Source organism: Methanobrevibacter sp. (assembly GCF_036307625.1).
Taxonomy (GTDB): Archaea; Methanobacteriota; Methanobacteria; order Methanobacteriales; family Methanobacteriaceae; genus Methanocatella.
In genome coordinates this window covers 1-57,671 of sequence record NZ_JAXJXF010000094.1, presented here as the reverse complement: position 1 = coordinate 57,671, position 57,671 = coordinate 1, and the positions used below count along the sequence as shown (strand labels likewise).

49 protein-coding genes and 1 tRNA gene (1 of these 50 running past the window's edge) are annotated in these 57,671 nt (G+C 34.5%); 29 read left to right on the top strand and 21 right to left on the bottom strand.

What is annotated here, in order from left to right:
* The 4 genes from thiC to lysS form a co-directional block, all read left to right on the top strand.
* Positions 1-944, top strand: partial view of a phosphomethylpyrimidine synthase gene (gene thiC, locus UIB65_RS05945; RefSeq protein ID WP_292880951.1) — the 3' portion only. It extends 355 nt beyond the left edge of the window; only the last 944 of its 1,299 coding nucleotides appear in the window; its start codon lies off the left edge, out of view; its stop codon occupies positions 942-944.
* A gap of 912 nt (positions 945-1,856) precedes the next feature.
* Positions 1,857-3,041 (top strand): proteasome-activating nucleotidase, encoded by a 1,185-nt coding sequence (locus UIB65_RS05940; protein WP_330040235.1) that lies wholly within the window; start codon positions 1,857-1,859, stop codon positions 3,039-3,041.
* Positions 3,042-3,055: 14 nt separating this feature from the next.
* Entirely contained in the window at positions 3,056-4,189 is a 1,134-nt protein-coding gene (locus UIB65_RS05935; RefSeq protein WP_330040234.1) for a proteasome-activating nucleotidase, read from the top strand.
* Positions 4,190-4,271: 82 nt separating this feature from the next.
* Positions 4,272-5,855, top strand: coding sequence for a lysine--tRNA ligase (lysS, locus tag UIB65_RS05930; protein ID WP_330040232.1), 1,584 nt, complete (start codon positions 4,272-4,274; stop codon positions 5,853-5,855).
* 227 nt (positions 5,856-6,082) lie between these two features.
* On the opposite strand, the gene UIB65_RS05925 is transcribed toward lysS, so the two are convergent.
* From UIB65_RS05925 to UIB65_RS05905, 5 genes are all read right to left on the bottom strand, one after another.
* Positions 6,083-6,253: a hypothetical protein gene (locus UIB65_RS05925; protein WP_330040230.1), complete on the bottom strand. Its 171-nt coding sequence runs from the start codon at positions 6,251-6,253 to the stop codon at positions 6,083-6,085.
* Positions 6,250-6,423, bottom strand: a complete 174-nt coding sequence (locus UIB65_RS05920) for a hypothetical protein (RefSeq protein WP_330040229.1) — start codon at positions 6,421-6,423, stop codon at positions 6,250-6,252. The genes UIB65_RS05925 and UIB65_RS05920 overlap by 4 nt, the downstream gene beginning before the upstream one ends.
* 348 nt (positions 6,424-6,771) lie before the next feature.
* Positions 6,772-7,149 carry a GNAT family N-acetyltransferase gene (locus UIB65_RS05915; RefSeq protein ID WP_330040228.1) on the bottom strand — a complete coding sequence of 126 codons (378 nt, stop codon included), beginning with the start codon at positions 7,147-7,149 and terminating at the stop codon, positions 6,772-6,774.
* A complete protein-coding gene (locus UIB65_RS05910) occupies positions 7,130-7,618 on the bottom strand; it encodes a nucleoside deaminase (RefSeq protein ID WP_330040226.1) in 489 nt (162 codons plus the stop codon). Before UIB65_RS05910 ends, UIB65_RS05915 begins: the two co-directional genes overlap by 20 nt.
* Before the next feature lie 33 nt (positions 7,619-7,651).
* Complete coding sequence (locus UIB65_RS05905) at positions 7,652-8,674, bottom strand: hypothetical protein (protein ID WP_330040225.1); 1,023 nt, start codon at positions 8,672-8,674, stop codon at positions 7,652-7,654.
* Between the two features lie 193 nt (positions 8,675-8,867).
* Here UIB65_RS05905 and polC point away from each other — a divergent pair, with 193 nt between their 5' ends.
* The 8 genes from polC (at position 8,868) to UIB65_RS05865 (ending at position 18,521) form a co-directional block, all read left to right on the top strand.
* On the top strand, positions 8,868-12,170 hold the full coding sequence (gene polC / locus UIB65_RS05900) for a DNA polymerase II large subunit (protein WP_330040223.1): 3,303 nt from the start codon (positions 8,868-8,870) through the stop codon (positions 12,168-12,170).
* A gap of 233 nt (positions 12,171-12,403) precedes the next feature.
* Positions 12,404-14,734, top strand: a complete 2,331-nt coding sequence (gene nrdD, locus UIB65_RS05895; RefSeq protein ID WP_330040222.1) for an anaerobic ribonucleoside-triphosphate reductase — start codon at positions 12,404-12,406, stop codon at positions 14,732-14,734.
* A 694-nt stretch (positions 14,735-15,428) separates the two neighbouring features.
* Complete coding sequence (locus UIB65_RS05890; RefSeq protein WP_330040220.1) at positions 15,429-15,719, top strand: 50S ribosomal protein L21e; 291 nt, start codon at positions 15,429-15,431, stop codon at positions 15,717-15,719.
* Between the two features lie 5 nt (positions 15,720-15,724).
* On the top strand, positions 15,725-16,072 hold the full coding sequence (locus tag UIB65_RS05885) for an RNA polymerase Rpb4 family protein (RefSeq protein ID WP_330040218.1): 348 nt from the start codon (positions 15,725-15,727) through the stop codon (positions 16,070-16,072).
* Positions 16,073-16,228: 156 nt separating this feature from the next.
* The gene (locus tag UIB65_RS05880; RefSeq protein WP_330040216.1) at positions 16,229-16,870 is read left to right on the top strand and encodes a DUF655 domain-containing protein; all 642 of its coding nucleotides are present in this window, start codon (positions 16,229-16,231) and stop codon (positions 16,868-16,870) included.
* An 8-nt stretch (positions 16,871-16,878) separates the two neighbouring features.
* On the top strand, positions 16,879-17,751 hold the full coding sequence (gene rsmA / locus UIB65_RS05875; RefSeq protein WP_330040215.1) for a 16S rRNA (adenine(1518)-N(6)/adenine(1519)-N(6))-dimethyltransferase RsmA: 873 nt from the start codon (positions 16,879-16,881) through the stop codon (positions 17,749-17,751).
* Positions 17,752-17,756: 5 nt separating this feature from the next.
* On the top strand, positions 17,757-18,341 hold the full coding sequence (locus UIB65_RS05870; RefSeq protein WP_330040213.1) for a HemK2/MTQ2 family protein methyltransferase: 585 nt from the start codon (positions 17,757-17,759) through the stop codon (positions 18,339-18,341).
* A gap of 12 nt (positions 18,342-18,353) precedes the next feature.
* Positions 18,354-18,521, top strand: coding sequence for a hypothetical protein (locus UIB65_RS05865; protein ID WP_330040211.1), 168 nt, complete (start codon positions 18,354-18,356; stop codon positions 18,519-18,521).
* 15 nt (positions 18,522-18,536) lie between these two features.
* On the opposite strand, the gene dapF is transcribed toward UIB65_RS05865, so the two are convergent.
* The gene (gene dapF, locus UIB65_RS05860) at positions 18,537-19,397 is read right to left on the bottom strand and encodes a diaminopimelate epimerase (RefSeq protein WP_330040210.1); all 861 of its coding nucleotides are present in this window, start codon (positions 19,395-19,397) and stop codon (positions 18,537-18,539) included.
* Positions 19,398-19,406: 9 nt separating this feature from the next.
* Positions 19,407-20,690, bottom strand: a complete 1,284-nt coding sequence (gene lysA, locus UIB65_RS05855; protein ID WP_330040209.1) for a diaminopimelate decarboxylase — start codon at positions 20,688-20,690, stop codon at positions 19,407-19,409.
* A gap of 119 nt (positions 20,691-20,809) precedes the next feature.
* On the opposite strand from lysA, the gene UIB65_RS05850 reads away from it, so the two are divergent.
* Positions 20,810-21,211, top strand: a complete 402-nt coding sequence (locus UIB65_RS05850; RefSeq protein ID WP_330040208.1) for an NUDIX domain-containing protein — start codon at positions 20,810-20,812, stop codon at positions 21,209-21,211.
* Here UIB65_RS05850 and UIB65_RS05845 read toward each other — a convergent pair.
* Positions 21,208-21,909 carry a hypothetical protein gene (locus tag UIB65_RS05845; protein ID WP_330040206.1) on the bottom strand — a complete coding sequence of 234 codons (702 nt, stop codon included), beginning with the start codon at positions 21,907-21,909 and terminating at the stop codon, positions 21,208-21,210. The two genes, UIB65_RS05850 and UIB65_RS05845, sit on opposite strands and share 4 nt — an antisense overlap.
* 27 nt (positions 21,910-21,936) lie before the next feature.
* Positions 21,937-23,097, bottom strand: a complete 1,161-nt coding sequence (locus UIB65_RS05840; RefSeq protein ID WP_330040204.1) for an acetylornithine transaminase — start codon at positions 23,095-23,097, stop codon at positions 21,937-21,939.
* A 70-nt stretch (positions 23,098-23,167) separates the two neighbouring features.
* Here UIB65_RS05840 and UIB65_RS05835 point away from each other — a divergent pair, with 70 nt between their 5' ends.
* A complete protein-coding gene (locus UIB65_RS05835; protein WP_330040202.1) occupies positions 23,168-23,599 on the top strand; it encodes a peptidylprolyl isomerase in 432 nt (143 codons plus the stop codon).
* 216 nt (positions 23,600-23,815) lie between these two features.
* Here the strand turns inward: UIB65_RS05835 and UIB65_RS05830 are convergent, their stop codons facing one another.
* Complete coding sequence (locus UIB65_RS05830; protein ID WP_330040200.1) at positions 23,816-25,177, bottom strand: MFS transporter; 1,362 nt, start codon at positions 25,175-25,177, stop codon at positions 23,816-23,818.
* A 56-nt stretch (positions 25,178-25,233) separates the two neighbouring features.
* On the opposite strand from UIB65_RS05830, the gene UIB65_RS05825 reads away from it, so the two are divergent.
* Entirely contained in the window at positions 25,234-26,103 is an 870-nt protein-coding gene (locus tag UIB65_RS05825) for a type II CAAX endopeptidase family protein (protein ID WP_330040199.1), read from the top strand.
* A 157-nt stretch (positions 26,104-26,260) separates the two neighbouring features.
* Here the strand turns inward: UIB65_RS05825 and UIB65_RS05820 are convergent, their stop codons facing one another.
* The 7 genes from UIB65_RS05820 to UIB65_RS05790 all read right to left on the bottom strand — a co-directional run bounded on the left by UIB65_RS05820 (position 26,261) and on the right by UIB65_RS05790 (position 33,681).
* On the bottom strand, positions 26,261-28,378 hold the full coding sequence (locus UIB65_RS05820; protein ID WP_330040198.1) for a hypothetical protein: 2,118 nt from the start codon (positions 28,376-28,378) through the stop codon (positions 26,261-26,263).
* A 253-nt stretch (positions 28,379-28,631) separates the two neighbouring features.
* On the bottom strand, positions 28,632-29,546 hold the full coding sequence (locus UIB65_RS05815; protein ID WP_330040197.1) for a DNA glycosylase: 915 nt from the start codon (positions 29,544-29,546) through the stop codon (positions 28,632-28,634).
* Positions 29,543-30,367: an imidazole glycerol phosphate synthase subunit HisF gene (gene hisF, locus UIB65_RS05810; protein ID WP_330040196.1), complete on the bottom strand. Its 825-nt coding sequence runs from the start codon at positions 30,365-30,367 to the stop codon at positions 29,543-29,545. The genes UIB65_RS05815 and hisF overlap by 4 nt, the downstream gene beginning before the upstream one ends.
* A gap of 49 nt (positions 30,368-30,416) precedes the next feature.
* A complete protein-coding gene (locus UIB65_RS05805) occupies positions 30,417-30,578 on the bottom strand; it encodes a preprotein translocase subunit Sec61beta (RefSeq protein ID WP_330040194.1) in 162 nt (53 codons plus the stop codon).
* A gap of 70 nt (positions 30,579-30,648) precedes the next feature.
* A complete protein-coding gene (gene moaC / locus UIB65_RS05800; protein ID WP_330040193.1) occupies positions 30,649-31,116 on the bottom strand; it encodes a cyclic pyranopterin monophosphate synthase MoaC in 468 nt (155 codons plus the stop codon).
* A gap of 5 nt (positions 31,117-31,121) precedes the next feature.
* Positions 31,122-32,330 carry a tRNA pseudouridine(54/55) synthase Pus10 gene (locus UIB65_RS05795; RefSeq protein WP_330040192.1) on the bottom strand — a complete coding sequence of 403 codons (1,209 nt, stop codon included), beginning with the start codon at positions 32,328-32,330 and terminating at the stop codon, positions 31,122-31,124.
* Between the two features lies 1 nt (position 32,331).
* Positions 32,332-33,681: a signal recognition particle protein Srp54 gene (locus UIB65_RS05790; RefSeq protein ID WP_296804329.1), complete on the bottom strand. Its 1,350-nt coding sequence runs from the start codon at positions 33,679-33,681 to the stop codon at positions 32,332-32,334.
* 98 nt (positions 33,682-33,779) lie between these two features.
* Between UIB65_RS05790 and hpt the strand changes: the two genes are divergently transcribed.
* The 8 genes from hpt to UIB65_RS05750 all read left to right on the top strand — a co-directional run bounded on the left by hpt (position 33,780) and on the right by UIB65_RS05750 (position 38,232).
* Positions 33,780-34,349 (top strand): hypoxanthine/guanine phosphoribosyltransferase, encoded by a 570-nt coding sequence (hpt, locus tag UIB65_RS05785; RefSeq protein WP_330040191.1) that lies wholly within the window; start codon positions 33,780-33,782, stop codon positions 34,347-34,349.
* Between the two features lies 1 nt (position 34,350).
* On the top strand, positions 34,351-35,355 hold the full coding sequence (dph2, locus tag UIB65_RS05780; RefSeq protein WP_330040190.1) for a diphthamide biosynthesis enzyme Dph2: 1,005 nt from the start codon (positions 34,351-34,353) through the stop codon (positions 35,353-35,355).
* A 73-nt stretch (positions 35,356-35,428) separates the two neighbouring features.
* Positions 35,429-35,995 carry an exosome complex RNA-binding protein Csl4 gene (locus UIB65_RS05775; RefSeq protein ID WP_330040188.1) on the top strand — a complete coding sequence of 189 codons (567 nt, stop codon included), beginning with the start codon at positions 35,429-35,431 and terminating at the stop codon, positions 35,993-35,995.
* Between the two features lie 14 nt (positions 35,996-36,009).
* The gene (locus UIB65_RS05770; RefSeq protein ID WP_330040186.1) at positions 36,010-36,291 is read left to right on the top strand and encodes a DNA-directed RNA polymerase subunit L; all 282 of its coding nucleotides are present in this window, start codon (positions 36,010-36,012) and stop codon (positions 36,289-36,291) included.
* Between the two features lie 26 nt (positions 36,292-36,317).
* On the top strand, positions 36,318-36,740 hold the full coding sequence (locus UIB65_RS05765) for an NUDIX hydrolase (protein WP_330040184.1): 423 nt from the start codon (positions 36,318-36,320) through the stop codon (positions 36,738-36,740).
* A 75-nt stretch (positions 36,741-36,815) separates the two neighbouring features.
* On the top strand, positions 36,816-37,127 hold the full coding sequence (locus UIB65_RS05760; RefSeq protein ID WP_296804338.1) for a transcription factor S: 312 nt from the start codon (positions 36,816-36,818) through the stop codon (positions 37,125-37,127).
* Positions 37,128-37,138: 11 nt separating this feature from the next.
* Positions 37,139-38,131: a topoisomerase IV gene (locus UIB65_RS05755; protein ID WP_330040183.1), complete on the top strand. Its 993-nt coding sequence runs from the start codon at positions 37,139-37,141 to the stop codon at positions 38,129-38,131.
* Positions 38,132-38,158: 27 nt separating this feature from the next.
* Positions 38,159-38,232, top strand: a tRNA-Arg gene (locus UIB65_RS05750).
* Between the two features lies 1 nt (position 38,233).
* On the opposite strand, the gene UIB65_RS05745 is transcribed toward UIB65_RS05750, so the two are convergent.
* Positions 38,234-40,063: an ATP-dependent DNA helicase gene (locus UIB65_RS05745; protein WP_330040182.1), complete on the bottom strand. Its 1,830-nt coding sequence runs from the start codon at positions 40,061-40,063 to the stop codon at positions 38,234-38,236.
* A 95-nt stretch (positions 40,064-40,158) separates the two neighbouring features.
* Here UIB65_RS05745 and cobI point away from each other — a divergent pair, with 95 nt between their 5' ends.
* Positions 40,159-40,863: a precorrin-2 C(20)-methyltransferase gene (gene cobI / locus UIB65_RS05740; RefSeq protein ID WP_330040180.1), complete on the top strand. Its 705-nt coding sequence runs from the start codon at positions 40,159-40,161 to the stop codon at positions 40,861-40,863.
* On the opposite strand, the gene UIB65_RS05735 is transcribed toward cobI, so the two are convergent.
* Both UIB65_RS05735 and UIB65_RS05730 read right to left on the bottom strand, forming a co-directional pair.
* The gene (locus UIB65_RS05735; RefSeq protein ID WP_330040179.1) at positions 40,860-41,630 is read right to left on the bottom strand and encodes a V4R domain-containing protein; all 771 of its coding nucleotides are present in this window, start codon (positions 41,628-41,630) and stop codon (positions 40,860-40,862) included. The genes cobI and UIB65_RS05735 overlap by 4 nt on opposite strands.
* A gap of 320 nt (positions 41,631-41,950) precedes the next feature.
* On the bottom strand, positions 41,951-42,700 hold the full coding sequence (locus UIB65_RS05730) for a TatD family hydrolase (protein ID WP_330040178.1): 750 nt from the start codon (positions 42,698-42,700) through the stop codon (positions 41,951-41,953).
* A 95-nt stretch (positions 42,701-42,795) separates the two neighbouring features.
* Here UIB65_RS05730 and UIB65_RS05725 point away from each other — a divergent pair, with 95 nt between their 5' ends.
* Genes UIB65_RS05725 through UIB65_RS05715 form a run of 3 tightly spaced genes read left to right on the top strand, consistent with a single transcriptional unit; the run spans position 42,796 to position 44,903 of the window.
* The gene (locus tag UIB65_RS05725) at positions 42,796-43,512 is read left to right on the top strand and encodes a tRNA threonylcarbamoyladenosine dehydratase (protein ID WP_330040176.1); all 717 of its coding nucleotides are present in this window, start codon (positions 42,796-42,798) and stop codon (positions 43,510-43,512) included.
* A 9-nt stretch (positions 43,513-43,521) separates the two neighbouring features.
* Complete coding sequence (tsaA, locus tag UIB65_RS05720) at positions 43,522-43,914, top strand: tRNA (N6-threonylcarbamoyladenosine(37)-N6)-methyltransferase TrmO (protein WP_330040175.1); 393 nt, start codon at positions 43,522-43,524, stop codon at positions 43,912-43,914.
* Between the two features lie 50 nt (positions 43,915-43,964).
* Positions 43,965-44,903 (top strand): bile acid:sodium symporter family protein, encoded by a 939-nt coding sequence (locus UIB65_RS05715; protein ID WP_330040173.1) that lies wholly within the window; start codon positions 43,965-43,967, stop codon positions 44,901-44,903.
* Positions 44,904-44,944: 41 nt separating this feature from the next.
* Here UIB65_RS05715 and UIB65_RS05710 read toward each other — a convergent pair whose 3' ends face one another.
* A complete protein-coding gene (locus UIB65_RS05710; RefSeq protein ID WP_330040171.1) occupies positions 44,945-45,397 on the bottom strand; it encodes a hypothetical protein in 453 nt (150 codons plus the stop codon).
* Positions 45,398-46,220: 823 nt separating this feature from the next.
* Here UIB65_RS05710 and UIB65_RS05705 point away from each other — a divergent pair.
* Entirely contained in the window at positions 46,221-55,748 is a 9,528-nt protein-coding gene (locus UIB65_RS05705; protein WP_330040170.1) for a non-ribosomal peptide synthetase, read from the top strand.
* Between the two features lie 24 nt (positions 55,749-55,772).
* Positions 55,773-57,464, top strand: a complete 1,692-nt coding sequence (locus tag UIB65_RS05700) for an MATE family efflux transporter (protein WP_330040169.1) — start codon at positions 55,773-55,775, stop codon at positions 57,462-57,464.
* Positions 57,465-57,671: the final 207 nt, after the last annotated feature.

Below are 57,671 nucleotides of genomic sequence, written 5' to 3'. Positions count from 1 at the left end.
CCGTACCGGTTTATCAGGCAGCTATCGAAAGCATCAGAAGAGACGGCTCTGTAATTTACATGACTGAAGATGATTTATTCAACACCATCGAAAAACAAGCAAAAGATGGTATTGACTTTATGGCAATCCACAGTAGTATCAATATTGAAACCTTGACCAGACTCAAAAGGCAAGGCCGTGTAACCGGACTTGTATCCCGTGGAGGATCATTTATGTCCGGATGGATTGTTGAAAACGAAAAAGAAAATCCGTTATACGAAAACTTCGATTACGTTTTAGAAATCGCAAAAGAACATGATGTTGTTCTTTCACTCGCTAACGGTATGAGAGCAGGATCAATTGCCGATTCAACAGACAGGGCTCAAATCCAAGAATTGATCATTTTAGGAGAATTAATCGACAGATCCCGTGAAGCTGGAGTACAATGTATGATCGAAGGACCAGGACACATTCCAATCAATGAAATTCCAACAAACGTAATGATTCAAAAGAAAATGTGTTCCAACGCTCCTTTCTACATGTTAGGTCCTATTGTATGTGATGTAGCACCAGGTTACGACCACATCGTGTCTGCAATCGGTGCAGCATCTTCAGCAAAAGCCGGAGCAGACTTCATCTGTTACGTAACTCCTGCAGAACACCTTGCTCTTCCTAACCCGGATGACGTAAGGGAAGGTGTAATAGCTACCAAAATAGGAGCTTATGCTGGAGACTTAGCAACCGGCCAAATCGATGGTTCACAGGATTTAGCAATGGCTGAAGCAAGAAAAACTCTCGATTGGGAAGCACAATATGCTTGTGCAATGTTCCCTGAAGCTGCACGTGCAAAAAGAGACCAAAGACCTCCTGAAGAAGAAGACACCTGTACCATGTGCGGTAACTTCTGTGCAGTAAAAATCGTTAACGAATGGTTGGATCAATCCGATTCAGACTTAATCAAATAGATATTTCAATATCTATTCTCTTTTTTTATTTTACTATTATCAAACGTGACTTCTATAAATTTAGAAGATAAAATTTAACTTATTTTCAATATCAAATATTCCACTTTCAAATCAATTTTACAAATCTACATCAATCTTATTAAATAACTTCAATTTTAAAAATTAGCTTTAAAATAACTTAAATACTTAAATAATAGTTTTTAAGACATTGATTAAAGAAAATATTTATATATAATTAAAATTATAGTAATAATTAGCCAATATAGTTAATTTTTTGAAAGGTGGAAAAAATGTATAACAATATGACTGAAAACCAAACCATTGACTATGATTCAAAAATCATCCCCAAAATTAAAGAAATGATTAATGAAGGATTTGACAAATTAAAATCCCTCGCCAAAGTAGAATCTAAAAAAAAATCACCAAAAACCCAAATTTTAAATTATATGAAGAATTGGAAAAAAAATTTGATGAAATTTCATTCAAATTAAAAGAATTGAAATTATGCAATGAATACATTTATTTTCTTTTAATTTCTGACTACATTCTATATATTGTTCATCGAAATTCTATTGATTCAAATTTTGGACATTGCGACCTTGCTATAGAATTATTAGATTTTTTCATGGAGATATTTACCACAAATGTAAATTTTTATAATAACTCATTAAAAATAACAGATGAAGAATTTGAAACATTGAAAATCCATTTTAAAAAACAGTATTGGAAATATCGCTCACAGTTCTATTGCGATATCTATCAACCAACAGGAGATTTCAGTGAAGAGGAAATGTATGAAATTCACAAAAGTCTAAGATCATTTAGATTATCAATCTTCACCTAAATAGTATTAACCATTGCTAGTGTTAATGTTAAAATATCATCACCACATATAATATTAATTAAGGTGATATGATGGAATCGGTTGAAGACGCTTCTAAAGAAGAACTGATTGAAACATTAAAGGAAAAAGATACAAAAACTGAAGAACTGCTTCAAAAAGTCAGGGAACTTGAAAAAGAACAATTAAAAACAAATGTCAGCAATCGCCAACTGGAAGGTAAGATAAAAGAGCTGAAAGGTGAAATCAACTCCTTCAAGAAAAATCCACTAATCCTTGCAACAATTACAGAAGTATTCGACAACAACCAGGTTGGAATTAAAGGCAATGTAGGCCACGAATTTCTTGTAAACTATCCCAAGTCAATTAACACCGATTCGCTTGAACCCGGAGCAAGAGTAGCTTTAAATCAGAACACATTGACAGTTGTTAACGTATTTCCAAAAAAGAAAGATGAAAACATTACTGCAATGGAAATTGAAGACCGTCCAAACATTACATATGATGACATCGGAGGGCTCAAATACCAAATTGTCGAGTTGAGGGAAACCGTTGAGCTTCCAATCAAGCATCCCGAAATATTTGAGGAAATAGGAATAGACCCTCCAAAGGGAATATTGTTGTACGGACCTCCGGGAACCGGTAAGACTTTGCTTGCAAAGGCAGTGGCCAACGAAACAAATGCACGATTCATCAAACTCGTTGCATCGGAATTCGTCAACAAGTATCTCGGCGAAGGTTCAAGATATGTACGCGAAGTCTTTGAGCTTGCACGGGAAAAGACACCAGCAATAATATTCATCGATGAGATAGATGCAATCGGGACAAAGAGAATGGGAGATACAAGCGGAGCCGACAGGGAAGTTCAAAGAACTCTTATGCAGCTATTGGCTGAACTTGACGGATTTGAATCAAGAGGAGACATCGGCATAATCGGCGCTACAAACCGTCCGGACATATTGGATGATGCACTTTTAAGGCCAGGCAGATTCGACAGGACCATCGAGGTGCCGAATCCATCTGCAAAGGGTCGAAGACACATACTTGAAATCCACACGCAAAGAATGAAAGTCGATGAGAATATCGACTTTGACAAGATCAGTGAAATTACCGTAGGATTTTCAGGAGCAGACCTGAAAGCCGTCTGTACCGAAGCCGGAATGTTTGCAATCAGAAACAACCGCAAAAAAGTCATAACCAAGGATTTCCTGGATGCAATCGACAAACTCCTGGAAAACATTAAACAAATAATTTAACAGAGGCGCAAACTATGACCAACAACAATACACCAAAATCAGAAATTACAGAAATGAACCACAAATTGCGAAATTTGGAAAAGGACAATCTTTTCTTAAAAATAGAAAACGAAAAACAGGAATACAAAATCAGGAAACTTCAAGAGGAAATTAAAACATTAAAAAAGATTCCGCAAATTCTTGCAACAGTCGTGGACAGACTTGATGAGGATAAAGTGGCAATCAGAGGAACTGTAGGCCATACCTTAATCGTTGGTTTTCCCGAAACTATCGACGGAGATTTACTTGTTCCAGGAGCCAGAGTGGCGCTGAATGAGCATACCATGTCCATTGTCGAAGTCTATCCAGATGAAAAAGACGCTGAAGTTAAAGCAATGGAAATAGAAGAAAAGCCCGATGCAGATTACGGAGACATAGGAGGATTGGAAAGCCAGATTACAGAAATTAAAGAAACTGTAGAGCTTCCACTAAAACATCCTGAAATATTTGAAGAAATAGGAATAGACCCTCCAAAGGGAATTCTCTTAAAAGGACCTCCAGGAACTGGAAAGACTTTGCTTGCAAAGGCAGTGGCCAACGAAACGAACGCAACGTTCATCAAGCTTGTTGCATCCGAATTCGTCAACAAGTTTCTTGGAGAAGGTGCAAGGTATGTTCGAGAAGTTTTTGAGCTTGCACGTGAAAAAACCCCTGCAATAATATTCATTGACGAGATAGATGCAATCGGAACCAGAAGAACTGAAAGCCATACCGGCGGTGAAAGGGAAGTTCACAGAACATTGATGCAGTTGCTGGCGGAACTTGACGGATTTGACCAGAGAGGAGATGTTGGAATAATAGCTGCAACAAACCGACCAGACATTTTGGATGAGGCGCTATTGAGACCAGGCAGATTCGACAGGACAATCGAAGTTCCACTTCCAAACGAGGAAAGCAGAAAGGACATCCTCAAAATCCACACAAAGAAAATGAACCTTGATGAGGAACTTGACTTTGACAGGCTGAGTGCCTCAACAGATGGGCTTTCAGGTGCTGATTTGAAGGCCATATGTACCGAAGCCGGAATGTTTGCAATCAGGGCGAATCGCAGAAAAGTAATTCAAAACGATTTCATGAAATCCATTGAAAAAATGATGAAGTTAAACTAATCTTTTTATATTACTAAAAACAAATTTAAGATAGTATAACTTATTTTAACGATAATTTTTTATTAAATAATGGAGAATATAGATGACACATTGGATTGAAAATATAGCTGATGAACTGGCTAAAAGAGACGTAGAAGAACATGTAATTGCAAGCGGAACCTCAATTTCAGGTTCAATACACATTGGAAACTCTTGCGACATTTTTATAGCTAACGGAATTGGAAAGAAATTAAGGGAAAAAGGAAAGAAAGCTAAAACCATTTGGATTGCTGATGACCACGATCCGCTCAGAAAAGTCCCTTATCCATTGCCTGAAGATTATGACAAGTACCTTGGAATGCCATACTCAACCATTCCATGTCCTGACGGATGCTGTGCAAACTTTGTAGAGCACTTCGAAAAGCCTTTGCTTTCTGTAATAGACGATTACGGAATCGAAATGGAAGCAAAATCCGGTTTTGAAATGTACCAGTCAGGAGTCTATAACGATTATATAAGAACCGCCTTTGAAAATGTGGAAAGAATCAAGGAAATATTCAACGAATACAGAAGGGAACCTCTGGCTGATGACTGGCTTCCTTATAATCCAATCTGTGAAGAGTGCGGAAGAGTCAATACCACAGAGGCCTATGATTTTGACGGAGACATCGTGAAATACAGATGCGAATGTGGCCATGACGGTGAAATGGACATTAAATCCGGAAACGGAAAGCTCACATGGAGAGTGGAATGGGCTGCAAGATGGAAAATATTCGGTACCACCTGTGAACCGTTCGGAAAAGACCATGCCGCAAGCGGAGGATCTTATGATGTAAGTAGTGTCATTTCAGAAGAAATTTTCGACTATCCTGCACCATATCCAGTACCATACGAATGGATTACCCTTGACGGAGAAGCCATGAGTAAATCACACGGAGTTTTCTTTGCACCTGACGAATGGCTGAAAATAGGACCTGCCGAAAGTCTTCACTATTATCTCTTCAGGTCAAAACCTATGAAGGCTAAAGATTTCTCACCAAAAATGCCTTATTTAGATTTCATTGACCAATTCGATACAGTTGAAAAAGTGTTCTACGATGAAGTGGAAGCACCATCCGAAAAAGAGGAAAGAAAATTCAAGGAAATCTATGAAATAGTTCAGATGAATCCGGATGCGCCTTTACCTTTCAGACCGCCATTCAGATTCCTTGTTAATGCATACCAAATTGCAGGAGATGACCTTGAAAAGATATTCGGCATCCTCAAAAGGAACTCCCAGCTGACCAAAAGCTTTGAAGATAAGGAATTTGGTGATTTGACCGAAACAGAAATGGCCCAGTACAGGGAAAGGGTCGACAACGTAATATACTGGCTGGACAATTATGCACCTAAATTCGTAAAATTCCAAGTTCAGGAAAAAAGCGTACCTAAATTGCCATTGACCGAAGAACAGGACAAATTCCTGGCTGACCTGGCTGATTTGATGGAAAATACTGAATTCAGTGATGCGGCTGAATTGCACGATGCAATGTATGAAATCCTTGAAGGCCAAGGATTGAAACCTCAAAAAGGTTTCCAGGCAATTTATAAAATGATTCTTGGTCAAAAACAAGGTCCTAGAGCTGCTTCATTCTTATTGAGTTTGGATAAGGACTTTGTTGTAAAAAGATTAAGAAAAGAAGCTTAATCTTTTTTAATTTATTTTTTTAGCATATGTAACCAGACAGTTAAAAGTCTACTAATAATTGAATTTCTAATTTTTAATCTTTTCCAATTCCATTGACTTTAATTAAATAGAAAATATGATTAATAATTCTACTAGTTTTAAAAAATATATCTTAAAATATAAATAGAAAATTCAATTTAATGAAAAGCTTGGAAAAAAGAATTAATTAAGTGAAATAGAATGTTTAGTCACTTAATGATTTTTATTGACCTTGTGATGCTTGACTTCCCGTAAACTGATTTTATCTTATACTTGCCGACCTTCAGATTCTTCACTGCCAGAGTTGCTATTCCCTTTTTGTTGGTTTTGGCCTTGTATGTCTTGCCCCTGAACTTGAACTTGATTGTCTTACCTTTCACATCCTTGCCTTTTTATTTACTAGCCTTACCTTGAATTTGAGATTCTTGACATTTTTTCCAATGATGTTTTTAGCCGAAAGAACCGACTTGACGGCAATCCTGTTGGATACCTTGTATGAATCATAAACGGTGGTTATCTTATATTTGCCCGCCTTCAGGTTGATTTTCAATGATGCATAACCTTTCCTGTCAGTTTTTACCTTATGAATCTTGCCGTTAACCTTGAATTTGACTGTTTGACCCTTACCTACGGGATTTCCGGTTGATGCATTGTAGAATCAACTAGTTTACCGCCATCGGTTTGATTGAAATAATCAGCATAATTAGTATTATTTATTACAATTAGATTAAGAGTTTGATTAGATACAATATTCAATTTATTAATATATAAACCATTCATTCATTAATTTAAGTATTTAAAATTGTTTTTAACATTAAATATTGCTTTATAAAAGGATAATTTTTTTAAAAAAGTATGAATTCAAGACATTGGACTAAACATTTTAGAAAATCTGTTATTAAATCAAACTCCTGAACTCTTTTTTCGCCAAAAGCTCATCGACAAATTGATAATCCAGCTTTTCAAAAATATCAACCAAAATGTCTTCCCTTGAATCAAAGCTGACGACAACACTTTTGAATTCATAATCCATAGCAATCTTTTCAAGCTGCCTTATCAGCTTGTAGGCAATCTTTTCCCTGTCGTCATAGGAATTTAAAAACAGTGTAGTGATTTCACATGAATCGGAATCATAAACCTTGAAGCTGGCGCATCCTACAACCTTGCCGAATCTGTTTAAAAGCAGAACTACCTGAGGGTCATCGACCACACAGCCGAATGATTTGCAGAATTTCCTAAAACGTTCATCCCGCTCGTCAGTCACTATTATTTCCATCTTTAACCTCCGTAGTGTTTCCTACCTTTGCAAGCTCGTCTTCCCAAACGCCAGGATTGTTGCATGCAAATCTCAAAAAGAGATCCCTGCATCTAATATCGTTCAGAACAACCACTTCAACGCAATTGCATTCAAGCAACCCTTCAGCACCCATAAGAGTGGTATTTTCACCGATTACTACACGAGGAATATTATATAAAATCACCGCCCCGGAACACATCGGACATGGCGAAAGAGTGGTATACAATGTGCATTTAACATAGTCTTCGTAATCAAGACGTCCCGCATTTTCAATCGCATCCATTTCGGCATGCAATAATACAGACCCCTCTTGAATCAGTCTGTTGTGGCCTCTTGAAATGATTTGCCCGTCCTTGACAAGAACGGCTCCGATTGGAATTCCGCCTTCAGCCAAAGATTTTTCGGCCTCTTTGATGGCTTCGTCCATAAAATAAGCATCAGTTTTCATAAAAAAAATAAGTTAATAGATGAATTTAATCATCTATTTGAATCTTTTGAACAATCCTTTGTTGGATTCTTTTTCCAGTGCATCTTCAAGTCTTTTAACTTGTTTTCTTAAATCAGTGATTGTTTTGTTGTTATCGTTGGATAACTTATCGTAGCTACTTTCCTTAACTTTCAATTGAGTTTTAAGTGAGGAAATTTCTTCCTTATATTTGGAAATAGTATCCTTGTTTTGCTTATCCACTTCTTCTTTATAATCACCAATTTCGATTAGATCTTTTCTTAATTCAGTAATTTCAGAATTGAGACCGTTGTTTTCATCTTTCAATGAATCAATATCATCGTTCAATTCTTCAATTCTGTGTTTTAAAGTTTCGTTTTGATCTTTGAGTTTATCAACTTCATGAATATCTTTAGAATTCAATTCATCTTTTAAATCTGAAATTTTAGATTCATAATCTGATTTAATGGTTTCTAATTCAGATTCTAATTTATCAGCCCTTACTTTATTGACTGCACCATCTGCACCGAGTTTTCCTATCTCATTACTTAAGTCCTCATTGATATCAAGTTGGTCAAAGTATTTCCTTGTACTTTTTTCCAAAGCGTCTGTCAATTCAATCTTAACGCTTTTCAATTCGGAATTTTCCTTTTTGAGTTTAGGAATTACCTTATTGGTCAAGTAATTGAGTTCGCTTGACTGGTTAGAAAGTTTTTCATTTTTTTCTGAAAGTTCTTTTTTGAGTTTGGAAACAACATTGTAATCTACAGAAGATTCTACTGATTCCTCAACAGATTTTTTAGGTTTAGGAGTTTCTTCAACTACCTCTTCAACCTCTTCCTCAACAACTTCTTCCTCGAAAACCTCTTCAACCTCTTCCTCAACAGTTTCTTCCTCGACAACTTCTTCAACAGGAGTTTCCTGGACAGGTTCACTAACAGGTTCTTCGACAGGAGTTTCTTCAACTACTTCTTCTTTTTTAGGTTTATTCTTAACTTTATCAAGATTTAAACTCATTTTAGTGCCGTACATGGCATTAATTGGTTTTTTATCAGACATTTATATCACCAAAATAGCAATAAAAATAACAAGTTCGACTACCTTTTACCTATTAAAATTTCTTCCACAATCTATTTAAAATTTGTCAAATATCACCATATTACCTACATTTTTTCACACTTGCAAATATTATTAATATCATGAAAATCAATAGATATATACTGAATTAATTTTAATAGTTTGTGGCGATAAAATGGATTATTTTGACAGATTAGAAGCTGACACCCATCACCTATATGAAATAGCTAATGAAGCTAGGTCTAAAGGTTTGGATGTTGAAACAGAAACTGAAGTACCACTTGCAAAGGATTTAGCTGAAAGAGTCGAAGGGCTTGTTGGTCCTGAAGGAGTGGCAAACAGAATTAAAAAGTTAGAAGAAGATATGGACAGAGAGTCTGTTGCCTTTGAGATTGCAGCCGAAATCGCATCAGGAAAGTTTGAGCTCACCGGCGAAAAGGCGGACTGGGACCAGGAGCAAAGGTGCGACCAGGGACTCAGAACCGCACTGGCAATCCTGACAGAAGGAGTGGTTGCAGCACCGCTTGAAGGAATTTCTGCAGTTAAAATCAAGGACAATTTTGACGGAACAAAATACATTGGAGTTTATTTTGCAGGACCTATCAGAAGTGCAGGAGGTACAGCTGCAGCACTTTCAGTGCTCTTAGGAGACAAAATCAGAAGAGCTATCAACATTGATGCATTCAAGCCGATTGAAGATGAAATCGAAAGGTATGTAGAGGAAGTTGAACTCTACGAATCAGAGGTTACAAACCTGCAATACTCACCAACACCAGAAGAAGTGAGATTCGCTGCAAACAACATTCCAGTAGAGGTTTCCGGAGAACAGACCGACCAGGTGGAAGTGTCACACAGGGATTTGGAACGTGTCGAAACAAACAATATCCGTGGTGGGGCGCTGCTTGCGATGGTTGAAGGAGTAATCCAGAAATCCAAAAAGATCCATAAGATTTCCAAAAAGTTAGGCCTTGACTGGGAATGGCTTACCGAATATTCAAAGCCTAAAAAGGATGATTCCAAAGGAAGTGACGACAGCAAAGAATCAGAAATTGTAAGCGAACCGAAATATATTCAGGATATCATCGGAGGAAGACCTATCCTGGGATATCCTTCCGAAAAGGGAGGATTTAGACTCAGATACGGAAGAAGCAGAAATACAGGTCTTGCTACAATGGGAGTTCATCCTGCAACAATGGCTCTGCTTGAATTTTTGGCCGTTGGAACACAACTTAAAATCGAATATCCCGGAAAAGGTAACTGTGTCGTTCCAGTAGATTCCATTGAAGGACCTATCGTTAAGCTCAGAAACGGTGATGTCCTGATAATCGACAGCGTGAAAAAAGCGCGCGAAGTCAAAAAGGACGTTACTGAAATACTGTTTCTGGGAGACATGCTTGTTGCATTTGGTGAATTTTTAAGAAACAACCAGCCGTTATATCCGTCAGGATGGTGTGAGGAATGGTGGATTCAGCTTCTCACAAGAAGCGAAAGCTTTGATGAAAACACCACTGACCTGGATTTGCACAAGCTTGAATACGATTATTTGACTGCCATTGAAGCTTTTACATTATCCAAAAATTACGACATTCCCCTTCATCCGAAATACACATACTGTTACAATGATGTGACAATTGCCGATTTGAATGAACTTATTGACCTGATAGAAAAATGCAAGTCAAGCTACAAGCAGGATGAGGGAATCAAACTGGACATGTCCTATCAAAAAAGGACATTGGAGATAATCGGCGTGCCGCATATCGTTCGTGACGATAAAATCATCATTGACAAGGACCATTCATATGCGCTGCTTGTCACACTGGCCAAAAAACTGCCTGAAAAGGCCACAACCATTGAAGCCCTGAATGAGGTATCCCCTGTGGAAATCAAAAACAAGGCTCCCGCATACATAGGTACCCGTGTAGGTAGGCCTGAAAAATCCAAGGAAAGACTGATGAAGCCTGCACCTCACGGACTGTTCCCAATTGGCAATTATGGAGGTTCCAGAAGACTGATTGCTACTGCAGCCAAAAAGGGCAAAATCAAAGTTGAACTGTCCAGAAGAAAATGTACCAATCCAAGCTGTGGAATCAGTTCCTTCAATTCAATCTGTCCGAAATGTGGCAGTCCAACAGAAATTAGCAAGCCTAGCGAAAAAGACATCCCTCTTGCGAGAATGCTTAAAAAGGCGTCAGACAACGTCAAGGTAAGAAGAGTGGATGAGGTAAAGGGTGTAGTCGGAATGATTTCGGAATCAAAATTGCCTGAACCTCTTGAAAAGGGAATATTGAGGGCCAAAAATGAGGTATTCACATTCAAGGACGGAACCATCCGTCACGACTCAACCGATTTGCCGCTGACCCATTTCATCCCTAAAGAGATTGGAGTTACAGTTGAAAAGCTGCTGGAGATGGGCTATGAAAAGGACTGCTACGGAAATCCTATTGAAAGTGAAGATCAAATCATAGAGCTCAGAGTTCAGGACATTGTTATTTCAGACAACTGTGGAGAATATCTTTTAAGAACTGCCCAATTCATTGACGATGAGCTTACACGTTACTACGACATGGAGCCGTTTTATAACGTCAAGGAAAAAAGCGATTTGATTGGACATCTGGTTGCAGGCCTTGCGCCGCATACATCAGCAGGAGTATTGGGAAGAATCGTCGGATTCACCAAGGCATTGGGATGTTACGCCCACCCATATTTCCATTCTGCAAAACGTAGAAACTGTGACAGTGATGAAGATGCGGTAATGTTGCTTTTGGATGCTTTAATCAACTTTTCAAAAACATACCTTCCAAATACAAGGGGAGGTAGTATGGATGCTCCTTTAGTTTTATCTTCAAGAATCGACCCTGAAGAGATAGATGACGAATCTCACAACCTCGACATATTCGAAAGGTTCCCGGTTGAATTCTATGAGGAGACATACACACCACACAAACCTGCAGATGTTTTGGAATACATTGACAATGTGGAAATGCATTTGGGAACACCACAGCAGTATGAAGGTCTCATGTTTTCACACCACACCTCAAGCATTCATGCAGGCCCAACCCTGTGTCTCTACAAGAGATTACCGTCCATGAGAGAAAAGGTGGAGGCTCAAATCAGCCTTGCCGAGACCATCAGGGCTGTTGATCAGAGAGGAGTTGTTGAAAAGGTATTGTCCTCACACTTTTTGCCGGACATCATGGGAAACTCAAGGGCATTTTCCAAGCAGAAGGTCAGATGTACCAAGTGCGGTGCAAAGTATAGGAGAATGCCACTTACCGGAAAGTGCAGGTGCGGAGGCAATCTAATCCTGTCTGTTTCAAAAGGATCAGTTACAAAATATCTTGAAATTTCAAGAGACCTTGTTAACAGATATCCTGTTTCACACTACCTGGAGCAGCGTTTGGAAATACAGGAGTTTGGAATCAACTCTCTTTTTGAAAGTGACAAATCCAAGCAAAGTTCTTTAGACGTATTCTTCTAAAGGACATTACTTTTCTTATGCTCTCGGACATTTGATTATTATAATAATTAATATAATAAATTTCGATGATATGAAAAATTATGTTCGTATGAATACGAACAATATTTATACTACAAAGTACATAACAATTATTGTTGAATATTAATTTAATTAATCTCACAATAATTACGTTCGTATGAATACGAACAATATTTATACTACAAAATACTAAAATAATATTTAATTATAATAAGGTGGATAATAAAATGGAAAGAAGTTCTGAAATCGGAAATAACTTAAATGAATCCGTTAAAATAAACGTAGAGAAAAATAACGGAATCAAAGAAAGATTCAGTTATGAAAAATTAGTAAAATCATTAGTTATGGTTGAAACTCCGTTCTTTGAATCTGATAAGATTGTAGCTACTGTTGTATCACAATTATATGATGGAATTACAACCAAAGAAATCAAAAAAATTGTTTACGAATGTCTTGAAGATATCGACACAGAAATCGCAAACAAATATTTGGCAAGTACACAATTAAAAGTACGTACTTCAAGAGACACAATCGAAGCATTTGATTTGTCCAGAATCGCTAACACCTTAATCGAAGAAACCGGTGCTAGCCAAGAAACTGCTTTTGAAATCGCTACAGAAACTTGGAAAGAACTCAAAAAGTTAAACGTCGAATACTTGACCGCTCCAATGATTAGGGAAATGGTTAACACAAAATTAATCGAATATGGATTAGAAGACTTAAGAAGTCGTTACACCCGTTTAGGTATTCCTGTATACAACATTACCTCTTTAATCGAAAACGGTAACAGGGATAACGCAAACATGATCCACAACCCTGAAAGTATTCACAAGCATGTAGCTGACGAAGCGTTAAAACAATACGCACTTTTAAAAATGTTACCTGCACACCTGGCAGATGCACACATGGCCGGGGACATTCACATTCACGATTTGGAATTCTTCGCAGGCAGACCTTTAAACTGTATGCAACATGACATAAGAACATTCATCAAATACGGACTTAAAGTGGACGGTACCGGTGACCACACCTCCATTGCAGGTGCACCTAACCACATGGAAACTTTAATGAACCACACCGGTGAAATCATGCTTGCAGCACAACAAAACATGTCCGGAGGACAAGGAATGTCCTTATGGAACGTGTTTGTAGCACCGTTTGCAAGAGGAAGAACCTATGATGAAATCAAACAAGCTGTTCAAATGCTAGTTTACAACTTGAATATGGCATATGCAGCAAGAGGTTCACAAGTTCCATTCACAAGTATGGCATTGGAATTCGGTGTTCCTGATTTCTTAAAAGATGAAACCGCATACGGACCAAAAGGCCAAGTTGTCGGAACTTATGCTGACTTTGAAGAAGAAACCAGATTAATCCAAAGAGCTTTTACTGAAACCTTACTCGCTGGAGACAATGAAGGTAAACCTCATTTATTCCCAAACACAATTTACACCTTAAGACCTGAAACAATGACCAGCGAATATGATGAAGACATCAGATTAGTTCATGAATTGTCCGCAAAATACGGTTCATCCTACTTTGTGAACATGTTCCCTGAATACAGAGGACAAATGGCAAACTACATGGGATGCAGAACCTGTTTACAGGACACCTGGACCGGTGACTGGGATCAAGATTGTTTAAGAACCGGTAACCTCGCATACGTAACCTTAAACTTCCCAAGAATCGGATACCAATCCAAAGACGAATCCCAAGTATTCGAATACTTAGATGAATACATGGACCTAGCAACTGAAACCCTGATGCTCAGAAGAGAACAAGGATTAAAATGTTTAAACGATTTCCACATATTACCATTCCTAAAACAACAAGTTGCTGAAGACTCATATTACAGAATCCAGAACTCAACCTTATCCTTCGGTTTCGTTGGACTTAACGAAATGTTATTATCCTTATTCGGTGAAGGCATTGAAAACCCAGATGCAAATAAATTTGGTGTAAAATGTCTTGAATACGTAAACGACAGAGCTAAAAAATTACAAGAAGAAACTGGACTCAGATGGAGTGTTCTTCAAACCCCTGCAGAATCTACCGCATACAGATTTGCAACCCTTGACAAAAAACAATTCGGCGATCAGGCCATTGTACAAGGTGAAGGAAATGCAAACTACTACACTAACTCTTCCCACGTACCAGTAGACACAGGAGCATCATTGATTGAAAAAATCAAAATCGAAGAACAATACCACAGCTTAACCCCTGGTGGACACATCTTCCATGCATTCATGGGAGAATCCTACTCCGATCCAGATTCATTAATGAGTTTAACTCATAAAATTGCTAAAAAATCTGATATCGGATTCTGGGCTTACAGTTCCGCATTAAGCTTCTGTCTAAAATGTAAAACCTTAATGAAAGGATTAAATACTACCTGCCCTACTTGCGGCGAAAGTGAAGACGTAGAATGGTATGACAGAATTACCGGATACGTACAACAAGTAGGACGTGCAAAATCCGCTTCCGGCGGATGGAACCCAGGTAAACGTCAAGAATTAATTGACAGAAGAAGATTTGAAGATAACTAAATTTAGTTATCTTTTTCCACCTTATTTTTTTTAACCAAACCATCAGCATATAATTCTAACAATCCCACATCAATGATGAATGATTTAAATATTTTAATCGATTATATATAACAATTGTAAATATAATGGATGAGAGTATTATGAAATCAAACAAAATCTTATATGAAATTTAGCATCAATAGAAACACCATCAAAACAACTTTAAAAGTTAAAGCATAAGAGGAAACATCATTCCTCTACTTTTTTTATTTTTGAGGGTGTGGGGCGAAATTTTTAATTGAATTTTTTGGTTCTAATCTTTTCTTATTTCTAGTTGTTTTCTTGTTTATTTTGAATGTGAACCAATATTCCTATTATCTTTTAAAATCATGAATAAAATAATCATAAGGATTAATTTATATAATAAACGATTATGATTTATAACATGTATAATTAAAGGAAAAATAGGTAAAAAAAATTCCGACTTCATGTTACATCATCATTTTAAATTTTTAAAACCGACAAAAATTGCCCAAAAAACTAAAAGTATATTAATACCATTAGACTAAAATTATATCATTATCATATCACTGATGATAATTTTTTAATTTTCATATTCTATGTTACTAGTATTTATGGGCTTTTGTAATACTAGGTAGCTGATAACATAGATTTAATTAAATACCCAGACTGAACTGATTAAGAGGTTATTTAAATGCAAAGATCAAGAGGATTGAAAAGTAGATCAAGAAAAAAAATGACAAAAGTACAAAGGCCAGGTAGAACTAACCCTATTACAAACAGACTCCAAAAATTTGAAGAAGGAGACTTAGTTCACATTACTATCAACCCAAGTATCCAAAAAGGACAACCAGCTCCAAGGTTCCATGGAAAAACTGGTAAAATCACTGGTCAAAAAGGAAAAGCTTACATTATTTCATTAAATGATGGAAACAAAGCTAAAGAATTAATTGTTAGACCAGACCACTTAAAATTACAAAACTGATTTTTATGATTGGAAAAGAAATTATTGAAAGTGAAGCAATACCAAGCGCTAAAGTTAAAGAAGTTCTTGAAGAGTTTTCTGAAAATAATGAACTAAACTACGAACAAAATTTAACTTTAAACCATCTTTCAAGATTCAAAAGATATTCTGCGGAAGATAGTGAAGAAATTATGGAAAAACTTCAAGAAACTTTTCCAAACTTAAGAACTAGAGCAATAGTCCATATTGTAGATTTGGCTCCTCAAGATTTAGCAGATTTAAGATTGATTTTTGCTAAAGAACCATATCAACCACAAAAAGAAGAAATGGAGCAAATCTTAGAAATCTTAGAACAATATGATGTTGAAGAATAGTTTCCATAACTATTCCCTTTTTTTATTATTTTAACTTTTTTTCAATAAACACCCTCTTTTTTTAGATATGTTTATTACATTAAAAAATAAAAACTAATAATAAGTTTATCTTTAGTCAATTTTTTGATTAAAAAAAAACAATAGTGAAGTGATAACATGGATAATAAAAACAAAAATGATAAAGGACCGGCAGCAAAAAAAGAAGAATATGCTGTTGTACTTGACTACTTAAGTCGTGGATATGTCAAAACAGACATGTCCAAATTTGGTGGAAAAGCCATTGCTCAAGCTATTGGTACAGAACAATTCACTTTACTAGAATTAGCTCCAAAAACTGGAGTAGATTTAGAAATACAAGACACAGTATATATTGGAAAAGGAAAAAGAGACAAAATATACAGAGTTCTTGGAAAATTAGATTTTGAAAACTTAACCGCAACAAGCAGGATCGAATTGGAATATGCCATTCGAGACATTGTTGAATCACAAGAGGAAAAATTCGTTGAATTCTTCAATACCGCTGAAGCGTTAAGCACAAGACTCCACAAATTAGAGTTAATTCCTGGAATTGGTAAAAAATACATGTGGGAAATTATTGAAGCCAGAGAAGAGAAACCATTTGAAAGCTTTGAAGACTTTTCACAAAGGCTTCCTAATTTAGCAGATCCTGCAGGAATGATTGTAAAAAGAGTACAGCAGGAATTGGATACAACCACTCCTAAAAGAGGAAAAAACAAATATAATCTTTTTACACAAGCTCCTAGACCACAAAGAAGACCAAGAAAACCAAGGAAATAAGTGATAAATTGACTAGTGATACCTCCCAATCTCTATCCAAAATAACTAAAAACATCTTAAATCAACATGGGATAACATTAAACAAAAATCTTGGCCAAAATTATCTGATTGACAAAAACAAACGAAATCAGATTGTTAATTTTGGAGAAATTGATGAAGATGATATTATTTTGGAGATAGGGCCTGGAATAGGTACACTAACAATTGAACTTGCAAAAAAAGCTAAAAAAGTAATAGCTATCGAGCAAGATGAAAATATCTGTAAAATATTGACCACACGACTTAAGGATGAAAAAATCGATAATGTAGAGTTAATTAATGATGATGCGCTGAAAACTGATTTTCCTGAATTCAATAAAATCATTTCAAACCTACCTTATCAAATCTCATCACCCATTACCTTCAAATTTTTAGATTATGACTTTGACCTAGCCATTTTAATGTATCAAAAGGAATTTGCAGACCGAATGAATGGTGAGGTCGGAAGCAAAAATTATTCAAGACTTTCGGCAATGCTGTATTTCAAGTGTAACGTTGAGACCTTGACAAATGTCAGCTCGGAAAGTTTCATACCAAAGCCGAAAATCGACTCCACTGTTGTTAAACTAACACCGAAAGAAAACAAAATAGAAGACATTGATTTTGAAACTTACTCCAATTTTACAAAAGCATTGTTTCAGCATAGAAACAAAAAAATCAGAAATGCTTTAATCGATTCAAGACACATCATCAGCAACATCGACAAGAAGGTTCTAAAGCAAAGATTGAATTCCATTGAGGATGATGAACTAAACGATTACCTCTCAAAAAGGGTTATAGTGCTGAAGCCTGAGGAGATACTGTACATATCAAAAGAATTAAACCCACTTTTCAAAGAGTAGATATCATGCAAGACTTTATTATTGATACTGACGATAACGTTTATGTTCCGGCTGAAGACAGTTATCTGCTTGCCGAAAATTTACAGATAAAAGAAGGACAAAGCGTTTTGGAAATTGGAACCGGAAGCGGAATTGTTGCAATGTATGCCTCAAGACTGACAGATAAAATCACCGTTACAGACATTAACTTTGATGCATGCGAACTTGCCCGAAAAAATTTCAGGCAAAACAATATCGAAAACATTGAAATCCTGTGGGGAAACATGTTTGAAGTTGTGGAAAATAGAAAGTTTGATGTAATTCTATTCAATACTCCATATCTGCCGACTGAAGAAGATGAAGTTTTGGATAACACCATAAATTATGCATTTGATGGTGGATTAAATGGTAGGAAAGTTATCGATTTATTCTTAAATGAAGTGAAAAATCATTTAAATGATGGAGGAATTGTGCAGATGATACAGTCTTCACTTTCAGGCAATGATGAAACGTTGTCAAAACTGGATGAACTAGGATTCATAGCAGAAATAGCTGCATCAGAACACTTCTTTTTTGAAGACATTACATTAATAAATGCATACAAAATATAAGGAGATGAAAATATGGACAAAGGAACACAATCAGTAATTATAGGAATTATTTTTATAATAATAGCCGCAATAATTATGTACATTCAAAAAGAAATTACCATATGGACAGGATTGGTACTTCTCTTTTCCGTTTTGAACATTATATTCGGAATAATCAGAAGAAATAAAGAATTAAAATAAAAAAAATAGGGAGAACTAGAATTCTCCGTCAAAAACAAGTTTGGCCGGACCTTCCATGAAGGCTCCAAGCTTATCTTCTTTTTCATAGATTTGGAATTTCAAATCTCCGCCAGGCAAATGAAGTAAAACATTTTCATCGAATAAGCCCAGTTTATATCCGGAAATTGCTGTTGAAGTTGCACCGGTACCGCAAGCTAGAGTTACGCCAGCACCTCTTTCCCATGTAATCATTTTACCTTCATTTTTAGAGACGACCTCTACAAAGTGTACGTTGATTTTTTCAGGGAAAACTTCATGGGCTTCAATGGCAGGACCATACTTATCGATATCCACTTCATCAACATCATCAACGAAAATGATTGCGTGAGGATTTCCAACACTGATTGCTGTTACATTGAATGTGGTGTCGATTACTTCCAATTCACCATCCAAAAACTCATCCTCATCAGATGTCATAGGTATTTCAGGAGTTTTAAATGTAGACAGACCCATATCCACCTTAAACAATACAGGTTCGTCATTTTCCAAAGTAATTTCGATTGTCTTGATTCCTGCCCTGGTTTCAACAGTCATCTTTTCCTGTTTTAAAATGCCTTTTCTGTATACAAAATCCCCAAAACATCTGATACCGTTACCGCACATTTCAGCTTCACTACCATCAGGATTGAACATTCTGTATCCAATATCAGCCACTTCAGACGGCTCGACAAACAATACACCATCCCCACCTACTCCGAAGTTTCTGTGGCATAAAATTCTACAGGCTTCAGGCTTATCAGCTTCAGGGATGACTTCCCCTTTACTTTCATCAATTATTGGGAAATCATTACCAATCCCGTGCATTTTTGAAAATTTTAATCCTTTTAAGTCTACCATATTATCAACTTATTTTAAGTGTGGTGGAATGCTTTGTTTTGCATATAAGTCTTCAAATGTTTCTCTTTCTCTAACAACATTGCATTTACCATCAGTTACCAATACCTCAGAAGTCAATGGTCTTGAATTGTAGTTTGAAGACATGGTAAATCCGTATGCACCTGCATTTAAGATACCCAATACGTCCCCTTCTTCAACATCAGGCAAAGGCCTGTCACGTGCAAAGAGATCTCCGGATTCACACACGTTACCTGCGACATCCACCTCCTGAGTATTAGGAGCGTCCATTCTGCTTGCATCCACAATATGGTGGTATGAGCCATACATTGCCGGTCTTTGGAGTGTGTTGAAACCTGCATCTACACCTATGAATTTTCTGTAACTTTGTTTTACACTGTTTACAGTTACAAGAAGTACAGCAGCATCAGCAACAATGTATCTTCCAGGTTCTAAAAACATTGTAGGATTATCCATACCATATTTTTCTAATTTTTCTTTGAATAATCCTATATTGACTTCTGCGAATTTATCCAAATCAAGAAGTTTTTCATCAGGAGTGTAAGGAACACCAATACCTCCACCGAAATCAATAAACTCGAAGTTTATTCCTGTTTCTTCATGGACTTGTCCTGCAATATCCATGGTGGATTCGATAGCTAATTTGAATGGTTCTGGGTCTAAAATTCCAGATCCAATGTGAGAATGCATACCGATTGGGTTAAATCCTAATTCTTGAGCCAATTTGTAAACTTCAACTGCTTCATTGTCCATTATACCGAATTTACTCATTACACCACCAGTAATGGTGTGTTCGTGATGTCCTGCACCAACCATAGGATTTACCCTGAATGAAAGTTTCAATCCTTCAGGATCAACGATTTTAGCCAATCTTTTTAATGCTGAAACTGAATCGATGTTTAATACAACGCCTTCATCATGGACATATTTTAGCTCTTCATTTGTGATGTTGTTACCTGTGAAAAGAATCCTATCGCCGGAAAATCCGACCATTTTAGAAATGTGAACTTCACCAGGAGATACTGCATCGATACAGCAACCTTCGCTTTCCAAAATTTTCATGACAGCGATGTTGGTATTAGCTTTACATGCATAGAATACTTTGAAGTCAGGATAATATTTTGAAAATGCACCATAAAATTTTTTATAGTTTTCTCTTATCCTGTTTTCATCAATTACAAAGGTTGGAGTTCCAAATTCTTCTGCAATATCAATTGCATCCGCACCACCGATATCAAGGTGGTTTTTTTCATTTACTTTAATATTTAAATCCATAATTAAAACTCCTAAAAAGTTACATTATGAATTTATTTATCTATTTTAATCTATTTAAAAATAGCGAAGGAAAGTATTTTTCCGTTTAGAATATTTACTAGAAAACTAAAAATAATACCATGAAGACCTACGGACTTACAGTAAGAGGCGTCATGAAAAATGACATCGGAGAAATCCTGATTGTGAAAAGACATCCTAAAAGCAGAACAGACCCAAAAATGTGGGAGCTTCCGGGCGGAAAAGTTGAAAAGAGAGAACATTTTGCAGATGCACTGGTGCGTGAAATCAAGGAAGAGACAAACCTTGACTGTGAAATTGGTGACTTTTGTGAAGCCATTCAAAACGATTATATGCACAAACGTACCGTGCAGCTAATGATGTATCTTGAAAATATCGAAGGAGACATTGAAATAAGCGAAGAGCATACTGACTGGATGTGGGCAAGCTTAGAAAAGATTAAAAAATTGGAGATTTCAACATCCCTTGAAAAGTTATTAAAAAAAAGAAATTGGGAGATTTAATCAACCATCATATGGTCCACAATGGTTAAGCTATCTCTCCTACAGTTTGGACAGGTAGAATTCTGATCCAGATAATAAACCTCTTCACCACAATCAGGACAAATGTCAAAATCTCGGCGAATGAATATTGTCAGGTCATTTGTGTGCTTTTCAAGTATTTCCCGGATTTGTGAGTCAGAAAATTCTGCCTTGTTTTCGGTAATGACAAATTTATTGATTTGTTTTTTGCAGTTTGAACAGAAATATCCGTGATAAACTCCTGCAAATTTGAACTTTTCACCTTTGGAAAAGTCATAATCATCTTCGCCAATGTGGAACTCGTCGTCAATATCCAATGCAAATGAGTAATCGGCTTTTGAAGGCAATTCACTGCCGCATTCCAGACATCTTTGGAATTCATCATCAAACTGTATGATTTTTGGATTGTCATCATACTGTTCAATCAGCTGAATGATTTTCCCATCATCAATGTCAGATGACTTTTTATATATGATGAACTTATTGATGAATTTCTGACATTCATAGCAATAATATCTGGCAAAAAACCCTTTAATGGCAGCATTTGAACTTTCAGCCGATGTTGATTTCACCAAAGGCTTTACTATAACATGCCCAAAATCATCTACCCAGAATATTTCATCTATGGAAGTATAAGTATATCCACAAGTATTGCACAAATACCCTACTCTCCTTGCCACAAATAAAACCTCCAATATAATTTTTAACTATAATATTTCATCCAGTGCCTTAACAAACTCATCGATTTCTTCTTTTGTAATTATCAGTGGCGGTACGAATCTTAAAACATTTCCTGCAGTACAGTTGATTAAAAATCCTGCTTCGCGAAGCTTGTCAACATATTCAGCTCCAGGTTTAGTGAGCTCAATACCAACCATGAGACCTTTTCCTCTTACATCGGCTATTATATCCTTGTCCAACTTCTTAAGTTCTGAAATGAAGTAGTTTCCAACTTCATTAACATTGTCAAGGATATTTTCATCAATTATTGTATCCAAAACCGCATTTGCTGCAGCACAGACAAGAGGACCTCCACCAAAAGTGGTTCCGTGGTCTCCAGGAACAAATGCTTCGGCAACCTTTTCAGTTGCAAGGATTCCACCCATTGGAACTCCTCCACCGATACCTTTGGCCATTGTCATGATGTCCGGTTTTACATCAAAGAGTTCATGTGCAAACAGTGTTCCGCATCTTCCAAAACCTGTCTGAACTTCATCGACAATGAAAACAATGTCCTTTTCATGACATATTTTTTCGATTTCCTTGAGGTATTCGATATCCGGGACGTTAATTCCACCTTCACCTTGAATAGGTTCGACAATGATTGCTGCAGTATTTTCAGTTATTGCTTCTTTAATTGCTTCAATATCATTGTATGGAACATTTATGAATCCTTTAGGAAGTATTGCTTTGAACGGTTCGTGATAATGTTCATGTCCGGTTGCCGCAAGAGTCACGACTGTTCTTCCGTGGAATGATTCGACAGTAGATATGACTTCGCTTTTTCCAGTGTATTTCACTGCCAGTTTGATAGCTCCCTCGTTTGCCTCAGCACCGCTGTTTGCATAAAAGATTCTGTCAAAGCTTGTCATTTCAATCAATTTTTTAGCATAGATTAATGCAGGCTCATTGTAATAGATACTTGAAATGTGAATGAGTTTTTCTGCCTGTTCCTGTATTGCTTTTACGAGTTTAGGATGATTATGACCTAAAGCATTAACGGCAATACCTGCAAACATATCCAAATATTCGTTTCCATCAATGTCAGTTACCTTTACACCTTCACCATGGTCCAGTACGACAGGCTGTCTTGTGAAAGTGTTTATGAAATAATCATCTTCTATTTTTATTAATTCCTGAGTATTCATTTAATGCCTCCATAAACTATTTAATCATTAATATTTATAATATTAATATTATTTAAAAATAGGTGATAAAATGAAAGTCGCTATAATCGAAACTGACAAAGGAAATATTGAATTAGAATTATTCCCGAATGAAGCTCCAGGCACTGTAGCCAACTTTGAAAAATTAGCAAACGAAGGATTTTATGATGGATTAACTTTCCACAGAGTAATTCCTGACTTTGTAATTCAAGGAGGATGTCCTAACGGTAACGGTACCGGAGGACCTGGTTACACCATCAAATGTGAAACTGAAGGAAACCCACACAGACACGGAACCGGAGCATTATCAATGGCACACGCAGGTAAAGACACCGGTGGAAGCCAATTTTTCATTACCCACTCCCCACAACCACATCTAGACGGAGTTCATACCGTATTCGGTCAGGTAATTAAAGGTCAGGATGTTGTTAACGCAATCCAACAAGGAGACGTCATGAACAAAGTGACCGTTGAAGAAAGATAAAACTTATCTTTCAACTTCTTTTTTTATTTTTACTGATTTTTATTTGATTAAACGATTTTTAAAGAAAAAATTGTGCGAGTTTGCAAAATTGTTCTCATTTTAAACTGCTTATTTTATATATTGAGACAACATATCCTTTAATTAGAAAAATATCATTGTTTGAACCCAATGTTGATTTTGAAAAAAATTACAGATCCATTACAATAATGAATTGAACTAGCTATCAGATTTAATTCCAACAAATGAAGCAAAAACGGAAGCTATACACAATACCACACAGATAATGCAGGTTATTTGACAGCTCTGAATCAATAGAGGATAATACTGTTGAATAATAGGAACATCACCCATTACAAATGCAAATACCAATGTCAATATTCCCATACTCATTGCCTGGCCAACTGTACGCATTGTTGCAACTGCCGCTGAAGCGACTGATGTGTCCTTTGGCGGAACGGAACCCATGATGACATTCGTATTCGGCGGTGAAAACAATCCGAAACCTACACCATAGATTATCATCGCCACAAATAAAAATTCAATTGATGTTGTACTGTCCAAAAATGAAAACAGGAATAATGATAGAGTACCTAAAGCCATTCCAATAGCTGCAAGTATTTGTGGTACGAACCTGTCAGACAATCTGCCAGCAATTGGAGCTAAAACCACCTGACACAATGGCGCTACAAGCAATACCATTCCCGCAGTCTGTGAATCGAATCCCTTAATGTATTGAAGATGATAATTTAAAATTGTTATAACCGCATATGTTGCCAAATAAGCACATAATGAGGCGAAATTGGCTGAAAGGAATTTGTGGTTTTTGAAAAATCTGATGTCAAAAACAGGATAGGATTGCCTTAGCTCAATAATTCCAAATACTATTAAGATTGCAACTCCTAAAATAGTTAAAATCATTCCCAATTGAGTGTTCAGTATGGTAAATCCATACATAAACAATACCATCCCTATACCATAAGTTAATGAGCCTTTAATATCCAATGGAATGCCCTTAAATGAAATCCACTCATCATCAATTCTTGTTAAAAGCAGAGCAAGAATAACAAACAGAAACGGAACGCCGAATAATACTACAGATTTCCATCCCAGATTATAATTCAAAATTCCTCCAATAACAGGAGACAGGGACAGCCCCACATAAACACCTGTGATGTTCATCCCCAATGCCTTTCCACGCTCTTCAGGCGGGAAAGCGTTCACAATCATTGCCATTGAAGTGACATTAATGAAAGACAGGGAAATTCCCAAAATCAATCTGCAAGCCAGAAACTGTTCCTGTGATGTTACAAGCACATTGGCAATGGAGATTATGATAAATAAAACAACACTTATAATAGTGACTTTCTTAAGGCCGTATTTTGCTGAAATCTGACCTGCCGGAACCGACAGTACAGCCACAACAAGTAAAAAAATGATAGTTACCCAGTTTTGAACAATATTGCTCATGTGAAATTCGGCTGCAATTGATGGAATGACAATGGTAACTGCATTGACCGCAAAAACAGTGAAAAATGACAATACAGTACAAATCAATAAGAGTAAATTTTTTTTATCCATCAATATTATATATATTAAGAATGACTTTATATAATTTTTAGAATATAGTATATTTCATGAGCGAACATAACACTCCGGAATATATAACATTCCCAAGAACTTTTGAAAATTACAGATGGTATAAGCCCATATTAGTATTTATAATCGGAGCAATTGTATATGTAATACTGCAAGTTGCAATATTTGCAATTTTCGGCATGGCATACGGCTGGAATACAATTTTCCAGTTAATGACACAAGGATACGAAGCGTTGAATTCTGAAGCTGGAAGCTACATCGGCTATCTATCCGTGGCAATTTTTCTTCCTTCACTATATATTGCAACAAAAATCGTTCGAGACAGGCCATTCTCTTCATATTCCTCATCACGGGGAGGATGGGATTGGAAACTATTTTTCAAATCATTGACCATTCCATTAGCAGTATATCTAATCTATGAAACTATAAGCTCAATTATTCACGGCAGGGTTGGTCCAAATACCCTAACTGTGACATTCTTTGTAATATGCTTGATTATCATACCTTTACAGTGCATTGCGGAAGAATACTTTCTTAGAGGACTAGTTATGCAAACTTTCGGATCATGGTTTAAGATACCTATCCTGGCAATAATTCTTCAGTCCGTAGTTTTTGCATCAATGCACCCCTATAGTATTTTAGGAGTCCTTGGAGTATTCATACAAGGAATTCTTTTAGGGTTTTTAACCTGGCGCAGCAATGGTTTGGAAGCCAGTTCTGCACTCCATAGCGTGAATAATTTAACCAGTGCATATTTTACAGCCATAGGATTTGAGGTAACTTCATCCATAATTGGTCCTTTCGACTTTGCTTCAACAATCATTGTCACCACAGTCTCAACATTAGGACTATATTATGTCGGAACTAGGAAAGGCTGGTTTGGCGAAAAAACAGGAAAATCAATATAAACACGAAAATTTAATAGAATTCTAGATTTAACACTCCACTTACTATTAAACCCACCATCACCCTTTAACAGAATATTTAAAAAAAAATTAACGAATTTAATCCTGATTTAGTAAGATTCTCTAAAAAAAAGAAAAAATTAGTAGATGCTATTCACATCTACACACATTTAATGTTTACTTTTTTAGTTACTTTATTGTAATAAGCATCGCCTTTGTAGGCAATTGTTGCTTTAAAAGTACCTTTTTTAGTTAATTTAGTAATTTTAAAGATTACAACACCTTTTTTGTTAGTTTTTGCAGTGTATGTTTTCTTGTTGACCTTAAGTGTGACTTTGGCATTTTTTATGGCCTTGTTGAGATTGGTCTTTAGGGTCACACTGTATTTTTTGGTTTTTACAGATTGTTTGAATGTTTTTGCTTTAGCGGTTAACTTAGGAGTTGCTTTTTTGACAGTCACCTTAACGGATTTTGTTGCCTGATTATATTTTGCATTTCCATTGAAGGTTATTTTAGCAGTATATGCTTTAGGAGCCAATCCTTTTGTTGATACTTTGATTTGACCGTTTTCATCAGTTTCATATGTTTTGGCACCATTTAAATTAACAATAACATAAACATCACTTAAAGGATTACCGTTAGCATCTTTTAATGTAACCACTAAATTTTTGTTGACATTGTAAGTTGTAGTAACTGTACTTACTGACAATTGTGTTTTGAGTTTATTGACTGTTATTTTAGCCTCTTTAGTTACTGAATCGTGTTCATCATCAGTTACTGTTTTAACTGATAATATGTATGTGCCAGGTTCCAAACCAGATACAGTTATTGTATTATTATTTACATTAACAACAGCATCAGGTTGATTAACCACAGTAGCTTCAATGCTTAAGGCATCTGTGAATGAAAATTCAGTAGATCCGGTAGTATTATAATCAAATTCCATATCTTCGACGGTTAATGTAGAATCAATCCTATACGCCATGTAAATTGTGCTTTTTCCTTTGTTATCTATTAAGTTTATTAATGTGGTAACATTTTCCATTTTTCTATCAAAGAAAATCGCAGCGCCTTCAACAGCAGAATTTTCAATATAATCTCCAGATATTATAACGTTTTTTGCAAATTTATTTATGTAGCTTGCACCACCCCAATTAGTTGCTTTATTATTGGAATATTTTCCATCAATAGTAGAATCAGTTAATGTATTCATAAAGTAGTTTGCACCGCCAAATAAACAGCCTGTGTTGTTATCATAGTCTCCTGCAATGGAAATATTAGATGCAGCACCATAGAAGAAATTTGCACCTCCGCGGTATCCGACATTATCTGAGTAGTCTCCTAAAATAATAACATTATCTGCTGTTTTATTAAAGCAGTTAGCACCTCCACTACCTGTTTTATCACTGCCATTACAATTGGAATTGGCAATATTGCGGAGGTAATCTCCAACTATGTAAACATCAGTTACTGATTTAAAGAAGTAATTTGCAGCACCAGAACCGTTTACTGCAACATTATCACTGAAGTCTCCAGAAATTGAAACATTGGCAACCTTGTCGTTAAAGTAGTTTGCACCACCGGATATCTGTGCAACATTATTTATGAAATCTCCTGCTATGATTAAATGGCTAATTTTTTTCTTAAAGTAGTTTGCACCACCCCAATCAGCAGCGTTGTTTATGAAAGTGCTGTTCCATATAGTCACATTATCGCCTTCACTGAAAATTGCACCACCATATACCGCACTGTTTTTCTCGAACACACAGTTTGTAACGTTCAAATTATTACCAATGTTGTGGATTGCACCACCTGAAGTTGCATTACCATTTATAAATTTAATGTCGTTTAAAACAACGTTGTTTGCAGTGACATTAAATATTCTTGATTTATGTTGTGCATCAATTGTATATCCATTCCCATTAATAGTAATGGATTTAGAAATTAGGATTCCATCTGCAAGAACCCCATCGTTTGCATAATCATTTTCCAATTCTATTGTAGCGCCTTCAGCTGCATTGCTGATTTTGTCCTGCAATGCAGTGAAAGTTCCATTATCTTTTTCGCTTAAAATGTCTTCACTAGAAGATGAAATTAAATTATTTTCAATTATTTGATTATCATTATCGACTTCTACAGTTGCCTGACTGACAACATCGAAATCTTGATTATTACTGGCTATTGCATCATCGTTTACATCCCCAGCAACTACACTGGAAACTGAAAATAATACACAAATAATTAGGAAAAAAACCAGTAAACTCTTTTTAAAATCCATTTTAAAAAATCCTCCATTTAATTTGAATATGTTTTATTGTGTGCAAAAATATTGTTTAAAACTTCAGCTTTTTATAAAAACTTATGAAAATGTATTAAAAAATATATTATTTAAAATATAAATATATGCCGAATTTAAAATTAAAAGGAAAAAAATTAATAAAACATTACATAATTAAGTTTTTAAATAATGTTGTCCAGTTAGTGCTGATTTCTCGAATACAAATGTCAAATTTTTAAAAAATAGCCATAATTCATTTCAATTTTTTCATCAAACCACTCATTCTTGCATAGTGGAACATGTAAAGCTGAACATATCCCGCATTTTTACCGAACTCTTCCATTCCAAATTCACGAACTTTTGCAACACTTATATCCTTTCCATCAAAGTACAAATGAGAAACAATACGTTTTATCCACACATCTGATGGAAAAGCTTCCCTAAAGTTGAATCCGTAAAGCAATATGCAGTCAGCCACTTTTGGACCGACTCCCGGAACATCCAGTATTGTTTCAAATGCTTCATCATAGCCCATCTTGAAAATTTCATGGAGGTCAAGTTCATCTGTAAACATCTCGGATGCCTTCCTCATGTATGGTGCTCTATATCCTACACCACAACATTTGAGATTATTTGTGCACATTGAAATATCTTGAATGTTCGATGAATTAAATTCATCCTCATCGTCCAAGTATACTTTTACTAAGTCATTGCTTTTAGGAAAAGTATAGTAATTGCCCTGCCGATTTCCCCAGTTCTCTTTTATCTGGCAAATCGATTTGGTCCATCTTTTGATTGAATTGTTTGCAGAGCATATTGATGAGATAATGCACTCAAAAGGATCGCTGGCCAGAAATAGTCTCAAACCATTGCAGAACTCAGGAATTTGTGCCAATTCAGCATGATTACCTAAATAGCTATAGAATTTATCCAAATCAAAATTCAAGTCAAAAATGTAATTCAATTTGTCAATAGCTTGCTTGTCTGAAACATCCCCAGAATAATTGAAATCCAAGAATTCACCACATTGCCTTACATTGAAAATAACAGGATTATCATTAACATTGACAACATTAGAAAAAGTACCCTCAACTTCACACCACGGAGGCTGTGAGGTCTGACCGGACAGTTGAGTTAACTCCAAATCAATAGGGGTTTCGACAATCATAAGCGAACAGCCACATTATTTTCCTTTAGATATTCTTTAACTGTGCCTATTGAATATTGATTAAAATGAAATATGCTTGCTGCAAGAGCTGCTGAAACATCGGTTTTTTCAAAAACTTCCAGGATATGTTTCGGTTCTCCAACACCACCACTTGCTATAACAGGAATGTCAACAGAATCGTTGATGGTTTTATTGAGCTCAATATCATATCCATTTTGAGTTCCATCTCCATCCATACTTGTCAGCAGTATTTCGCCGGCTCCGCGCTTTTCACATTCAACAGCCCATTGGATTGCATCGATGCCTGTGAATTCACGTCCGCCATAAATGCTGGTATCAAACCAGCAATATCCTTTATCTGTCTCAATAACTGTCTTGTCAGGCACATCATCAGGATGGTCGACATATCTTCTTTTGGCATCAATCCCAATAACAACAGCCTGAGATCCCACTACTTTTGAAGCTTCTGTTAAAAGTTCTGGATTTTTAATTGCTGCAGTATTGGTTGAACACTTGTCTGCTCCAGCCTTAAGCATTTTAATGTAATCGTCAACTTTCCTTATTCCCCCACCTACACAAATCGGCATGAAAACATTTTCTGTCAGCCGGTCAATAACGTCAGCCATTGTAGCCCTTCTTTCATGGGAAGCAGTAATGTCCAAAACCACAACTTCGTCAGCCCCTTCCTCATAATAGCGTGTTGCAAGGTCTACTGGATTTCCAGCATATTTGATTTCCTTAAATTCAACACCCTTTACAACTCTGCCTTCAGGAACCTGCAAATCACAATCTAGACAGGGAATAATTCTTTTAGTTAACATAATATCTAAATAAATAAAAAAAGTAGAAATTTTTGTTTATAGAATATCCTTAAGCGGAATATCTTAAAACAAAACAAAGTATTGCTATAACAACAGTAGCAACTAAAACATGCTCAGGAGAAAGTTTTGGACCTACACTTTCTTCATCAAAATATCTTACTAAACCTGCACCTGTTTGAGGCATAGAAATCTTATTATCTTTTTTTGACATAGTAATCTCCTTTTAAATTAATTGATAAAAATAATTGTATTATATCTATTTTTTTCATAGTATATAAAGTTTAAATTTTTTCCTTTTTGATAACTTTAATGTCACTGATTCGAGTATCCGGATACTGTCCGTCTTCATCCTTTTCAACAGCTTTTACCATGTCCCATACAGTAAGCAATGCAACACTAACACCAGTAATTGCCTCCATTTCGACACCGGTTTTGCCTAAAGTGTTTACGGCACATATTGCAATGATTTCATCTTCCTTTACTTCAAAATTAAGTTCAATTCCTGTCAAGGCCAATGGATGGCAAAGGGGAATAATTGAAGATGTATTCTTAACGGCTTGAATACCTGCAATCTGAGCAGTTGTTAAAACATTTCCCTTTTTGATTTCTTCATTCTGAATTAAATCAATGGTATGTTTATCTAAAAAAATACTGCCGCTTGCAATAGCTCTCCTTTTTTGATCGGGTTTTGCCCCAACTTCAACCATATGCACTCCACTGTCAGTCAAATGTGTAAATTCATCTGCCATAATATCTACTTCTCGCTTACTTCAATTACATCCAATTGTTCACAAATAGCATTAACGCCTAAAATTTCACTAATATTAGGTTTACTTCTTCCATCATCACCAGAAATCAATTCCTTAATGTATAATCCGCCCTCTGTTTTGATACGCATATTGAAAGAGGTATCATCTATTAAATCATAAGATAAATCCAAAACATGTTTGACACGCACCTTATCGGCACGGCGTCTCAATACCCTTAATGGAGTTTGCTGATGAATTTCATTCAAATCGGTTATCTGCCCCAATTTATCGATATCTATTACATCATCACACTTTACAAGAGCATTATAAACTTTATATGTATCAGGGGAAGATTGCTTAATTTCAGCTTTTCTTTTCCTTTCACAGACATGCAGATTATGATACGAAGTTTTGCCTTCATTGATTTTGTTGATTTTTTCTTCAATTAAAGGCAAATCGATTTTTCTGATTTTAGGTTCTTTAATTTCCAAAACGAATGGTCTTCCAGAACCCAGCATCAGCACATCGATATCCTCACGGCCAGCACCGTGGAATTTGGCCTCTCGTCCCTTAGTCAATTTTAAGAAATGCTCGGAAATTAATTCTTCAACTGACTCAGGATACTGTTTTCCAGTGTAATTGCATTCTTCACAGCCTCTGCCCTTGCACTTGGTGCAAGGCCATTTGGTTTGAGGTATCCCACGTTTCAGCTTATTGTATCTGCCTTCAATATATAATGGATTAATCTGAATTCTGACTTTAGGTTCACCAACCAAATCAATGTTGAAAACTATGTCCTGGCTTTCAAATTCAGCTTCTTTATCATAAATTTCCCAAATTCCAAGACCTATTAATCTGTTGACTTCCTTTTTAATGGTTTCAACATTAAGATTGAACTTTTCGGAAAGTTCTTCATCTCTTTTTTGAATATCCTTACTGATTTTGGAGCCTACCAAAAATGTTTCAAACTCGATTCCCAGTTTATTAATCTTATCATCAATTTTTTTATACATCCCGTCATCGAGCTTGTCGAATAGGTTATCGCAAACCACACAGTCAACATCATCCAAATCTATGCCCAGTTCTTTGGCTACCTTGTCAGCTCTTTCGATGTTGTTGGATCCTTCAATTGTTTTGGACAATTTACGGCCGAGACAATTTTTACATATTTTGCCGTCGGTTTCATTTATAATTTGTTTAGCTAATTCATACATGTTATCTGTTCATAAATTGTCCCATCATACGGTTCATGGCACCGCCTCCTAAACGGCCACCACGTTTTCCGATACCCTTCATTGTCTTTTTGGTGTTGTTGTAATATTTTAAAAGTTCCTTAACTTCAGATTCGTCAACACCGGAACCCCTTGCAATCCTTTGAATACGTGACTGTTTAATAATCTTTGGGTTCAACATCTCTTCTTCAGTCATGGAGGACATCATAATCTTATAAGAGTCAATTTTGTCTTCTGTCATTTTTGAAGCTTCTTTGGAAATCTTATTTCCCATTCCTGGAATCATATTCAATACCTGCTGCATCGGACCCATCTTGTTCATCATTTCAAACTGGTTTTTCATATCCATCAATGTGAACTTACCTGTCAGCATGTTGTTCATGGTTTTTTCGGCAACGTCCTCATCGATGTTTTCTTCAGCCTTTTCTATAAGAGATTGAATATCACCCATACCCAATAATCTTGAAATGAATCTTTGAGGGTCGAACAGTTCAAAGTCATCTATCCTTTCACCAGTACCGATGAATTTGATTGGAGCACCTGTTTCAGCTACAGCTGACATTGCACCCCCACCTTTAGCTGAACCGTCCAATTTGGTAATGATGATTGAACCTATATCGGTTGCCTGTGAAAATGCTCTTGCCTGTTCACCGGCCTGCTGACCGATTGTTCCGTCAATAACGAGAATAGCTTCGGTAGGATTAATGATATTATCCAGCTGATCCATTTCAGCGATTAAATCCTCTTCCTGCTTGTGCCTACCTGCAGTATCGAAAATAATAACTTTCCTATTTTTAAATTCCTGCAGACCTTTTTTGGCCAAATCCAGCGCATCCTTATTGTTTGGATCACCATATAAAGGAACATCCATCTCTTCTGTGAGCTGTTTTAATTGCTCATATGCTGCAGGCCTCCATGTATCTGTACAAACAACCGCAGGGTTGAAACCTTTCTTCTGCAGATATCTGCATAATTTACCTATAGTGGTGGTTTTACCTGAACCCTGGAGCCCTAAAAACAAGATTTTATAAGGTTTTTCATTAATATCCAAACCTGCTGCCTCACTGCCCAGCAGATTTACCATTTCTTCATAAATAATAGTTATAACATGCTCTCTTGGAGTGATACCCTTTGGAGGTTCCTCTTCAAGAGCTCTACTTTCAATTTTTTTGGATAAATCTAAAACTAATTTAATGTTAACGTCAGATTGGATTAAAGCACGTTGAATATCTTTTACAACTTCTTTAATGGTTTTTTTATCTATAACTGACATTCCTACTAACTTTTTCATTGTATTAGTAAGATTTTCTCCTAAACTTCCGAGCATTGCCATTATAATCACTTTAATAAAAATTCATTTTTAGCAAAATTATATAATTGTATTAAGTTATATTTATATTTAATAAGTTTTTATAATTTTTGTGTGATAGCATGTTAGAAGAAGTAATAAAATCATTAGAAGCATCCCCAATCGTAAAGAAAGGTGAGTACAACTACTTTGTAAATCCTATAAGTGATGGTGTACCTGCTATGGACCCTATAATGCTTAGGGAATTAGCATTAGTCGTTCATAAGTATGCTGATTTGGATATTGATAAAATAGTTGCTGTTGAAGCCATGGGGATTCACCTAGCTACCGCATTATCCCTTGCAACTGATATTCCTTTTGTAGTAATTCGTAAAAGACAATACGGCCTTCCAGGTGAAAAGGAAGTATATCAAAAAACCGGTTACGGCTCATCAAACCTTTATGTGAATGACCTGCACGAAGGCGAAAAAATATTGCTCATTGATGATGTGGTAAGTACCGGCGGAACATTGGTCGCTTTAATCAAAACATTGCAAGACATGGGCCTAGATTTAAAATCCGTAGTGGCTATAATTGACAAAGGCGAAGGTAAAGAAATAGTCAAAAAGGAAACAGGCATAGATGTCTTATCCATTGTAAAATTAGATGTTATTGACGGTAAAGTAGTTATCGAAAGCACCATTAAAGATTAAAATGTCAATGTATAACATGGATTTGGATAAGGTAATCCGCAAGATTAACTCAAAAAACGTGGAAACCGTAGGTCTTCAATTTCCAGAAGGACTTAAAATGCAGGCAACAAAAATCGCCCGCAAAATTGAAGAAGAAACCGAATCGACAGTAATAATATCAGGTGACCCTTGCTTTGGAGCTTGTGATGTAAGTGACTACAAAATGAAGGGATCCGTTGACCTGATTGTTCATTATGGACATACCCCACTTCCTTTAAAATATGAAGTTCCCACAATTTTTGTTGAAGCTTTTGCAAATATAGATATCAAAGAAAACCTGAAGCAGTGTCTGGATGCACTGAAAGATTATTCCAGAATAGCTTTGGTAACTACAACACAGCACCTTCATTTACTGAATGAAATCAAGGATTATTTGGAAGACAACGGCAAGGAAGTTGTTCTTGGCTCATCAAAATCAACCAGAAAGGGGCAGGTTTTGGGATGCAATTTCTCATCCATCAAAAATTTGGATGCCGAAATATTCCTATTCATAGGCAGCGGAAACTTTCACCCATTGGGAATCAATCTATTTTCAAACACTCCAGTGTTGGCATTGGATCCCTATAATAATGAGCTTAGAAGGATGGACGAGTATGCCGACAGAATTTTAAGAATACGCTTTGCAAGAATAACAAAGGCAAGAACTGCCGAAAAATGGGGAATAATTGTATCTTCCAAAGAAGGGCAATACAGAATGAAACTTGCAAAGGAAATAAAAAAGGTTTTGGAAGAACATGGAATGGAAGCTTACATAATATTGATGGATAATGTAAACCCTGATGCATTGCTTCCTTATCTCGAATTAGATGCTTTTGTTGTAAGTGCATGCCCTAGAATAGCTATCGATGATTCACAAATGTATAAAAAGCCTTTATTGACACCACAGGAATTGGAAATCGTATTGAACAAAAGAGAATGGGAAAATTATCAATTAGATGAAATTTTATTCCATGAAAGATACAAATAGTTAAATAGTAATATAAACAAAATTACAATATTAAATAAAAATTTTATTAAATCTTTATTTTGGTGATTTTAATATGAGTATAGAAGAGGAACAAATTGTAATGCCTGGAGATAAATTAGGAATAATTGAGCAATATCTTCCAGGAGAAGGCACTTATGATGATAATGGTGAAATCAAATCATCAGTACTTGGTAATGTTAAAATTAATCAAAAAATGAAGGTCATATCTGTTGAGTCAGATGCAAAACCCGCTTTATTGAAAGTTGGAGACATCGTCTATGGACAAATAACTGATATCAAACCTCAAAGAGCTAATGTAAATATCGAATGTATTAAAGACAATGCAAGACCGTTAGCATTACCATATATGGGTGCAATTCACATATCACAAGCAAAAAAAGATTACTTAGAAAAATTATCCGATGCCTTTAGAATAGGAGACATCGTTCAAGCAAAAGTAGTGAAAATTACTGGAGATAATGTTGATTTAGGTACTGTAGATGAAGATTGTGGAGTTTTAAAAGCAATGTGTACTCGCTGCAGAGACTACATGCACACAACTAAAAAATCCAATGAACTCCAATGCAATTCCTGCAACAAAAAGGAAAAAAGAAAAATATCTAAAAACTATGTTAATTAATTAAGGTTGATACAATGGATGAAAATTTTAAAATTATTGAAGAAAAAACATTAGAATTGACATTTAGTGTGGAAGATGAAAGTCACGGTGTTTTTAATGCACTTAGACACATTTTAATGCAAGACCCTGATGTTGAATATGCTGTTTATAGTATTGATCACCCTCTTACTGGAAAACCAGAAATGACAATCAAAACAAAAAGAGGTAAAAGACCAAGAAAAGCATTGAAAAAAGCAGCTGAAGAACTTCAAAAAGAAAGTTCCGAATTTAAAAAACTTGTTGATGAAGCTTTATAGCTTCAATATTATTTTTATGTGATTTAATGGCAGAATATAAGATTCCTTCACTTACTGCAGACATATTTATTTTTGATGAAGACTTCAATTTCATTCTGATTAAAAGAAAAAATGAGCCATACAAAGATTATTGGGCATTGCCCGGAGGTTTTGTTGAGTATGGCGAAACTGTTGAAAATGCAGCCATAAGAGAAGCAAAAGAAGAAACAAATATTGATGTAACCTTGAAAGGATTAGTCAATGTTTATTCAGACCCAGATAGAGATTCAAGGGGCCACACAGTAACAGTAGCATACATTGCCGAAGGAGATTTTAGCAAAATGAAGGCTGACAGTGATGCAGAAGATATTGGAATATTTTCAACTGAAAAACTAGAAAAAATCAATCTTGCTTTTGACCACGATAAAATAATAAAAGATTGTTTAAATAAGGCTAAAACTGATTTTTAAGGTATATATTTAAATATATTGAAAAAAATATTTACACAATAAGAAAGATTAATAGATTTATTAAGGAGGAGTTAAATGGAATTTTGTCCAAAATGTGGCGCAATGTTACTTCCAAAAGATGGAGTGTTGAAATGTAACTCTTGCGGACACGAAAAAAATCTTTCAGACAATGACCAATATGAAGTTTCTGAAGAGATTAAAGAAAGCGATAACATCAAAATGCTTGGTGAAGATGTTGATGTTCGCCCTACCACAACTGAAACTTGTCCAGAATGTGGAAATGATAAAGCTTTTTATGAATTAAAACAAACTCGTAGTGCTGATGAAGCACCTACACGTTTCTTTACATGTACTGAGTGCAAACATACTTGGAGAGAATACGACTGAGTGTGATTTTTATGAAAGATTCTAAAGAAAAAGAGCATAGAATTTCAAATCTCAAAGACATGATCGATAATGTCATAGACGAAGATAATTCCAACTATGAAGATATCGAAGAAGATAGTGAATTGATAGACTATCTTAACGAAAGTAAAAATGATTATGGAGATTTAGAAATTGACGATGAGTTCATCTATCATCCAAAAAATGATGAAGGCTATGCTGTTAATTTAGAAGAAAATTCTATTGATGAAGATTTCTTAATAAAAACACCAAATGAAGATGATGATTCAATTGCCAATGAAAATCTAGAATCCGATGACGAAGGCAATGATGAGATTACAGGGGAAATCAGTGATAGTTTTGATAATGTCATGAACGCTAAAATTGGCAGAACCCCAGTTTTAGGAGTGATTAGTACTATTCTCGGATTGATTTTTATTGTAATTTCTGCAACAACATTTAATTCACGCAGTGACAAAATAGTTGACAATGTTATTTCCGGAGAAAGCACTTTTATTGCTGTTATATTTATAATAATAGGATTATTACTATTAATTTATGGATTATACAAAGTAATCGGATTTAAGAATCCTTTAGAAAATATTTCGAATAGTATTAATTCAATAGACCATGAAGAAAAAGTAAAAACCGAAGATGTTGAAAAAGAGGATGAAAACGTCATCCCTAAAAGCAATATCCCCCTAGATAAAGAATCATTCAAAATAGGTGAATTTAATTTCGGTGAATTAAAAAAGAATTTTAAAAGATCAAAATCTAATTCTAAACCTAAAACCACACCAATCGAAGAAAATCTTGATGACATACCTCCTGCACGTGAAAAACCTGAAGAAAGAAAAGGTTTGACAACAGAGGAAATTGAAGAAATAGAATACGAAAAAGTGAAACTTGAAAACGAATCTATTGATGACATTTTCGCTGAAGTTGAAGGTATTGAAGATATTCCACTAAATTCTGATGATTCAAAAGAAGGAAGAAAAGAAAAATAACTTCTTTTGATTTTTTATTATTTTTACGGGCCTGTGGTCTAGTCAGGAATGACGCAGGACTTCGGATCCTGAGATCGGGGGTTCAAATCCCTCCAGGTCCGCCTAATTTTTAACCCGAACAACGGCTTCCTTGAAAAAGTCAGGTATCAATGACCTATACATTGGGCTTTTGAACAGCATATTAATATCGCTATCTATAATATAAGTATAGCAGGAGTCGTCTTCAGCCCTCATACCCCGACCATATGCCTGCATAAGAGTCATTACAGTCTTATAAGCATACCATTTTTTATCACGCTTCATCCTCATGTTCACTTGCTTATCACCCAAATACGGGAAAGGCATTTTGTAAATTATCTGGAATCTGCACTTATCATAAGGCAAATCAACACCCTCACTCATGGAAGGAGAGACCAAAACCAATGGATTTTCATCTTTTTCAAAGAAATTCAATATTTGTTCCCTATTTTGTGAAGTATGGGAAATTAAACGTGAATTATTTAGATTTCGAGTAATGTACTGCTGACATTTATAGCTGTGAGTGTGAATTAAACCCTTATCCCCTTCATGTTTTTTCAATATTTCCTGCAAAATTGGAATAGTCTTAGGGGCTGTGTTCTTAATTCTGTTTGCTGACATTTTACCTGCCAGATTCAAAATAATCGGCCTTTTTTCTTTTGTAAATGGACTATCTACCTTAATATGATACACTTCAGCAGGATTTAATCCCAGCCATTTAGAAAACATTTTATGAGAAAGTATTGTCGCACTCATAAAGATTACAACATCTCCATATTTCAGCAAATTATCCTTAGCGTAATGATGTACCCTCAACGGCTTGAATGTGACGCCGAACTCATCAGTGTCGATGACCCAATTCTTAGGCTCGCTTTCAAGATTGTTTCTGAGTTTCTTTAATCTTGAAATTGTTGATCGGATTCTGTCTGCTTTATTTTTAGTTACTTCTTTTAAATCAATATCTTCATAACTGTCTCCAATAGCTTCTATCTCCATTTTCCAATCTTCAAGTTCGCCATCCTTTAAAGTTTCCTTAGATATTGCTTTATTGATATCCTTTTCAAGAGTCCTGTTGTATAATGTGACTTCCATGGTGGCCATCAGTTTATTTTCAATGTTATGGGCTTCGTCCAATATCAATAAAGAACGCTTGCCGAAATGCTTCACATAATTCAATTCAACAATTGCATAATCATAGTTCATCAAGGTAATCGGAGAATTGATTGCATTGGCTTTTTGATTCCAATAATGACAATGACTACCTGATTGATAAAAAATTGATCCTCCAAAGGAATCCTCAAATGCAAATTCCGCATCCAAAGTCGGATTTTTAGCAACGCCATATTGACAGAAAAAGTTACTGTTGGTAGGTGTTGTTTTACATGTTCCCATATCACAGGTAGACTCCAGATTATCATTCAAGCAGGCAAAGTTACCTCTGCCTTTTACCAATGGAAAATCAAACTCATCGGAATATTGGGACTGCAACTGCTTTGTCATTGTTAAGATATAAGCAGATTCATACATTTTAGCCAGAGTAGTTGCAATTGCAGATTTTCCTGTACCCGTACCCGCTTCCAAAATAATATATTTAAATCCTTTCTTTATTGCATCATTAATATCCTGAATTATCTCCAATTGACCCAGTCTAGGCTGTTCAAATGGAAAATTTTCAATAATTTCATCATCTATATGAGGATATAGCTCTTTTAAGTATGCAGAGGTTCCTTCATCTAACTTATGGTCATCAACCGAATAAACATCTGGAATTTCATCATCTAAAACAGATGATTTTGATTTCTTAGCAAAGCTAAATAAGTTAGTTGGACCTTTAGATTTATTTTTACTGCTAGTACCGCAAGTACAGTTACTTTTAAGCATACCACAATTTGGACAAAAAATAGAATTAGACATTAAAATTATATTAGTTAATATACTATAAATAAATTATAGAAAGAGCATTTGAAAAATAAATATCAAATTAAATAATTCTTAAACAGAGTGATTATATGGCTAAAAAAGGAAAATTGATTGGAATTGGTGTTGGACCGGGAGATACTGAATTACTTACTTTAAAAGCAGCTAAAGTCTTGGAAACTGTCCCCGTTATTTTCTCACCAAAATCATCAAAAGAAAAAGAAAGCATAGCATTGTCCATTGTAAGACCAATAATTAAAGAAAGAAAAGATTATAAAAGATTAATGCTTGTGGAACCAATATTTCCAATGATTGAAGATAAAGATGAACTTGAAAAAGTTTGGACAAGTGCATCAGAGATGATTGCGCAATATCTGGACAGCGGAAGAGATGTGGCATTCATTACCCTTGGAGACAGTTCAATATTCAGCACATATTCCTATGTGCAAAAGAAATTAGCAGGACGATACGAAATAGAAACAATTCCTGGAATTACTTCATTTACTGCATGTGCAGCCGCTCGTAACAAAGCGCTCGTGGAGCAAAATGACATCTTAACCATTGTTCCAAAAATTGATGACAGACTTGAAGAAGTTTTGGAGTACAGTGATTCTGTCGTGCTTATGAAGGCTTCAAGAAACGCATCCAGTTTAGAAAAAACAATTGAAGAAAAAAACAGACCTAAAGAAATTTATTCCGTGCAAAACTGCACTAGAGAAAATGAAAAAATAATAGAAGGATTTTCCCACGAAAAACCTTATCTTACAACCACCATAATAAAATTTGAAGATGATTAATAGTTTTTGATAGGTAGAGGTTCTACCTCAAAAACACACCTCTCATCACCCATAGTATAACATTGAATTTCAATTACGCTAACTGGCAGTTTGAAGTATCTTGAAAATAATGCTTCAAATATTCCAGTATCTAAAAAGCATGCTGGTTTTCCAGTTTTTGGGAGCAATTCACATTCAAAACAGTCAAAAGTTGTTATTTTAATTATTTGACCCAATTCAAATGAAACTCTGCCTAAACCTTTGGTTTCCCAAAAGTTTGCAATATTTTCAATGAATATATCTAAATCATCATCATATAATATTTCAAAAAGAGAATTACCAATACTATTGCCTGTTGACTGTAAAATCGGATCTATGTTTATTCCTTCCTGAATAAGCATTGACTTTAATGTATGGAATAGTAATGTTGAAAATTCTGCATCATTATTAACAAGATTCTCAACTAAATAATCAGATTGAGTTTCCTTAATTTCCTTTGGTTCGGTTACATTTACAGAACCCAAATATTTGGAATTCAGATAGAATATTTTCTTTCTGTTATCTACAGGATGGACTTTATATGAAATAATTCCACTTTCTCTTAAACTTTTTAAATGAACTGAAACAGTGGATTTTGATTTACCTGTACTATTTACAATTTCTTCGAATTCCATATCACTGTCTCGAAGCATTTCTAATATCGTGAGTTTTACTGGACTTTTAATTACATTTACTCCAATATTTTCATTAAGATTAGAGAAAATTTGGATTGGTTTTTGTTCTTTCATGATAAAATCCTCGAATATATATACAAATATATTTAAAATCATTAGTTAATAAATATATCTAAAAATTAAAAATTAGAATAATGTACAATATTTTATATTAAAAATTAAACAATAATCAATAAAATAAAATGAAGTATACGAACTGTTCGTTTAAAAACCAATCAAATTGTTCGACTTATGCCAATTTCCAATACAATAATCAAGAAAAAAAATATTTTGAATATATAATAATAAAATTAGTGAAAGCCCTACAAAACATCACACAAATTGGTTAAAATTTAATCAACATAGAAAAATCAGGAAAAATCAGCATAATGAATTTAGAATTTAAACAAATCTCTTGCATTTTGTGTAGTTATTTCCACAACTTCATTTTCTTTCATATTCAATTCTTCAGATATCTTTCTTATTACATACTTAATATTTAGTGGAGTATTTTTTTCTCCCCTTTTTTCTTGGGGAGTTAAATATGGAGAATCCGTTTCTACAAGCATGTGCCCAATGTCGATTTTCCTTATCATTTTTCTTGTTTTCTTGTTGTTTGTGTTGGTAATCGGTCCGCCTATTCCCATATAGAATCCCAATTTAATAAATTCATGTGCCATTTCGGCTGAACCCTGATAGCAATGCATGGATCCTACCACATCATGGCATTTTAATATGTCATAGGTATCCTGCATCGATTTTCTGGAATGCACTATTACAGGCAGACCATGCTTCTGCGCAAGATTTAACATTTTCTCAAATAACTGCTTTTGATTATCCTTATTATCCTTTGTATGATAGTAATCAAGACCTATTTCTCCCACTGCAACTATCTTATCGTTTCCGAGTTGTGAATCAAGCAGTGAAATGTCCTCTTCAGTTACTTCATCTGCAATGGTGTGAAAATATCCCAAAGCCCCATAGACATTTTCATATTTGTCTGCCAATTCCAATATTTCATTGTTGCTTAAAGGGTCAGTGCCGTTCAATATGACACAGATATCATTTTTTGCAGACTCTTTTATTATCTGCTCCGCATTTTCCATTTCACTACCATAAATATGACAATGGGTATCAATTATCATGAAAAATCCTCACATGAAATCCTTTGCATTAAATTTTTATTGCAATTAATCAATAATTATATAATAGATTAAATTAAATTTTTTGGTGAGCTGACATGGAGGATAAGTTTTCAAGAACAGAGATGTTGATTGGAAATGACGGAATGAAAAAATTAAACGACGCCAAAGTTGCCATTTTTGGTCTTGGCGGTGTAGGTTCTTATGTCTGTGAAGGACTTGCAAGAAGCGGAGTAGGAAATTTTATTTTGATAGACTATGACAAAACAGATAAAAGCAACATCAACAGGCAATTGATTGCAACAGAAAAAACAATCGGCAAATATAAGGTCGATTTGATGAAGGAAAGAATTTTAGATATCAATCCGAATGCAAATGTTGAAGTGTATAAGGAGTTCTACATGGCAGATTCAGAAATAGACATCATTACCAAAGATTTGTCATATGCCGTTGACTGTGTGGATACCATAATGGCAAAAATTGCAATCATATGCAAGTGTGATGCCCTTGATGTTCCTGTAATCTCTTCTATGGGAACCGGGAACAAATTGGACCCAACAATGTTTGAAGTTGCCGACATATACGAGACATCAGTATGCCCACTTGCAAGAATAATGAAAAAAGACCTCAAAAAGAGAAATATAGAAAAACTAAAGGTAGTCTATTCCAAGGAACATCCCATAAACACAAATGACTGTGCCATAAACCAGAACAGAAAATTTAAGGTTAAGGGCAGCGTTTCCTTTGTGCCCTCCGTTGCAGGACTGATAATTGCAGGCGAAGTGATAAAAGACATCGCCGGCGAAAAAGTTTGAGATGATTATATGGATGAAAAAATAATTTTTAAGCCAATAGGATACATCAAATCCCCTTATGAAGATGTAACGAATATGCCCAAGTCCACTAGAGAATCTAGAGATGTGGAAGCGGAAATGATTATCAATGAAGAGTATCTGGAAAGCATGTCCAGCATGGAAGCAGGTGAAGAGTATATGGTCCTATTTCATTTCCACAAATCAGAAGGATTCAAGCAAAGAGTTCCTTTCAGGGGAACAGGACCCATTAAAGGACTGTTTTCAACCCATGCACCAAATAGACCAAATCCCATCGGCGTTTCAACCATTAAAATTAAAGAAATCAAAGGAAATGTCATCAGATTTACAGGAGTCGACATGCTGAACGGTACCCCAGTGCTCGACATCAAAGATATTCTATAACCCAAAAGGGAATTAAAAATATATTAATGCCTTGAATTAAATATAAAAGCATGAAAAGGATTTTTAAATTTGTCGAAAAGTATTTTTTTATAATAATTTTACTGGCAGTAGCTATCTCTTTGGTTTATCCCAAATCGTTTGAATGGGTGTTAAGCAATTACAATGGCATAAATATTTTAAATTTACTTTTAAGCATTGTTCTTTTTACTATGGGAACAACATTGAAAGCGGATGACTTCATTAACGTATTTAAAAATCCAAAAGAAATTGCCGTTGGAATTTCAGCGCAATATGTTATAATGCCCCTTATAGCTTTAGCTCTTGCAAGTGCATTTTCACTTGATAGTGCCCTGACAGTTGGACTTGTTCTTGTTGGAACCGTGCCTGGAGGAACCGCTTCGGATGTTATTACTTTTCTTGCAAAGGGAGATGTTGCATTGTCTGTTTCCTTGACTGCAGTTTCTACCGTTATTTCACCTATCCTAACTCCAATAATCACATTGCTGCTGATTAGTAATCAGATTAATTTTAATCCTATTGATATGTTTATTTCAATTATTGAAATTGTGATTATCCCAATTATTTTAGGTTTAATTTTAAATTACAAATTCCCTGAATTTTGTGAAAGATTAAAAGATTATTTGCCTGCAATATCATCAATTGTAATTTGTTTAATTGTTGCAGGAGTAGTTGGTGCCAACAAACAGGCCATTTTAACTTCATCCACCATAATAATCATTGTTATTGTCCTACAATATTTCCTTGCAATGTCACTTGGATTTGGAATAGGTTATTTAGTAGGAATGAAGAAAAAACAAATTATCACAGTAGCCATAGAACTGGCATTTCAAAATTCCGGCTTGTCAACAAGTCTTGCAAAAACTCACTTTCCAAGCTTATCCCAGGCAACAGTCCCAGGAGCACTTTATTCTGTTTGGCAGAATCTTGCAGGATCAATTCTTGCTTATGTATTCAGGAGATTTCTATAACTCACAGAATAGTAAAAAAAAATAAAAAATATGGTAAAATTCTATACGATTGCCTTGCTGATAATATCTTCACTAACAGCGGTAATCTTAACTATTTTACCGTCTTGTAAGTATTCAAACTTAAATTTGTTCTTACCATCATCCATCTCTTTAATAAGGAATCCGTCTTTACCGGCAATATTTTTCTTTTCACCACCTGCAGGTTTAATTGAATCGATTTTTTGATTGTTTTTTACACCTACCTGGAATTCTAATTCATCGCCAGCGGCATTTTTATATTCGGAAGTTGCTTTACTATCAACAGCTGTACCGTCAATATCTTCTACATCATTAGCAGTACTTGCATCAGTTTCTTTTTCCATAGCAGTGTATCCGTCTGGAATTTTAAAGTTGATGCCGTTTAAGGATAACTCTTCAGATGCACTAATGGCTGCCACTGTAGAAACAACTACCACAAAGAATAACATGAGAACCAATACTTTCTTCATATCCACAATTTTCACCCCCCCACATATTTATATTAATATATAATATAAAAATTATATTTAAAATTATTGATTTTTCAAAAATTTGTATAGTTTTATTCCTTTTTTATCAAAAAATATTCGAAAATTAATTGAATTTAGTGAATAAGATTAGATAATATTATAGTCCATATACTTATCTCAGCACTAAAACCCAATATGGAATTTATTTTTTGATGATTCTAAAATTTTTAAAAAGTAAAAAATAATCTATTTCAAATTATAAGGCTTTATTATATTATTAATATAAATACAACAATATTAACTGATTAATAATCAAATAAGGTTCATTCCATTATGACAATTTTGGAAATGGCCAAGTTAACCACAATTAGCAAAAATTAATAAAAATATGAAGACAATTTAAAAAAATATAGAATCAAACTCCAAGATAATCCAATTAAATAAAAAATTCATAAACAAATATATAAGAAGAATAAACAAATTTATGATATAAGAATACATTATATTGATTTGTTAAAAAGAGAGTCGTTAATTTTTCAAAAATTTTACAAAACTATGTCAATGAAAAGGTTTTCTGAGAATAGAAAAAATTCATCCACCCCTTGAACGACATTAAAGAAAATCGAACAACACACATGACCAAATAGAAAATTACATAGGCAATACAATGCTTATACCACATAAAAAGAAGTTCGAAAACATGCAACATGTATTCATTCAGATAATGATTCAAAAATTGCAGATATGAGAACAAAATCAAGATTTAACAAATTGACAAAAAAATATAATGTTAATATAGTATAATATATAATTAACAGGTTTGATATATATGAGCAAAAAATTTAATTCCCTAAATGAACATCTATCAAAAATTTATGATAGTTTTGATGAATCAACTTTAATTTCTCCAAATAAAAGTAGAGAAAAGGAGAAAGGCACAATTACTAAATCAGAATATGAAATTAAAAAAGAAAATCTAGTTGAATTTATAAATTCCAATTCTATTTCTATTAACGAACTTTTATTGGCAAGTTTAACATTAACCCTGAATAAATTCAATTTTTCAGATGAAACTTTAATTTTCAATCAAAATAACGTTCCATTCGCCACTAAATTTGAAAACAGGAAAATTTCCATTAAGGAATTTCTTGAAAATATTCATGAGATTTATAATGAAACTTTAGAATTTGATGAATATATTAATGAAGATACCCCCCTTTTAAAGCCTGAATTTTATTATAGCTTCAATGAAGATTTAAAATCAGACATTGATTATTCAAATTACTTAAACATTGTTGAAAACGATGAAACTGTTTTATTATCCTTATTTTACAATAGCGAATTATATACAAAAGATTTCATCAATACATTCCTATCAAGCATTGAAAATATTATAAACCAATTTGTCAATATTGATATCGAGAAAACAAACATTGAAGATATTGCCCTTGTAAGTGAAAAAGAAAATATTGAGTTTACTGAAGTTGAAATGCCTTTATTTCACAAACGCTTTGAAGAGCAGGTTAAAGCAAACCCCGAAAATATTGCACTTGTAGCCGAAGATGCAACATTCACTGCAGATGAACTTAACCAAAAAGCAAACAAAATCGCAAATGCATTAATCAAAAAAGGAGTCAAACCAAAAAGCAATGTCCTGGTAATGCTTCACAGAAACAGCAATCTAATAGCATCAATATTAGGTATATTGAAAGCAGGATGCGCATACATTCCAATCGATTTGGAATACCCTAAGGACAGAATCAACTACATATACGAAAACAGCCAAGCAGACTACATCATTTCAGATGAGGATAAAGAGAATTCATTAAACATTCAGGAACTACTTAAAGAAGCAAATACTGAAAACCCAGATGTTGAAGTTAGTCCTGATGATTTGGCATATATGATTTATACATCAGGTTCAACCGGAAATCCAAAAGGAGTAATGATTTCACACGAAAACATCTGTAACGAAGTGCAAAATCCAAAATCAGAATATAAAAGCTTATTATGTATTACAACTATTTCCTTTGACGTAGCTATGGATGACATATTTACAGCACTTGCAAACGGAATCAAACTGATATTTGCAAATGATATCCAAATCAAAAACATTCCTAAACTAACCGAATTAATCAACGAACATAAACCGGAAGTGGCTGATTTTACCCCATCCAGAATGGCTTCACACCTTGAAGTGGAAGAATTCTGTAAAGCCATAAGCTGCTTGAAATGTCTATTCCTTGGAGGAGAACAGTTTTCAACCAAAGTATACGAAGACTTTAGAAAACACTCAGATGCGATTGTATACAACAGTTACGGACCAACTGAGACAACAATCACCTCAAACAACAAAGAAGTGACTGACATTAATGATATAACTGTTGGATTTCCTTTAGATAATTATATAACTGATGTTCGTGATATCGATGGTAAACTAGTACCAAATGGAGTAATGGGTGAGTTATACATTGGTGGTACTGGTGTAGGTAAAGGATACTACAACATGCCAGAAAAAACCGAAGAGGTTTTCCTGACTATCAACGACATTCCATATTACAGAAGTGGAGATTATGCAATTGAACTTCCTAATGGTGAGATTGACATCAAAGGAAGAATAGATAATCAAATTAAATTAAGAGGTTTAAGGATAGAAATTGGTGAAATTGAAACAAATATTAGTCAATATCCTAATATAAAACAAGTTGTTGTTGTTATTAAAGAAATTAACAATAATGACCATTTATGTGCTTATTACACCGCTGATGAAGAGATTGATAGCAATGATTTAAAGGAGTATTTGAAAGACAAATTAACTCGTTATATGGTTCCAACAGTATTTATGCAACTTGATGAGATGCCGCAAACACCAAACGGTAAAACAGACTTGAAACAACTACCAGAACCACAATTAAGATTAGCATTAACACTTCCAGAAACAGAAACAGAAATAAGATTGCATGAAATCGCTTCAACCATTAGTGAAACAAAAGAGTTCGGTACTACTGATGATTTATATGCCATTGGATTTACCTCATTAACACTGATGAAATTAAATGCTAAGATTTATGATGAAATGGGTGTTAATTTAGATATCGTTGCGTTATTGAATGATCCCACTATAAAAAACATTGCAAATGAAATTGAAAATAATGATTTACTTGATTTAGACAGCATAATTGAATTATCCCATAATACAGAGTATTATCCATTAACAGAAAATCAAATGGGAATCTATTATGAATGTATTCAAAGTGGAGATGTTGCGCAATACAATCTTCCATCAGTCATAAGATTTAGCAGTGAAATTGATGCGGATAGATTAAAAGAAGCCATTATTAAGACAATTGAAACATATCCATATCTTAAAACCAGAATTGTTCTAGAAAAAAGTAAAGTGATGCTAAAACGTGACGATTCAATAGCTATTGATACTATCCCAATTGTCAGTGTTGAAGATATTTCAGACGATGAAATTGAAAAGGAAAATCTAAAACCATTTGATTTGCATAATGACCAATTATTCAGATTTAAAATTTATAAAACCCCTACTGAAACAATTTTATTCTCCGATGTTCACCATATAATTTCTGACGGAGAGTCTTTAGATAAGTTATTCACAAATATTGCTAATGCTTATCAGGGAATTGAAATTGAAAAAGAGGAAATTGATGGTTATATTAACAGCCTAATTGAAAACGAAAATGAAAACAGCGAAAAATATGAATCATCTAAAAAATTCTTCCAGGACAAACTGGCCCATGAAGTTGATTCAACTGTTTTGACCCCTAATTTGAATGGGAACTTTGAAGACGGAATTTTAAAATCAATTTCCAAAAATATTAATCCAAATCTGATTAGTGAATTTTGTAACAAAAATAAAATAACCCCAAATGTTTTGTTCATGGCAACAACAATGTTAAATCTCAATAAGTACACATTCACTGACAAAACATTGATTACAACAATTTTCAATGGACGGTCAAACTCATTATACAACAATACACAAACATTGTTAGTTAAAACACTCCCAATCGTTTCAATAAACGATGACAGAACTTTAACAGTTGAAAAATATTTAAAATCTATAAATGATATTTGGATGGAAACCATTAGCCATTCAGATTATCCTTATACTAAAATTTCCGAAGAGTTCAAATTAAAACCTGAATTTTTCTATGCATACAACAATCTTGATGCTGAAAAAATTGAAATTGATGATGAAGTTTACAAAGTCAAGTATTTGAATTCACTTGAAGTCAATTATAAAATATCTTTGGATGTTAATGAAACCAAAGACAATCTTGAATTGTTCATCCAATATAATGACCAGTTGTACAGTGAAGATTACATAGAGACCTTCTTAAATTGCATTGTTAATGTAATAAATCAATTAATTGAAGCGGATATTGAAAAATTATCTATTGGTGAAATAGAATTAAGCGAAAATAAAGGAATACCTACATTCGATCCTATCGATACCCCTATTTTACATGAACGCTTTGAAAAACAAGTCGCTGAAAATCCTGACAATATTGCTCTTGTTGCAAGTGATGCTACATTAACATATAAAGAATTAAATGAAAAAAGTAATAGAATTGCCAATTCATTGATAAAAAAAGGCGTCGAACCTGGAAATAATGTTTTGGTAATGCTTCCAAGGAACAGCAACCTCATAGCGGCCATCATTGGAATATTTAAGGCTGGATGCACATTCATACCAATAGATTTAGAATATCCTGCAGAAAGAATAAAATATATCTATGAAAATAGTGAGGCAGACTATATAATCAATACAGATGGAACAACTAAAAACACATTGGACATCAATGAATTAATAAAAGAAGAAAATATTGCCAATCCAAATGTTGAAATTACCCCAGATAACTTGGCATATATGATTTATACTTCCGGATCAACAGGAAAACCAAAAGGAGTAATGATAAGTCACGAAAATGCATGTAATCAAGCTGAAGGAAATCCAAAATGTGAATATTCAAGCATATTGAGTATTGCGACAATAGCATTTGACACCTCCCTTGAAGATATCCTAACCGGAATAACAAACGGCATTAAAATCATATTTGCAAATGATAATGAGATAAAAAATGTTGTTGATTTAACCAAATTAATCAAAGAAAACCAACCGGAAGTAATGGAATTCACACCATCAAGATTGCTATCTTATCTTGAAATTGAAGAGTTCTGCAATGCGATAGGTTGTGGAAAATGTATTGTAATGGGTGGAGAACAATTTTCAGCAAAGGCATTCAATGGAATCAAACAATACACCAACGCAAAGGTATACAACAGTTACGGACCAACCGAAGCAACAATTGCATCCAACTACAAGGAAATAACTGACCCTGAAATTATCACCGTTGGAAAAGCACTCAAAAACTACGTAACCGAAGTAAGAGACCTCGACGGAAAACTACTACCTAAAGGAGTAATGGGCGAACTCTACATCGGAGGAACCGGAGTTGGAAAAGGATACTACAACATGCCTGAAAAAACCGCCGAAGTATACACAACAATAAACGACATTCCATACTACAGAAGCGGAGACTATGCAATCGAACTTCCAAATGGTGAAATCGACATCAAAGGAAGAATCGACAATCAAATCAAACTTAGAGGACTAAGAATAGAAATCGGAGAAATCGAATCAAACATCAACAGATTCCCAAATATCAAACGGACTGTTGTTGTAATCAAAGAGATTAACGATAATGACCACCTGTGTGCATATTTCACAAGCGATGAGAAAATTGACATAAGATTATTGAAAAGATATCTACATAGCAAATTAACCAAATATATGGTTCCAACAGTATTTATGCAGCTTGATGAAATTCCACATCTTCCAAACGGAAAAACAGACCTGAAAAAATTGCCTACTCCTAAACTAGATTTGGAAAATGTAAAACCTGAAAATGAAACAGAAGAAAAACTATTCAAAATAGTCTCCGGAATGATTGGATCCACTGAATTTGGAACAACAGATGACCTTTATACTCTTGGATTCACATCTTTAACATTGATGAAGTTAAACTCCTTGATTTATAATGAAACTGATGTAAACATTGACATTACTTCATTATTCAATAATCCAACAGTCCAATCTCTTGCATATGAAATTGACAATAACGTCGAATCAGACATTGATGTTGATGAGATTATCGAAAGCGCAAAGGATGCAGAGTACTTCCCATTGACTTCAAACCAAATAGGAATTTATTACGAATGTATGCAAACTGAAAAAATCAAATACACAATGCCTATTGCAGTGAGATTTGATAACAGTATTGAACCTGATAAGCTTAAGAAAGCACTTATTAAAACTATTGAAGCACACCCATATCTTAAAACAAGAATTGTCAATACAGATGATGGAAAAATTATGCAAAAAAGATGTGATGATGCTGAAATTGAAGAAATAGAAATTGTTGAAATAGATGCAATTACCAATAGGGAAATAATGAAAAATGACATAAAGGCAATCCCATTGGACAACAACCAATTATTCAGGTTTAAAATCTATAAGACTCCTAAAGAAACCATATTATTCAGTGATTTCCATCACATTATTACAGATGGAGTATCTCAGGATAATTTCTTCCACGATTTAACAAAAGCATATAACAATGAGGAAATTGAAACTGAAAAAATTGATGGATTTGTATATAGTCTCATAGAAAATCAAACTGGCATTAGCGAATCCTCTGAAAAGTTCTTCAAATCTCAATTCAGCCAAGGTATTGAATCAACAGTTTTAACTCCAAACCTTAATGGAAATCCTGATATTGGAGATATAAAACTCATTTCAGATAAAGTGAGTTCTACTTTTGTTAGACTCTTCTGTAATGATCATTCAATAAGTCCAAACGTTTTGTTCATGACCGCTACAATCTTAAGTCTGAATAAATTTACATTTAATTCCAAATCATTGATTACAACAATTTTCAATGGTAGGGCAAACTCTGATTACTTTGATACACAGGGAATGTTGGTTAAAACTTTACCTATTCTTGTTAATGGTGAAAATCGTGAAATGATGGTTGAAGATTATATTAAAATAGTGGATAAAGCATGGAAAGATGCATTGACCCATAGTAATTATCCATACACAAAACTTGCTGAAGATTATCAGTTAAAACCTGAATTCTTCTATGCATACCACGAATCATTTGATGATGAGATAATACTTGATGGTAAACACTATAAAACAATAGATCTTGACGGTACTGTAGCAACCGACTATAAAATTAACTTGGATGTATTTGACGATGGAGAAAACATTAGTTTATATATCGAATATAACAACCAAATCTATACTGAAGAGTATGTTAAACTGTTCATGCAAGCAATCAAATATACGCTATTCCAATTCTTCATCAATGATATGGATAAATTAAAAATAAAAGATATTGAACTTATCGATGGTGAAATTCCAGAGTTTGAAGAACTTGATACACCATTCCTACACAAACGTTTTGAAAAACAAGTAGAAGAAAAAGGAAATGAAATTGCACTTGTGGCAACAGATGAAACATTAACTTATGATGAACTTAACCAAAAAGCAAATCGTATAGCAAATGAACTTATCAAAAAAGGTGTCAAACCAAAAAGCAATGTATTAGTAATGCTTCCAAGAAACAGCGACTTAATTGCAACAATAATTGGTATATTTAAGGCAGGATGCACATTCGTACCAATAGATTTAGAATATCCTCAGGAAAGAATTGACTACATATATGAAAACAGCCAAGCAGACTATATAATAAATACTAGTGGAGAATCAGACAATTCAATTGATATAAATGAATTAATCAACGGCGAAAACATAACAAATCCTGATGTGAATATTTCTCCTGATGATTTGGCATATATGATTTACACTTCCGGATCAACAGGTAATCCTAAAGGAGTAATGATAAGTCACGAAAATGCATGTAATGAAGCAGCAGAAAATCCAAAATGCGAATATTCAAGCATATTGAGTATTGCAACAATAGCATTTGACACCTCCCTTGAAGATATCCTAACCGGAATAACAAACGGCATAAAACTCATATTTGCCGACGACATTGAAATTAAAAATATTGTTGACTTAATCAGATTAATCAAAGAAAACCAACCGGAAGTAATGGAATTCACACCATCAAGATTGTTGTCATATCTTGAAATAGAGGAATTCTGTGAAGTGATAGGTTGCGGAAAATGTATCGTAATGGGTGGAGAACAATTTTCAGCCAAAGCATTCAGTGGAGTCAAACAATACACCAACGCAAAAGTATACAACAGTTACGGACCAACCGAAGCAACAATTGCATCCAACTACAAAGAAATAACTGATCCAAAAATCATCACAGTTGGAAAAGCACTTAAAAACTATGTAACCGAAGTAAGAGACCTCGACGGAAAACTACTACCTAAAGGAGTAATGGGAGAACTCTACATCGGAGGAACCGGAGTTGGAAAAGGATACTACAACATGCCTGAAAAAACCGCCGAAGTATACACAACAATAAACGACATCCCATACTACAGAAGCGGAGACTATGCAATCGAACTTCCAAATGGTGAAATCGACATCAAAGGAAGAATCGACAACCAAATCAAACTCAGAGGACTAAGAATAGAAATCGGAGAAATCGAATCCAACATATCAAATTTCCCTGAAATAAAACAGGTCATTGTTGTTATCAAAAAAATAAACAATTCTGAACATTTATGTGCTTATTATACTGCCGATGCTGAAATTGACAAAGATCAATTGAAAGAGTATTTAACTGAAAGATTAACAAAATACATGGTTCCAACAGTATTTATGCAACTTGATGAAATGCCTCAATTGCCAAACGGTAAAACTGATACTAAAAAGCTTCCAGAACCAAAAGCAGAAATCAATTATGTTGCACCGGAAACTCCATTGGAACAGGAGATTTGTGCAATATTTTCCAATGTTCTGAATGTTGAAACTGTTGGTGCTGAAGACAATTTCTTTGAAATAGGTGGAACATCCCTTGTTGCATCAAAATTAATCATAGAATTGTTAAAACAAGATTATAGTGTAAAGTATGATGATATTTTCCACAATCAAACTCCTAGAAAATTAGCTAAGTTCTTATCTGGAGAAGTCCAAATAGAATACGAAGGCATACAGCTAATTAAAGACTACAATTACGATGAAATCAACAAGCTTCTTGAAGAAAATACATTGGATAGTTTCTTAGAGGGTGAAAAACTAGAATTGGGAAATGTTTTATTGACCGGAGCTACAGGTTTCCTAGGAATTCATGTTTTATATGAGTTCATCAAAAACGAATCTGGAACCATATATTGTATGTTTAGAAAAGGTAAATTCGATTCATGTGAAGAGCGCCTGATTGATTTGATGAATTATTACTTTGATGAGGATTTATCAGATCTTATCGGTTCAAGAATCATCTTAAGTGAAGGAGACATTACCAATCTTGATGACTTCAAAAAATTAGAAAATTACCCTATCGACACAATAATAAACTGTGCAGCTATTGTCAAACATTATACAGCTGATGATTATATTTTCAAGGTAAATGTTGATGGTGTGATTAATGGGCTTAAATTTGCGGAGTCCAGAAATAACTTAAAATATGTACAGATATCCACAATCAGTGTTCTTTCATCATTCAGTGAAAATGAAGAGGCATATCCTGATATGACCTACAACGAAAGAACCCTTTACTATGAACAAGATTTGACCAATAAATATCTAGGCAGTAAATTCTTAGCTGAAAGAATGGTTTTAGAGGCCGCAACTAGAGGATTGCCTGTAAAAATAATCAGGGTAGGAAACCTAATGAGCAGATATGATGACGGCGTATTCCAGAAAAATTATGAAACAAACGCATTCTTAAACAACATTAAGGTATTTAAAAACATCCATGCCATAACACCAACCATGTCTAAAGAAGAGACAGATATGAGTCAAATAGATTATGTTGCAAAATCTGTACTTGAATTATCAAAAACCCCAGAAAAATGTAGGGTATTCCATTCTATGAATAATCATTATATATCTAACAGAGACATAATTGATGTATTGAATGATTATGGTTATGACATAAGAGAAGTTAGCAATGAAGAATTTAACGAGATATATGATAAAAACATGAATGACAATATTCAAGGATTAATTACTGCAGAAATATCTGTTGATGATTATGAGGAGGAAGATTCCTTTGAAGACCTTATAGAAATAGAACAAACTACCGAAATTCTTCATTTATTAGGATTTGATTGGCCTAAACCTGATAAAGACTATCTTAAACGACTAATAGATTATTTAAATAAATTTAACTATTTTGAATGAACATTTGCTTAAACAGATGATAAAATGAATAATGAAATAATAACACATAAGTTCAGAGAACTGTTATTGCCCACAATACTTATAGCAATGGCTTTAAATATAAGTTCAATTGTTGATTCAAGTTTTGTGGCAAATTTTATTGGACACAATGGACAAGCCGCTTTACAGGTTTTAGAACCTTTAGTATTGCTAATTTCAATATTCGAATGGTTATTTGGATTGGGCGGTCAAATATTATGCCTAAATAAAAAATCAGAATTTGATGAAGAGGGAAGCAATCACTATTTCACAACAGCAATGCTCACGACAATAATAGTTTCAATTTTAATTATTGTAGTGTGTGTATTATTTGAAGATGCATTAATTGCAATATTGCATCCACCCTCACCGGATTTGATACCCTATGTAAAATCATTTGGAAAATATCTGTTTATTAGTTTCCCAATTGTGACCATAATGGGAGTGTTTGCTCAATTTATCCGTGTAGATGGACAGCCAAATCTTTCTTCAGCAGTAATCATTATTGCAAACATCGTCAATATAATTTTAGATTTTGTATTCCTCGGTGTTTTTCATATGGGCATTGAAGGAGCATCACTTGCAACATTGATAGGATACATAGTTGGGTCTATTTGTACCCTAAAATATTTGTTCAGTTCAAAAAGAACATTCAGATTTACCTTCTCCAAATTGAAAATCAAAACATGGGCAACATCAGCTGCCAAAATAATTAAAATAGGCCTTCCAGGAGCAAGTATGGGAATTTTTGATGTGATATTGGTTTATATTATGAATTTGATTATTGGTGCTGCTTTAGGAGAGTTAGGTTTGGATATATACAATGTATGTGTCAATGGATTACTGATAATAAGTATTTTAGTAATAGGATTTGCAGAGACATTATCATCTATAGTGCCTATCTATTACGCGCAAAATGATTACTATAATTTAAAGCATATTGTACGAAAATCAGTTACGGTAACATTACTTTGTTCATTAGCTTTCACTGTAATCTTATTAATATATCCCGATGTATTATTAATATTCTTTAAGCTTCACCAGATGCCTAATGATTCAATTGTGGAAACTGCCATTAGATTATTCTCATTGGCATTTGTACCTATGGCATTTTCAACAATGCTGATATTTTATTATGAAGGAATAGAAAGAACTATCGAATCAGGAATAATTTCAGTCATCTCAACATTACTCGGACCATTATTGTTTACATTCATCTTATATCCATTTATGGGCATCTCCTGTGTATGGATATCTTTCATGTTAGGATATATTTTGTCAATAGTGGTTGTTGTATGTTATGTTAGGATTGTTGAAAGAAAGGACAGCGAATATTCTGGCCTATTTTTCATTAAAAAGGGATTGATTGAAAAAACTAGAAATTATACCTTAAAAAGCAAAAATGACAATGAGAAAACTGAAATGTTTAATCATTTAGAAAGTTTGAATGTTGATTCTTCCTCTTCTGAAACATTAAATAAATTGATTAACATGATTTTTGATTCAAACGATGGAAACGTACCTATAGAAATATTAGTAATTGATTATGGAGATAAAATTACTGTTAATATGAAAGATGAAGGCAAAAAGGATGTGATTGAAAACATTAAAAAAACATTTTCACAAGATAATGTCCAAGTTAGTGAAGTATTGGGCTTAAACAATATTGAATATACAATTAATGAAGTTAAAGATTAATTCTTTAACTTTTTGAACCACCCCATCCTATAGAGGATGGGGATTCCTGAATTATTTTCACTTAATAATGGTTAATTTAAGTATTTTTGTCGAATAAGAAGAGATGATTACTCATCCCCCCTCTTCTAGGAACCGTACGTGTCCCTTTCAAGACATACGGCTCGAGCATAGTTTATAAGAAAGAAAAACTATTATTATTACTTCTTT

Coding starts and splice junctions, on each gene's coding strand:
- UIB65_RS05940 (WP_330040235.1), top strand. CDS start 1,857: ATGATGGAATCGGTTGAAGACGCTTCTAAAGAAGAACTGATTGAAACA.
- UIB65_RS05935 (WP_330040234.1), top strand. CDS start 3,056: ATGACCAACAACAATACACCAAAATCAGAAATTACAGAAATGAACCAC.
- lysS (WP_330040232.1), top strand. CDS start 4,272: ATGACACATTGGATTGAAAATATAGCTGATGAACTGGCTAAAAGAGAC.
- UIB65_RS05915 (WP_330040228.1), bottom strand. CDS start 7,149: ATGGAAATAATAGTGACTGACGAGCGGGATGAACGTTTTAGGAAATTC.
- UIB65_RS05910 (WP_330040226.1), bottom strand. CDS start 7,618: ATGAAAACTGATGCTTATTTTATGGACGAAGCCATCAAAGAGGCCGAA.
- UIB65_RS05905 (WP_330040225.1), bottom strand. CDS start 8,674: ATGTCTGATAAAAAACCAATTAATGCCATGTACGGCACTAAAATGAGT.
- polC (WP_330040223.1), top strand. CDS start 8,868: ATGGATTATTTTGACAGATTAGAAGCTGACACCCATCACCTATATGAA.
- UIB65_RS05890 (WP_330040220.1), top strand. CDS start 15,429: ATGCAAAGATCAAGAGGATTGAAAAGTAGATCAAGAAAAAAAATGACA.
- UIB65_RS05885 (WP_330040218.1), top strand. CDS start 15,725: ATGATTGGAAAAGAAATTATTGAAAGTGAAGCAATACCAAGCGCTAAA.
- UIB65_RS05880 (WP_330040216.1), top strand. CDS start 16,229: ATGGATAATAAAAACAAAAATGATAAAGGACCGGCAGCAAAAAAAGAA.
- UIB65_RS05870 (WP_330040213.1), top strand. CDS start 17,757: ATGCAAGACTTTATTATTGATACTGACGATAACGTTTATGTTCCGGCT.
- UIB65_RS05865 (WP_330040211.1), top strand. CDS start 18,354: ATGGACAAAGGAACACAATCAGTAATTATAGGAATTATTTTTATAATA.
- dapF (WP_330040210.1), bottom strand. CDS start 19,397: ATGGTAGACTTAAAAGGATTAAAATTTTCAAAAATGCACGGGATTGGT.
- lysA (WP_330040209.1), bottom strand. CDS start 20,690: ATGGATTTAAATATTAAAGTAAATGAAAAAAACCACCTTGATATCGGT.
- UIB65_RS05850 (WP_330040208.1), top strand. CDS start 20,810: ATGAAGACCTACGGACTTACAGTAAGAGGCGTCATGAAAAATGACATC.
- UIB65_RS05840 (WP_330040204.1), bottom strand. CDS start 23,097: ATGAATACTCAGGAATTAATAAAAATAGAAGATGATTATTTCATAAAC.
- UIB65_RS05835 (WP_330040202.1), top strand. CDS start 23,168: ATGAAAGTCGCTATAATCGAAACTGACAAAGGAAATATTGAATTAGAA.
- UIB65_RS05830 (WP_330040200.1), bottom strand. CDS start 25,177: ATGGATAAAAAAAATTTACTCTTATTGATTTGTACTGTATTGTCATTT.
- UIB65_RS05825 (WP_330040199.1), top strand. CDS start 25,234: ATGAGCGAACATAACACTCCGGAATATATAACATTCCCAAGAACTTTT.
- UIB65_RS05820 (WP_330040198.1), bottom strand. CDS start 28,378: ATGGATTTTAAAAAGAGTTTACTGGTTTTTTTCCTAATTATTTGTGTA.
- UIB65_RS05815 (WP_330040197.1), bottom strand. CDS start 29,546: ATGATTGTCGAAACCCCTATTGATTTGGAGTTAACTCAACTGTCCGGT.
- hisF (WP_330040196.1), bottom strand. CDS start 30,367: ATGTTAACTAAAAGAATTATTCCCTGTCTAGATTGTGATTTGCAGGTT.
- UIB65_RS05805 (WP_330040194.1), bottom strand. CDS start 30,578: ATGTCAAAAAAAGATAATAAGATTTCTATGCCTCAAACAGGTGCAGGT.
- moaC (WP_330040193.1), bottom strand. CDS start 31,116: ATGGCAGATGAATTTACACATTTGACTGACAGTGGAGTGCATATGGTT.
- UIB65_RS05795 (WP_330040192.1), bottom strand. CDS start 32,330: ATGTATGAATTAGCTAAACAAATTATAAATGAAACCGACGGCAAAATA.
- UIB65_RS05790 (WP_296804329.1), bottom strand. CDS start 33,681: ATGGCAATGCTCGGAAGTTTAGGAGAAAATCTTACTAATACAATGAAA.
- hpt (WP_330040191.1), top strand. CDS start 33,780: ATGTTAGAAGAAGTAATAAAATCATTAGAAGCATCCCCAATCGTAAAG.
- dph2 (WP_330040190.1), top strand. CDS start 34,351: ATGTCAATGTATAACATGGATTTGGATAAGGTAATCCGCAAGATTAAC.
- UIB65_RS05775 (WP_330040188.1), top strand. CDS start 35,429: ATGAGTATAGAAGAGGAACAAATTGTAATGCCTGGAGATAAATTAGGA.
- UIB65_RS05770 (WP_330040186.1), top strand. CDS start 36,010: ATGGATGAAAATTTTAAAATTATTGAAGAAAAAACATTAGAATTGACA.
- UIB65_RS05765 (WP_330040184.1), top strand. CDS start 36,318: ATGGCAGAATATAAGATTCCTTCACTTACTGCAGACATATTTATTTTT.
- UIB65_RS05760 (WP_296804338.1), top strand. CDS start 36,816: ATGGAATTTTGTCCAAAATGTGGCGCAATGTTACTTCCAAAAGATGGA.
- UIB65_RS05755 (WP_330040183.1), top strand. CDS start 37,139: ATGAAAGATTCTAAAGAAAAAGAGCATAGAATTTCAAATCTCAAAGAC.
- UIB65_RS05745 (WP_330040182.1), bottom strand. CDS start 40,063: ATGTCTAATTCTATTTTTTGTCCAAATTGTGGTATGCTTAAAAGTAAC.
- cobI (WP_330040180.1), top strand. CDS start 40,159: ATGGCTAAAAAAGGAAAATTGATTGGAATTGGTGTTGGACCGGGAGAT.
- UIB65_RS05735 (WP_330040179.1), bottom strand. CDS start 41,630: ATGAAAGAACAAAAACCAATCCAAATTTTCTCTAATCTTAATGAAAAT.
- UIB65_RS05730 (WP_330040178.1), bottom strand. CDS start 42,700: ATGATAATTGATACCCATTGTCATATTTATGGTAGTGAAATGGAAAAT.
- UIB65_RS05725 (WP_330040176.1), top strand. CDS start 42,796: ATGGAGGATAAGTTTTCAAGAACAGAGATGTTGATTGGAAATGACGGA.
- tsaA (WP_330040175.1), top strand. CDS start 43,522: ATGGATGAAAAAATAATTTTTAAGCCAATAGGATACATCAAATCCCCT.
- UIB65_RS05715 (WP_330040173.1), top strand. CDS start 43,965: ATGAAAAGGATTTTTAAATTTGTCGAAAAGTATTTTTTTATAATAATT.
- UIB65_RS05705 (WP_330040170.1), top strand. CDS start 46,221: ATGAGCAAAAAATTTAATTCCCTAAATGAACATCTATCAAAAATTTAT.
- UIB65_RS05700 (WP_330040169.1), top strand. CDS start 55,773: ATGAATAATGAAATAATAACACATAAGTTCAGAGAACTGTTATTGCCC.